The sequence below is a fragment of the Gordonia sp. p3-SID1431 genome, from assembly GCF_025143765.1.
GTDB lineage: Bacteria > Actinomycetota > Actinomycetes > Mycobacteriales > Mycobacteriaceae > Gordonia > Gordonia hongkongensis.
Genome location: NZ_JAMBDT010000030.1, coordinates 1 through 52275 on the forward strand (window position 1 = coordinate 1; position 52275 = coordinate 52275).

At 68.0% G+C, this 52275-nt stretch carries 49 protein-coding genes; 26 read left to right on the plus strand and 23 right to left on the minus strand.

The features are described from left to right. Positions 1-38: 38 nt before the first annotated feature. Positions 39-470, plus strand: a complete 432-nt coding sequence (locus M4D77_RS09885; protein ID WP_058251180.1) for a DUF6918 family protein — start codon at positions 39-41, stop codon at positions 468-470. 52 nt (positions 471-522) lie between these two features. Here the strand turns inward: M4D77_RS09885 and M4D77_RS09890 are convergent, their stop codons facing one another. Next, complete coding sequence (locus M4D77_RS09890) at positions 523-720, minus strand: hypothetical protein (RefSeq protein ID WP_065629132.1); 198 nt, start codon at positions 718-720, stop codon at positions 523-525. 219 nt (positions 721-939) lie between these two features. On the opposite strand from M4D77_RS09890, the gene M4D77_RS09895 reads away from it, so the two are divergent. The 3 genes from M4D77_RS09895 to M4D77_RS09905 all read left to right on the plus strand — a co-directional run bounded on the left by M4D77_RS09895 (position 940) and on the right by M4D77_RS09905 (position 4680). Then, positions 940-2598, plus strand: a complete 1659-nt coding sequence (locus tag M4D77_RS09895; RefSeq protein ID WP_247451339.1) for an MFS transporter — start codon at positions 940-942, stop codon at positions 2596-2598. Between the two features lie 13 nt (positions 2599-2611). Continuing rightward, positions 2612-3916, plus strand: coding sequence for an SLC13 family permease (locus M4D77_RS09900; RefSeq protein ID WP_259936125.1), 1305 nt, complete (start codon positions 2612-2614; stop codon positions 3914-3916). Positions 3917-4035: 119 nt separating this feature from the next. Next, entirely contained in the window at positions 4036-4680 is a 645-nt protein-coding gene (locus M4D77_RS09905) for a LysE family translocator (RefSeq protein WP_203235893.1), read from the plus strand. Here the strand turns inward: M4D77_RS09905 and M4D77_RS09910 are convergent, their stop codons facing one another. The 7 genes from M4D77_RS09910 to M4D77_RS09940 all read right to left on the minus strand — a co-directional run bounded on the left by M4D77_RS09910 (position 4681) and on the right by M4D77_RS09940 (position 13700). Then, on the minus strand, positions 4681-6315 hold the full coding sequence (locus tag M4D77_RS09910; RefSeq protein ID WP_159370101.1) for an acyl-CoA synthetase: 1635 nt from the start codon (positions 6313-6315) through the stop codon (positions 4681-4683). A 64-nt stretch (positions 6316-6379) separates the two neighbouring features. Next, positions 6380-7552: a lipid-transfer protein gene (locus M4D77_RS09915; protein ID WP_159370100.1), complete on the minus strand. Its 1173-nt coding sequence runs from the start codon at positions 7550-7552 to the stop codon at positions 6380-6382. Then, a complete protein-coding gene (locus tag M4D77_RS09920; protein WP_159370099.1) occupies positions 7552-8007 on the minus strand; it encodes a MaoC family dehydratase in 456 nt (151 codons plus the stop codon). The genes M4D77_RS09915 and M4D77_RS09920 overlap by 1 nt, the downstream gene beginning before the upstream one ends. Continuing rightward, complete coding sequence (locus tag M4D77_RS09925) at positions 8004-9065, minus strand: bifunctional MaoC family dehydratase N-terminal/OB-fold nucleic acid binding domain-containing protein (protein ID WP_159370098.1); 1062 nt, start codon at positions 9063-9065, stop codon at positions 8004-8006. Before M4D77_RS09925 ends, M4D77_RS09920 begins: the two co-directional genes overlap by 4 nt. Next, positions 9062-10225, minus strand: coding sequence for an acyl-CoA dehydrogenase family protein (locus M4D77_RS09930; protein ID WP_058251187.1), 1164 nt, complete (start codon positions 10223-10225; stop codon positions 9062-9064). The genes M4D77_RS09925 and M4D77_RS09930 overlap by 4 nt, the downstream gene beginning before the upstream one ends. After that, positions 10215-11369: an acyl-CoA dehydrogenase family protein gene (locus tag M4D77_RS09935; RefSeq protein WP_065629126.1), complete on the minus strand. Its 1155-nt coding sequence runs from the start codon at positions 11367-11369 to the stop codon at positions 10215-10217. Before M4D77_RS09935 ends, M4D77_RS09930 begins: the two co-directional genes overlap by 11 nt. A gap of 123 nt (positions 11370-11492) precedes the next feature. Then, positions 11493-13700 carry an acyl-CoA dehydrogenase gene (locus M4D77_RS09940; RefSeq protein WP_159370097.1) on the minus strand — a complete coding sequence of 736 codons (2208 nt, stop codon included), beginning with the start codon at positions 13698-13700 and terminating at the stop codon, positions 11493-11495. A gap of 134 nt (positions 13701-13834) precedes the next feature. On the opposite strand from M4D77_RS09940, the gene kstR reads away from it, so the two are divergent. From kstR to M4D77_RS09955, 3 genes are all read left to right on the plus strand, one after another. Further along, the gene (gene kstR, locus M4D77_RS09945) at positions 13835-14485 is read left to right on the plus strand and encodes a cholesterol catabolism transcriptional regulator KstR (RefSeq protein WP_065629124.1); all 651 of its coding nucleotides are present in this window, start codon (positions 13835-13837) and stop codon (positions 14483-14485) included. 124 nt (positions 14486-14609) lie between these two features. Continuing rightward, positions 14610-15620: an alpha/beta hydrolase family protein gene (locus tag M4D77_RS09950; RefSeq protein WP_065629288.1), complete on the plus strand. Its 1011-nt coding sequence runs from the start codon at positions 14610-14612 to the stop codon at positions 15618-15620. Then, entirely contained in the window at positions 15617-16078 is a 462-nt protein-coding gene (locus M4D77_RS09955) for a MaoC/PaaZ C-terminal domain-containing protein (RefSeq protein ID WP_058251191.1), read from the plus strand. Before M4D77_RS09950 ends, M4D77_RS09955 begins: the two co-directional genes overlap by 4 nt. Before the next feature lie 68 nt (positions 16079-16146). On the opposite strand, the gene M4D77_RS09960 is transcribed toward M4D77_RS09955, so the two are convergent. Continuing rightward, positions 16147-16425: a hypothetical protein gene (locus tag M4D77_RS09960; protein ID WP_139114201.1), complete on the minus strand. Its 279-nt coding sequence runs from the start codon at positions 16423-16425 to the stop codon at positions 16147-16149. Between the two features lie 163 nt (positions 16426-16588). Here M4D77_RS09960 and M4D77_RS09965 point away from each other — a divergent pair, with 163 nt between their 5' ends. Together M4D77_RS09965 and M4D77_RS09970 are read left to right on the plus strand one after the other, a co-directional pair. Beyond that, positions 16589-16993, plus strand: a complete 405-nt coding sequence (locus M4D77_RS09965) for a hypothetical protein (RefSeq protein ID WP_159370096.1) — start codon at positions 16589-16591, stop codon at positions 16991-16993. Between the two features lie 64 nt (positions 16994-17057). Next, positions 17058-17603 carry a DUF2716 domain-containing protein gene (locus M4D77_RS09970; protein ID WP_311199309.1) on the plus strand — a complete coding sequence of 182 codons (546 nt, stop codon included), beginning with the start codon at positions 17058-17060 and terminating at the stop codon, positions 17601-17603. A gap of 114 nt (positions 17604-17717) precedes the next feature. Here M4D77_RS09970 and M4D77_RS09975 read toward each other — a convergent pair whose 3' ends face one another. Next, on the minus strand, positions 17718-18410 hold the full coding sequence (locus M4D77_RS09975) for an SDR family NAD(P)-dependent oxidoreductase (protein WP_159370094.1): 693 nt from the start codon (positions 18408-18410) through the stop codon (positions 17718-17720). 62 nt (positions 18411-18472) lie between these two features. On the opposite strand from M4D77_RS09975, the gene M4D77_RS09980 reads away from it, so the two are divergent. After that, entirely contained in the window at positions 18473-19759 is a 1287-nt protein-coding gene (locus tag M4D77_RS09980) for an MFS transporter (RefSeq protein WP_259936126.1), read from the plus strand. Here the strand turns inward: M4D77_RS09980 and M4D77_RS09985 are convergent. Together M4D77_RS09985 and M4D77_RS09990 are read right to left on the minus strand one after the other, a co-directional pair. Further along, positions 19756-20622 carry an oxygenase MpaB family protein gene (locus tag M4D77_RS09985; protein ID WP_068970479.1) on the minus strand — a complete coding sequence of 289 codons (867 nt, stop codon included), beginning with the start codon at positions 20620-20622 and terminating at the stop codon, positions 19756-19758. The two genes, M4D77_RS09980 and M4D77_RS09985, sit on opposite strands and share 4 nt — an antisense overlap. Positions 20623-20764: 142 nt before the next feature. Beyond that, on the minus strand, positions 20765-21610 hold the full coding sequence (locus M4D77_RS09990; protein ID WP_068970478.1) for a 3-hydroxybutyryl-CoA dehydrogenase: 846 nt from the start codon (positions 21608-21610) through the stop codon (positions 20765-20767). A 160-nt stretch (positions 21611-21770) separates the two neighbouring features. On the opposite strand from M4D77_RS09990, the gene M4D77_RS09995 reads away from it, so the two are divergent. From M4D77_RS09995 to M4D77_RS10005, 3 genes are all read left to right on the plus strand, one after another. Then, a complete protein-coding gene (locus tag M4D77_RS09995; protein ID WP_068970477.1) occupies positions 21771-22097 on the plus strand; it encodes a hypothetical protein in 327 nt (108 codons plus the stop codon). Positions 22098-22347: 250 nt separating this feature from the next. Then, on the plus strand, positions 22348-23823 hold the full coding sequence (locus M4D77_RS10000; RefSeq protein WP_189340055.1) for an LVIVD repeat-containing protein: 1476 nt from the start codon (positions 22348-22350) through the stop codon (positions 23821-23823). Beyond that, complete coding sequence (locus M4D77_RS10005; RefSeq protein WP_068970475.1) at positions 23820-24482, plus strand: DUF305 domain-containing protein; 663 nt, start codon at positions 23820-23822, stop codon at positions 24480-24482. The genes M4D77_RS10000 and M4D77_RS10005 overlap by 4 nt, the downstream gene beginning before the upstream one ends. A 27-nt stretch (positions 24483-24509) precedes the next feature. Here the strand turns inward: M4D77_RS10005 and M4D77_RS10010 are convergent, their stop codons facing one another. Beyond that, positions 24510-25007 (minus strand): HNH endonuclease, encoded by a 498-nt coding sequence (locus M4D77_RS10010; protein WP_058251202.1) that lies wholly within the window; start codon positions 25005-25007, stop codon positions 24510-24512. Between the two features lie 356 nt (positions 25008-25363). Between M4D77_RS10010 and M4D77_RS10015 the strand changes: the two genes are divergently transcribed. After that, positions 25364-25738: a hypothetical protein gene (locus M4D77_RS10015; RefSeq protein ID WP_058251203.1), complete on the plus strand. Its 375-nt coding sequence runs from the start codon at positions 25364-25366 to the stop codon at positions 25736-25738. Positions 25739-25742: 4 nt separating this feature from the next. Here M4D77_RS10015 and M4D77_RS10020 read toward each other — a convergent pair whose 3' ends face one another. Further along, positions 25743-26609: an enoyl-CoA hydratase-related protein gene (locus M4D77_RS10020; RefSeq protein ID WP_068970474.1), complete on the minus strand. Its 867-nt coding sequence runs from the start codon at positions 26607-26609 to the stop codon at positions 25743-25745. A 149-nt stretch (positions 26610-26758) separates the two neighbouring features. Next, positions 26759-29299 (minus strand): ATP-dependent Clp protease ATP-binding subunit, encoded by a 2541-nt coding sequence (locus M4D77_RS10025; RefSeq protein ID WP_058251205.1) that lies wholly within the window; start codon positions 29297-29299, stop codon positions 26759-26761. Positions 29300-29931: 632 nt separating this feature from the next. On the opposite strand from M4D77_RS10025, the gene M4D77_RS10030 reads away from it, so the two are divergent. From M4D77_RS10030 to M4D77_RS10045, 4 genes are all read left to right on the plus strand, one after another. Next, positions 29932-31554: an HNH endonuclease signature motif containing protein gene (locus M4D77_RS10030; protein ID WP_259936127.1), complete on the plus strand. Its 1623-nt coding sequence runs from the start codon at positions 29932-29934 to the stop codon at positions 31552-31554. A 73-nt stretch (positions 31555-31627) separates the two neighbouring features. Continuing rightward, complete coding sequence (gene betT, locus M4D77_RS10035) at positions 31628-33817, plus strand: choline BCCT transporter BetT (protein ID WP_259936128.1); 2190 nt, start codon at positions 31628-31630, stop codon at positions 33815-33817. Continuing rightward, a complete protein-coding gene (locus M4D77_RS10040; protein WP_259936129.1) occupies positions 33814-35340 on the plus strand; it encodes an aldehyde dehydrogenase family protein in 1527 nt (508 codons plus the stop codon). Before betT ends, M4D77_RS10040 begins: the two co-directional genes overlap by 4 nt. Beyond that, on the plus strand, positions 35337-36905 hold the full coding sequence (locus M4D77_RS10045) for a GMC family oxidoreductase (protein ID WP_259936130.1): 1569 nt from the start codon (positions 35337-35339) through the stop codon (positions 36903-36905). Before M4D77_RS10040 ends, M4D77_RS10045 begins: the two co-directional genes overlap by 4 nt. A 13-nt stretch (positions 36906-36918) precedes the next feature. On the opposite strand, the gene M4D77_RS10050 is transcribed toward M4D77_RS10045, so the two are convergent. After that, on the minus strand, positions 36919-37521 hold the full coding sequence (locus M4D77_RS10050; protein WP_058251213.1) for a TetR/AcrR family transcriptional regulator: 603 nt from the start codon (positions 37519-37521) through the stop codon (positions 36919-36921). Between the two features lie 68 nt (positions 37522-37589). Between M4D77_RS10050 and M4D77_RS10055 the strand changes: the two genes are divergently transcribed. From M4D77_RS10055 to M4D77_RS10065, 3 genes are all read left to right on the plus strand, one after another. Beyond that, positions 37590-38459: an alpha/beta fold hydrolase gene (locus tag M4D77_RS10055; protein WP_259936131.1), complete on the plus strand. Its 870-nt coding sequence runs from the start codon at positions 37590-37592 to the stop codon at positions 38457-38459. A gap of 118 nt (positions 38460-38577) precedes the next feature. After that, on the plus strand, positions 38578-39072 hold the full coding sequence (locus M4D77_RS10060) for an RNA polymerase sigma factor (RefSeq protein WP_396266572.1): 495 nt from the start codon (positions 38578-38580) through the stop codon (positions 39070-39072). Continuing rightward, positions 39069-40400: a VOC family protein gene (locus M4D77_RS10065; RefSeq protein ID WP_259936133.1), complete on the plus strand. Its 1332-nt coding sequence runs from the start codon at positions 39069-39071 to the stop codon at positions 40398-40400. Before M4D77_RS10060 ends, M4D77_RS10065 begins: the two co-directional genes overlap by 4 nt. Before the next feature lies 1 nt (position 40401). Here M4D77_RS10065 and M4D77_RS10070 read toward each other — a convergent pair whose 3' ends face one another. Next, positions 40402-40875 (minus strand): DUF1772 domain-containing protein, encoded by a 474-nt coding sequence (locus M4D77_RS10070; RefSeq protein ID WP_058251217.1) that lies wholly within the window; start codon positions 40873-40875, stop codon positions 40402-40404. Positions 40876-40992: 117 nt separating this feature from the next. On the opposite strand from M4D77_RS10070, the gene M4D77_RS10075 reads away from it, so the two are divergent. Continuing rightward, a complete protein-coding gene (locus M4D77_RS10075; protein WP_259936134.1) occupies positions 40993-42303 on the plus strand; it encodes a PQQ-binding-like beta-propeller repeat protein in 1311 nt (436 codons plus the stop codon). Positions 42304-42521: 218 nt separating this feature from the next. Further along, positions 42522-43286, plus strand: a complete 765-nt coding sequence (locus M4D77_RS10080) for a lytic transglycosylase domain-containing protein (protein WP_259936135.1) — start codon at positions 42522-42524, stop codon at positions 43284-43286. Positions 43287-43421: 135 nt separating this feature from the next. On the opposite strand, the gene M4D77_RS10085 is transcribed toward M4D77_RS10080, so the two are convergent. From M4D77_RS10085 to M4D77_RS10100, 4 genes are all read right to left on the minus strand, one after another. Next, positions 43422-44714, minus strand: a complete 1293-nt coding sequence (locus M4D77_RS10085; protein ID WP_259936136.1) for a M18 family aminopeptidase — start codon at positions 44712-44714, stop codon at positions 43422-43424. Between the two features lie 14 nt (positions 44715-44728). Next, complete coding sequence (gene purQ / locus M4D77_RS10090; RefSeq protein ID WP_058251220.1) at positions 44729-45409, minus strand: phosphoribosylformylglycinamidine synthase subunit PurQ; 681 nt, start codon at positions 45407-45409, stop codon at positions 44729-44731. A gap of 10 nt (positions 45410-45419) precedes the next feature. Next, positions 45420-45659, minus strand: coding sequence for a phosphoribosylformylglycinamidine synthase subunit PurS (purS, locus tag M4D77_RS10095; protein ID WP_010844201.1), 240 nt, complete (start codon positions 45657-45659; stop codon positions 45420-45422). 95 nt (positions 45660-45754) lie between these two features. Continuing rightward, positions 45755-46237 (minus strand): glutathione peroxidase, encoded by a 483-nt coding sequence (locus M4D77_RS10100; RefSeq protein WP_137810230.1) that lies wholly within the window; start codon positions 46235-46237, stop codon positions 45755-45757. A gap of 126 nt (positions 46238-46363) precedes the next feature. Between M4D77_RS10100 and M4D77_RS10105 the strand changes: the two genes are divergently transcribed. Next, entirely contained in the window at positions 46364-46870 is a 507-nt protein-coding gene (locus M4D77_RS10105) for a MarR family winged helix-turn-helix transcriptional regulator (protein WP_259936137.1), read from the plus strand. 132 nt (positions 46871-47002) lie between these two features. Next, complete coding sequence (locus M4D77_RS10110; RefSeq protein ID WP_165630583.1) at positions 47003-48550, plus strand: DHA2 family efflux MFS transporter permease subunit; 1548 nt, start codon at positions 47003-47005, stop codon at positions 48548-48550. Between the two features lie 173 nt (positions 48551-48723). Here M4D77_RS10110 and M4D77_RS10115 read toward each other — a convergent pair whose 3' ends face one another. Continuing rightward, positions 48724-50892, minus strand: coding sequence for a S9 family peptidase (locus M4D77_RS10115; protein ID WP_259936138.1), 2169 nt, complete (start codon positions 50890-50892; stop codon positions 48724-48726). Then, the gene (locus M4D77_RS10120; protein WP_205333415.1) at positions 50892-51788 is read right to left on the minus strand and encodes a phosphoribosylaminoimidazolesuccinocarboxamide synthase; all 897 of its coding nucleotides are present in this window, start codon (positions 51786-51788) and stop codon (positions 50892-50894) included. Before M4D77_RS10120 ends, M4D77_RS10115 begins: the two co-directional genes overlap by 1 nt. 89 nt (positions 51789-51877) lie before the next feature. Between M4D77_RS10120 and M4D77_RS10125 the strand changes: the two genes are divergently transcribed. Beyond that, positions 51878-52165 (plus strand): SelT/SelW/SelH family protein, encoded by a 288-nt coding sequence (locus M4D77_RS10125; protein ID WP_065629099.1) that lies wholly within the window; start codon positions 51878-51880, stop codon positions 52163-52165. Positions 52166-52275: the final 110 nt, after the last annotated feature.

Consider the following 52275-nt stretch of genomic DNA (forward strand, 5'->3'; position numbering starts at 1 on the left):
CCGCAGGTTCCCCGTCGCATATCCCCGAGGAGACGCCCATGAGCGATTCGCTGACGCCCCTACTCGCCGACAACCGCAGCGCACTGGTGACCGACCTCGTCGGTGTCATCGACGCCGAGGTGGCCGACCAGTCGGGTCTGAGCGGCGCTGCTGTGAAGACCGCCTACTCCGCGGTGCAGAAGGTGAAGCCCGGTGTCGTGCGCAGCGCCACCGATCAGATGGCCGAGGACTTCCTGAAGGCGCTGGCGCCCTTCTGGGATTCCAAGCCTGCCGGTGTCGCCTTCGGCGACCACCTCTCGGCCAACGGAGATGCCGCGGCCGAGGCCCTGCTGTCGGTGACCGACCAGCAGGCCGAGACCGCCAAGCCCGCACTCGCGAAGGCGTACAACTCGCTGCGCGGCAAGGGGAAGAAGTACGTGATCGCGGCACTGCCGCGTCTGGGTGCCGCCATCGAGCGGCACGCCGCCTAGGAGTCGGCGCGCGCGTCGTCGGCGGTCGCACCGACCTCCCCAGAGGGTCGGGTCAGACCGCTGACGACGCGATGGCCACGAGTGCCACGACGACGCCGATGAGTGCGGCGAGCATCGACAGCACACGCCACACATGGACGCGGGCGGGCGAGATCTCGGTCCCGTTCGGGGCGACGTCGGGCGATGCGGCCGCGGTCGCGGCAGCGGGAGTAGCAGCGGCGGGGGTTCGTGCGATTCGGGGTGAGGCCATGACCTGTCACCACTTTCGGTTGTCCGGGGCCAACGGGGACCGGCGCGGTCTCGCGTTCGCCCGGTATCGATACTGCAGTGATAAATGTGTCACAAGTTACTCGAGTAGCGTCGGCGCCCACATAGCGTGTCGCGATAACGAAACCGCAACACCGCGGTGGCGGCGAACGTGCCGACCGAACCGGTTCCGCATGCCGACCCCGAAAGCGCAGGACGCCGAATGAGATTACCGTCCGCCATCCGCCTCGACGCCCGGTCCGCCTGGCTTGTCCTCGTCGCCTGCCTGTCGGTCAGCATGGTCGTGGCCGCCATGGCCGCCCTCAACACTGCCCTGCCCGACATCGCGATCGACACCGGCGCCGACGCCGGTCAGATGACCTGGATCGTCGACGGTTACACCCTGGCGCTCGCGGCGCTCCTGCTCCCGGCGGGCGCGATCGGCGATCGGCTGGGGCGCCGCGAGGTACTGATCGCCGGCCTTCTCCTCTTCGGCCTCGCCTCACTGGTGGCGATCTGGGTGGACGGCCCGACCCAGCTGATCCTGGCCCGGTGCTTCGCCGGTGCCGCGGCGGCGCTGATCATGCCCACCACGTTGTCCCTCATCACGTCCGGGATGCCGGAAGGTCAACGCGCGGTCGGGATCAGCATCTGGTCGGCGATCGCCGGCGGCGGCGCCATCGCCGGCTTCCTGGTCACCGGGCTTCTCCTTGAGTTCTTCTCCTGGCACTCGATCTTCATCACCTTCGCCGCGGCGTCAGCCGTCGCGGCCGCGCTGTGCCTGACGATCGGCACCTCCAAGGACAGCGACCCCGGTCGCTTCGACATCCCGGGGACCGTCTGTTCGGTCCTGGCCATCACCGGCGTCGTCCTCGGTCTGCTCGAGGCACCTCATCGGGGCTGGGCGGATCCCGTTGTCCTGATCTGCATCGTGGGCGGCGTCCTGCTCGCGGGCGGGTTCGTCGCCGTGGAACTGCGTTCGACGTCGCCGCTGTTCGACGTCCGGTTGCTCGGCAACCGCGCCTTCGGGTCCGGGGCGCTGTCGGTCGCGGTCCAGTTCCTCGCCTCGTTCGGCATGTTCTACCTGCTGCTGCAGTTGCTGCAGCTGGTCTTCGATTACACCCCGCTGCAGTCGGCGGTCGCGCTGATGCCGTTCGTGGCCGGCGTCGGCCTCACCACCCTCATCGCGAACTGGCTTGCCGTACGACTGGATTCGCTCAAGTTCGTCATCGCCGCCGGCGCCCTGCTGTCCGGCGTCGGGCTGATCCTCCTCGGATCGTTCCGGTACGAGACGTATTGGACGCTCGCCGGCGTGGTCGCATTGATAGCGGTCGGGATCGGTCTGGCGTCGGCGCCCGCCACGACGGCCATCATGTCCAACACCCCGCTCGACAACCAGGGCGTCGGCTCGGCCGTGAACGACACCGCCCGGGAGATCGGCGCGGCGATCGGTATCGCGATCGCGGGCAGCATCGTCGCCGCGGGATACCAGTCGCGCATCGGCGAGACCGCACAACTGGCCCGCGATCAACTGACCGCCGCCGGTGAGCAGCGCATCGCTGCCGGCGACACCGCCGGCGGCCAGGCCATGGTCGCCCAGGCCGACCAGGCCGGGACGCTGATCGAGCGATCCCTCGCCGAGGCGACGGTCGTCGTGGACCGGTTGTCCGGTCAGGCCGCATCGCTCGCGGAGAAGATCGCCGACGGCAGTCAAGAGGCGTTCTACGTGCCGTTCGAGTACGCCTGCCTCGTCCTGGGCGGGATCATGCTCGTCAGTTCGGTCGCGCTGCTGTGGCTCACGCCGCGACGCGTCGTCGAGGTGCCGCCGACCATCGAGTCCGACCCCGACCAGGACCGCGACGACACCTACGCCCGCGACTGAGTAGCCTGTCCCGGTGGTACTCACCGCGGACAGCATCGCCGGCACCCTGGTCGGAGTCGCCGCCCTGCTCGTGGTGATCGTCGCGACCGTTGTCGCCCAGCGTGTTCCGGCCGTTGTGGTGGCCGCACCGGTCGCCGCGCTGCTCCTCGCGCTCGGCCTGGCCGACGTCGAGCAGGCCGCCGACGAGATCGCCACGATGGCGCCGACCATCGGCTTCCTGGCCGCGATGCTGGTGGTCGCCGATGCCTGCGCCCGCGCCGGGGTCTTCACCTGGATCGGCGCCCTCCTGGCCCGGTGGAGTCGGGCCTCGCCACATCGGTTGTTGCGCATCGTCTTCCTGGCCGCGGCGACGACGACCGCGGTCCTCAGTCTCGACACCACGATCGTCCTGCTGACGCCGGTCGCCGTCGCCACCGCACGGCGGATCGGGGCGCCGGTGACCCCGGTCGCGTTCGCGAACGCACACCTGGCCAACACCGCGTCGACCCTCATGCCGGTGTCGAACCTGACCAACCTCCTGGCGTTCTCCGCGACCGGGCTGACCTTCCTCGGCTTCACCGGCGTCATGCTGGCGCCCTGGATCGCCTCGATCGTCGTCGAATACCTCATCTTCCGGATGTACTTCGCCGACTCGCTCGCGCGCGCTGCCCCGGCAGCCGATTCGATCGCCGGCGATCCGGCTCCGGTGGATGCTCCGCCCCGCCCCACCCTCATGCTGGTGATGCTCGGCTTGCTGCTGCTCGCCTTCGTCGTGACCGAACCGCTGGGCGTCCCGTTGGCCGCGGTGGCCGGCGTGGGCGCGGTCGCCTTCACGGTGCCGCGGTTGCTCGACGCACCGCTGCCCACTGTGCGGGAGACGGTGCAGGCCCTGAACATCCCGTTCCTCGGATTCGTCGCCGTGCTCGGTGTCGTCATCCTCCCGGTGCGAACCGGCCCGATCGGCGACTGGATCGGCAACCTCATCCCGGATGACTCATCACTCGTCGCGCTGCTCGCGGTCGCCGCGCTGGCCGCGGTCCTCGCCAACCTGGTGAACAACCTGCCCGCCACCCTGCTGCTCATCCCGCTCGTCGCCCACGAACCCGGCCTGGTCCTGGCGATGCTCCTCGGCGTCAACCTCGGACCCAACCTCGCCTACTTCGGGTCGCTGGCCAATCTGCTGTGGCGCGACATCATGCACCGCGACGGCTCCGGCGGGGGCAGGGGCGCCCCGACCTCCCGCGAGTACCTACGCCTCGGCGCACTCACCGTTCCCGCCACGCTCGTCGTCGCGGTGGTCGCACTGTGGGGCGTGCTGCGGCTGACGTCTGTGGCTTGACGCAGGTGACCTCGACGGACGCGGCGTCCTCGCAACGCTCGGTCGACGCTGCTCGGCCAGCAGTGGGGGCCACCGGCCCCGGCGCGCTCGCCCGCGCCCCGGTTCCTACCATGACCTTCATGCTCGCCGCCCTCTTGTCCTTCATCGTCACCGCGACGCTGATCGTGCTGCTGCCGGGTCCGGACACCCTGGTGGTCCTGCGCGGAGTGGTCCGCGGTGGACGCGGCGAAGCCTTCCGGACCGCCGCGGGCATCGTGTGCGGACTGATGGTCTGGGTCACCGCCGCCGTCCTGGGCCTGTCGGCATTGCTGCAGGCCAGCGAGACCGGTTACGAGATGCTCAAAATCGTCGGGGCCTGCTACCTCGTGTGGATGGGTATCAGCTCGGTCCGCGCGCTGCTGCGCGCCGCACCTGATCTCGCGGCATCGCAGGACGTGGTCGAGCCGCCCGCGGGCCGGAAGGCGGGAGTGCTGTTCTCCGGTTTCACCGCCGGCCTGCTCACCAACATCCTCAACCCGAAGATCGGCATCCTGTTCATCAGTCTCTTGCCCGGCTTCGTGCCGGACGGCTACTCGACGGGATGGACGACCCTCGGGTTGGGGGCGATCTACATCGCGCTGACCGCCGCGTACTTCACCGTGCTGGTGGGCGCCGCGGGCCGAATCGCCGGATGGCTGCAGAGCGCACGAATCCGCCGTCGCGTCGAAGCGATCGGCGGAGTCGCGTTGATCGGGCTCGGAGTGCGCCTGGCACTCGAGGGCTGATCAGACCGGGGCGGCCTCGTTTGCCGCGGCCGCGGCCTTGGCCCAGCGGTAGTCGGCCTTGCCGGCCGGGGTCCGCTTGACCTCGTCGACGAAGACGACCGTGCGGGGCACCTTGTAGCGGGCGAGGGTCTCCCGGCAGTGGTCCTGGATCTCCTCCAGCGACGGCTCGTCGGCCCCGTCGGCGACGTTGACCACCGCCGCGACCCGCTGGCCGTACTTCTCGTCGGGAACCGGGACGACGAGTGCGTCGGCGATCGCCGGATGCGCGTGCAGCACCGCCTCGACCTCCTCGGCGTAGACCTTCTCGCCGCCGGTGTTGATGCACTGCGAACCGCGTCCGAGGAACACGATCGAACCGTCGGCCTCCACGGTGCCCATGTCGCCCAGGATCGAGATCCGGGTGCCGTCGGCCAGCGTCGGGAAGGTCTTCGCCGTCTTCTCCTTGTCCTTGTAGTAGCCGAGCGGGACGTTGCCGATGCGCGCGATGTAACCGACTTCGCCCGAGCCGGGCTCGATCTTGTTGTGCCGCTCGTCGACGACCATCATCCGGTCCGTCGGCGGGACCTTCAGGTTCCCGTTCTCGTCCATCATGATCTCGCCGTCGTTACCCGACTCCGAGGCGCCGAAGTTGTCGCGCAGCACCAGATCCGGCTTCACCGCGAGCATCCGGTCACGCACGTGCTGGGACCAGATCGCGCCGCCGGAGGTGATCGAGAACATCGACGACAGATCGACGGAGTCCTTGCGCTTCTCGAGCTCCTCGACGAGCGGCATGCCCATGGCGTCGCCGACGATGAGGACGATGTTGACCTTCTCCTTCTCGATCTCGGTCACGATCGCCTCGGGGTCGAAGTCGCGCTGGATGACCAGCCGGCCACCGAGGGTGAAGAACGTGAACAACGAGTACGACGCCGCGCCGTGCATGAGCGGAGCCGCGAGCAGGAACGCGATCGGCGGGAAGTCCTTGACCGCCGTGCCGATCTCCGCGAGATCCTTGCGGGCCTCGCCGTACGGGTTGCCCCCCGACAGCGGCTTGCGGAAGAAGTCGTCGTGCTGCCACATGACGCCCTTCGGGTACCCGGTGGTGCCGCCGGTGTAGAGCAGGTAGAGCTCTTCGCCGGTGCGCGGCTCGAAGTCCCGGCCGTCGGGCTTGGACTCCGCGTCGGCGAACGACACGATCTCGACGACGCGCCCGTCGGGCAGGTCGGCGACCGCCGCGCGGAGTTCCTCGACGATGTCCCCGATGACGAACACCGTTCGCACGGTGGGGGTCTCGGCGAGCAGCGCGGCGACGCTGCGCTGGTGCTCGGGCAGTTCGACGATGATCGCGCGGGAGTCGGAGTTGTCGAAGATGTACTGCAGTTCGGCGTTGGTGTAGCGGTAGTTCACGTTGACCGGGACCGCGCGCACCTTCAACAGCCCCAGCAGACTCGTCACGTGTTCGATGCTGTTCTTCAGGAACAGCGCGACATTGTCGAACGCACCGATCCCCGCGCCGGCGAACAGATGTGCCACCTGATTGGAGAGGTTGTCGAGTTCGGCGTAGCTGATCTGGCGACCCTGGTAGCTGAGCGCGATCCGCTCGGGCACCGAGTCGGCGACGGTCTCGAAGACATCGGCGAGGTTGAACTTCATCGTGCGCGCTCCTTGGTTCTACGGAGTGAATTGGTGGAGAAAAAGTGCATCGGATAGTCAGCTGTCATGCGGTAAGCACCAATCCGCTTGTGGGAACGCCGGTTCCGGCGGTCACGACGACCTTCTCGGCCGCTTCGACCTGGTTGACCGAGGTCCCGCGGATCTGCCGGACACCCTCGGCGATCCCGTTCATGCCGTGGATGTAGGCCTCGCCCAGCTGACCGCCGTGCGTGTTCAGCGGCAACCGGCCACCCACCTCGAGGGCACCCGGTTCCCGGACGAAGTCCTTGGCCTCGCCCCGACCACAGAACCCCAGCTCCTCCAGTTGCAAGAGCGTGTACGGGGTGAAGTGGTCGTAGAGGATCGCCATGTCCATGTCGTCGGGGCGCAGTCCCGACTGCGCCCACAACTGCCGGCCGACGAGCCCCATCTCCGGCAGACCGGCGAGCTCGTCCCGGTAATAGCTGGTCATGATGTACTGGTCGGCAGCACTGCCGGCCGCGGCGGCCGCGATCACGGCGGGCTTGTGCGGCAGGTCTTTCGCGCGTTCCGGGGACACGATCACCAGCGCGACACCGCCGTCGGATTCCTGGCAGCAGTCGAGGAGGTGCAACGGCTCGGCGATGTACCGCGAGTTCTGGTGGTCTTCCAGGGTGATCGGCTTGTCGTAGAAGAACGCGTCCGGGTTCACCGCCGCGTGTTTGCGGTCGACGACGGCGATCCGCCCGAAATCCTCACTGGTGGCGCCGAAGTCGTGCATGTAGCGCTGCGCGATCATCGCGACGAACGCGGCCGGTGTCGACAACCCGTGCGGGTAGGTGAAGGCGTTCTCGGTGCCGGACGAGTTCTCCTGGTTCGCCACCGCCGAATTCACCTGCCCGAAGCGCAGTCCCGACCGTTCGTTGAACGCGCGGTAGGCCACCACGACGTCGGCGACACCCGTCGCCACCGCCATCGCGGCCTGCTGCACTGTGGCGCACGCCGCACCACCGCCGTAGTGAATGCGCGAGAAGTAGGTCAGGTCCCCGATCCCCACGGCCCGGGCGACGGAGATCTCGCTGTTGGTGTCCATTGTGAACGTGACGAGACCGTCGACGTCGGCGGGTGTGAGACCGGCGTCGGCGATCGCCGCGGACACCGCCTCCGCGGCGAGTCGCAGTTCGCTGCGCCCGGAATCCTTGGAGAACTCGGTGGCACCGATACCGGCGATGACCGCCTGACCGGACAGTGATCCCATCAGAGTCCCTCTCCTCGACCCGCAGGCGAACCGACCGTGTCGGGTTCGGTCGCACCGATCGTGAGCGTGACGGTCGAGATGACGTGCTTGCCCAGAGAATTCGTCCCGGTCACGGCGACGGTGATGACCCCGGCGTCGACCGCGGTGACCTCGCCGGTGAAGGTGACCGTGTCGTAGGCATACCAGGGGACGCCGAGTTTCAGTGCGATCGAACGGATTCGGGCATTCGGTCCGGCCCAGTCGGTGACGAACCGCTCGACCAGCCCGGTGTCGGTGAGGATGTTGACGAAGATGTCCTTGGACCCCTTCGCCTGCGCGAGGTCGCGATCATGATGCACGTCCTGGAAGTCGCGTGTGGCGAGCGCGGTCGCCACGACGAACGTGGGGGTAGCCTCGATCGTCAACGCCGGCAGCGTCGTTCCGACGGCAGCGGGGTCGGTGGCAACGCTTGTCATGCGGGCTCCCCTTCGGTAGGCACGGCCGGTTCCCACGCGTGCAGGGTCCAGGCCGGGGTCCCGGCCTCGTCATCGGCAGGGAAGTCGAGATAGGTCGCGCGCACCGGCATGCCGATGGCCACCTGCTCGGGTTCGACGCCCCGGAGCTCACCGAGCATGCGGATTCCCTCGTCGAGTTCGACGAGGGCCACGACGAACGGCAACCGCCGCCCGGGCACCTTCGGCGCGCGGTGGACCACGTAGCTGTACACGGTGCCGGTACCGGCCGCGACCACGTAATCCGCTGGCGGGACGGTTCCGTCGGCCTCGCGCGGCTTCCAGGTCGCCGGCACCGGCGGGTGCCGCAGCGCCCCGTCGCCGTCGCGCTGGATGCGCAACTCGTGGGCGGCCACGCCCTCCCAGAAGAAGGCGGTGTCCCGGGATGCGCTCGGCTTGAGCAGCCGCGCCGGGTCGAGATCGTCGGGCACCCCGGCGTCGGAAACCGGCTCGGCAGCAGCGCGTGCGGCGGGGCGGAACTTCAGGATGCGGAACCGCATCTCGGCGACGACCTCACGCGCCCCGTCGTCTCCGCCGACCGACCAGACGTTGCGGGTGGTGAAGAACCAGCCCTCACCGAGTGCGGTGTTCTTCGGTCCCACCACCTCCACGAGTTCGGCCGACAGCGCGACCTCCTCGCCCGGACGGGTGTAGCGGTGATAGACGGTGTCGCAGTTGGTCGCCACCACAGAGGTGAAGCCGGCCTCGTCGAAGAGTTCGCTCGCGCGACCCAGCGGATCGTCCGCGGTCCGCACCCCGTGGAGGCCGCGCATCGTCCACACCTGCGCCATCGCGGGCGGCGCGACGATGCCGGGATGGCCGGCATCCCGGGCCGCCGCGTCGTCGGTGTAGACAGGGTTCGTGTCGCCCATCGCCTCGACCCAGTTGTTGATCATGGGCTGATTGATCGGGTCCCGCCCGGCGACCGGTGCGCTCGGTCCGGCGTCGATGATCTCCTGCGCGGCGGCTCGGATCGCCTCGTCTCCGGCGACGCCGTCGCGGGCGAGCTCGGGCGCGCTCACCGCTTGGCCCGCGGGAGTCCGAGGCCGGCGGTCGCGATCATGTCGCGCATGACCTCGTTGACGCCACCGCCGAACGTGATGACGACGTGGCGCTTCTCCTGGACGTCGAGCCAGTTCACCAGCGCCGCGGTCTCCGGATCGGCGAAATCGCCGTAGCGCCCGATGATCTCGTCGACCATCCGGCAGACGGTCTGGATGCGTTCGGTCGAGAACACCTTGGTGGCCGCCGCGTCGGCCATCGAGATGGCCTCACCCGTCGCGGCCACCTGCCAGTTGAGCAACTCGTTGATACGGCCGTAGGCGTCGATGGTCGCGAGCGCGCGACGGACGTCGGGATGCTTGGCGATGACCGTCCCGTCGGGGCCCGGCCGCTGCGCCCAGGCACGCACCCGTGCTGCGAGTCCGTCGATGCGGCCGGCGGGGCCGAGCATCACGCGCTCGTGATTGAGCTGGGTGGTGATCAGCTTCCAGCCGCCCCCCTCCTCGCCGACCCGCATCGACACCGGAACCCGAACATCCTGGTAGTAGGTGGCATTCACGTGGTGTGCGCCGTCGGCGGTGATGATCGGCGTCCACGTGAAACCGGGGTCGGAGGTGTCGACGATCAGGATCGAGATGCCCTTGTGCTTGGGTGCGTCGCGATCGGTGCGGACGGCGAGCCAGATGTAGTCGGCGTCGTGTCCGCCCGTGGTGAAGATCTTCTGCCCGTTGACCACGTAGTGGTCGCCGTCGCGGACCGCGGTGGTGGTCAGCGACGCCAGGTCGGTGCCGGCCTCGGGTTCGGTGTACCCGATGGCGAAGTGCACATCGCCGGCCAGGATCGCGGGCAGGAACTTCTGCTTCTGCTCCTCGGTGCCGTGGACCTGCAGCGTCGGCCCGACGGTCTGCAGCGTCACCGCCGGCAGCGGGACGTCGGCGCGCACGGCCTCGTTGGTGAAGATCTGCTGTTCGATCTCACCGAAACCCTTGCCGCCGAACTCCGTCGGCCAGCCGACGCCCAGCCAGCCGTCGTCGCCCATCCGCTTGATGACCTTGCGGTAGGTCGGGCCGTGGCGTTCGGTCAGCATCACCGCTGCCTCGTCGGGGGTGACGAGGTCGGCGAAGTACTCGCGCAGTTCCGCGCGCAGCGCGCGCTGTTCGGGGGTGAGATCAATGAACATCGGGCACCTCTGCGATACGGGTGTCGTCGGCGGGGACGTCGGTGATGTCGGCGAGCTCGTCGAGCCGCACGTGCGCTCCGCCCACCAGACGCGCGAGGTCTTTGGTGAGCGAGAAGTAGCGGTGAAGCGGATAGGTGATGTCGACTCCGATGCCGCCGTGCAGGTGGGTCATCGTCCGCGTGGTCGGCGGGACCTCCTCGGCCAGCCAGTAGGCGGCGATCGCGAGATCGGTTGCGGCGTCCAGACCTTCGGACAACCGCCAGGCCGCCGAGGTGGTCGCGAGCTCCATCGACCGGCCGACGACGTAGATGTCGGCGAGTTGCTGGCCCACCGCCTGGAACAAGGCGATCGGCTTGCCGAACTGCTCGCGCGTGGAGACGTGGTCGGCGGTCAGTCGGGTGGCGCCGGCGACCAGGCCGTCGGCGTAGGCGCACAACGCCAGGCGGTAGCGATCGCGGAGGATCGCAAGGTCGCGGACCAGGATGTCGGCGTCGTCGACGGGTACGTCGTCGAAGGCCACCGTGTACTCGCCCCAGCCGCTCGAGGCCGGTGTGCGCGTGACGGTGACCCCGTCGGCATCAGGCGAGACGGCGACGACACCGGCATCGGCGGCCACCAGGAACAGTGAGGCACCGTCGGCGTGCAGGACGCCGACCTTCGTGCCGGTGAGCCGCCCGTCACGGACCGAGGTCCGCGGATGCGCCGTCAGGGCGTCGCCGTGTTCGCCGATCGCCACCGACACCCAGCTGCCGCCGGTGAGCGAACTGCCGAACCGCGACCACACCGATCCCTCGCCGTCCTGGGCGTCGGCCCTGGCGAACACGAGCGCCGCGGTCAGCGATCCGAGCGCCGGCGTCACCGCCGCGGCCCGGCCCATCCGGCGGAACAACGGGAGCAGACCCGACTCGTCGACCTCGTCACCGTCGAGCGAGGCCGGCAGGGGCAGGGCGAGCAGTCCGGCGTCGACGAGCGCCTGCCAGCCATCGGCCTCGAACCCGCCGCGGGTCGCCTCCTGCTCGGCCGCTGCCGTCCCACCGGAATGACGCCCACCGAACGTCGACTCCCAGTCGGGCTGCCGTCGCGCGAACACGTCCTCGGCGACGTCGCGAACCGCGATCGCCGTGCCGTCCAGGGCAAAGTCCACCCTGTGCCTCCCTCACCATGAACCCGTCAAGAACTAGAACCTGTTCTAGTTGTATCAGAGTCCGCGCGCAAGGGTGTCGGAATCGGCGTTTATCTGCGGTTTCGGCACTTTCGCCGCAGCCGGTTACCGCGGCAAACCGAGAATGCGTTCCGCCGCGGCCGTGCGCAGGATCTGAGTCGTGCCGCCCGCGATCGAGAGGCAGCGGTTCTGCAGGACCGCGTCGGACGCCTCGGTCGCCGCCAGACCCGCGACCCCCAGGAGCCGCAGCGCGAGATCGGGTACCGATTGGCGATGTTCGACGCCGATCAGCTTGCGCACGCTCGACAACGCACCGGGGTCGAGCCCGGCCAGTTGCCTGGTCGCCGCCCGCGCGTCGAGGACCCGGCCGACGTGTGCGTCGGCGAGCTGGGTGCCGAGCGACGCGAGCTCCTCGGCGGTCAGCTCCCGATCCATCGACCGCACCTGCGAGAGCAGCGACTCCATCTCCTTGCCGAGGCCGGTACCGCCCATCGCCACCCGCTCGTTCGCGAGGGTGGTGCGGGCCAGCCGCCAGCCGCCGTTGATCTCGCCGACGACACAGTCGTCCGGCACGACCACACCGTCGAGGAAGACCTCGTTGAAGTTGGCCCGCCCGGACAGCTCGCGCAGCGGCCGGATGTCGATGCCAGGCGAACCCATGTCGACGAGGAAGTAGGTGATGCCCTTGTTCTTCGGCGCCTCGGGATCGGTGCGTGCGAGGCAGATCGCCCACTGTGCGTTGTGCGCCTGCGAGGTCCAGATCTTCTGGCCGTCCAGGCGCCAGCCGGCGTCGACCCGTTCCGCCCGTGTGCGCAACGCGGCCAGGTCCGAGCCGGCCTCGGGTTCGGAGAACAGCTGGCACCACACGATGTCGCCGGCCAGCGTCGGGGCGACGAACCGCTCGCGCTGCGCGTCGGTGCCGTGTTCCAGGATCGTCGGGATCGCCCATGCGCCGATCACCAGGTCGGGCCGCTCGATCCCGGCCACCTCGAGCTCGGTGTCGATCAGCAGCTGCATCGCGGCATCCGCCCCCAGACCGTGCGGCGCCGGCCAGTGCGGGGTCAGGTAGCCGGTCTCGGCGAGGAGACGGCGACGATCATCGGGTTCGGCGTCGGCGATCCTCGCGACGGTGGTGCGGACCTCGTCGCGCCGGTCCTCGACCTGCGAGAGATCCAGACGGAAGCGCCGCCGCGCCCCCGCGAGCCCGAGCCGGGCGAGGGCGGCGGCGTGCGACAACGCGTTCGCGAGCGCCGCCTGCGCGGCGAGTGCGGCGCGCAGATACAGGTGGGCATCGTGCTCGAAGGTGAACCCGATGCCGCCGAGGACCTGGACGCAGTCCTTGGTGTTGGCGACCGGGTCGCGACCGACCACGACGTCGGCCGCCAGCCTGCTGATCTCGAGTTGCTCGAGCGCCGGAGCGAGCCCGTCCCCCGTCCCGGCCGCGAGCACGTCGTCGACCGCGCCGGCGACATCCCACGCGACCGCGGTGACGCGTTCGCTGCGGCACAGCATCTCGGCGCAGATGTGCTTGATCGCCTGGAACGACCCGATCGGCACGCCGAACTGGGTGCGGACCTTCGCGTACTCGACGGCGGTGTCGAGAGCCCACCGGGTGACGCCGCTCTGATAAGCGGCGAGCGCCGCCGACAGCAGGCCCGCGACGAACGTCCCGTCGCCCAGTTCGACGAGGTCCTCGACGGCGACCCCGGACAGTGTCACGTGGCTGACCGACGCGGTTCCGTCGAGCGGGGTCTGCGGCGTGACGTCGGCGACTCCCGCACCCGGCGGGAGGATCCACCAGGACCGTTCCCGATCGTCGGTCCCGAATTCGACCAGCACGGCGCACCCCTCGACGTACCCGCCGACGAGTCCGAGGTCGAGGTCGCCGCCGGACAGTTCGAGGGCCACCCCGGCGTAACTCGTCGCGGGCGTCACCACCGGCACCGACCCGGCCAGCACCTCGCCCAGCAGTCCGGCAGACCGGTCGGTGTCGCCCTGCGGCGAATCCGCACGGCGAACCGCCAGCGCGATCGCTGCGGTCACCGTCGGACCGAGCGGGCCGGGGACGAGATCGGCCCCACACTGCTCGAGCATGGCGGCCACGTCGAGGAAACTCGCGCCGAGACCGTCGGACGCCTCGGGGACCGCGGCGGCGAACACGCCCAGATCGGCGATCTGCGAAAATAGACCGGTCCACTGGTCGCTCGGCTTGTCGAGGTCGGACCGCACGATGTCGGTCACACTGGTGGAGCGCGCCCAGGACGCGATGCTGTCACGGACCGCGATCTGCTCGGAAGACGTGGCGATTGTCACTGGCAATCCCTGTATGTCGAGTTGTGCCGAATAATTAGAACCTGTTCTAATATGCCATGGGTGTACTCGGATCGGGTAGCCACCCACGATCCACCCATTGAGACGTTTGATCACGTGAGGATGTTCGAGAGCACATGGCCCGTTCTGCACCCGGCAACGCCGCGGTCGACGCCCCCAACGGGGCTGCGGCGCCGGCCGCCTCGCCCGAAGCCGGCTCCACCGCGCAGCGCGAACGCCGCCGCCGCATCCTCGACGCCACCCTCGCGCTGGCGTCCAAGGGCGGATACGACGCCGTGCAGATGCGCACCGTCGCCGACAAGGCCGACGTCGCCGTCGGGACGCTGTACCGCTACTTCCCGTCGAAGGTCCACCTTCTCGTCACCGCGCTCGCCCGCGAGTTCGAGCGAGTCGAGTCGAAGGTCGATCGTTCGCAGTTGCGCGGCGACACCGCGATCGACCGCCTCCGTCATGTCCTGGACATGATCACCTTCGCCATGCAGCGCGATCCGCTTCTCACCGAGGCGATGACGCGTGCGTTCATGTTCGCCGACGCGTCGGCGACCGCCGAGGTCGACCAGGTCGCCGGGATCATCGACCGGCTCCTCGCCGGAGCGATCGTCGACGACGGCGAACCCACCGAGGAAGATCTCGCGATCGCGCGCGTCCTCTCCGATGTGTGGATGTCGAACCTGGTGCAGTGGCTGACCCGTCGCGCGTCGGCGACCGACGTCACGAACCGGCTCGAACTCACCGTCCGGCTCCTGCTCAAGGATCGCGTCAAGTAATCGGGTTCTCCCCTCGAACGTGACGTCACAACTGGGTGACGAGCACCTTCTCGACTTGGGAGCGCCAGTCGAACTCGGCTACCTTTGTTACGTCTGAGAATTCTGTTAACAGAAGGGGCTAGTGGTGCGATCCTCCTGGTTGCGACGACTGTGCGTCGTCGGATCTGCCGTTGCGGTCGCGACCGCCGGATGGGCTCCGGCCGCGCTGGCCGAGCCGACCCCCGATCCCGATCGCGCTCGCATAGACACCGTGGTCCACGACTCCGCCCAGCAGTCGACACTCATCGTGTACTCGGCGGCGATGCGCAAACTCATCCCCGTCAACGTGTTGCGCCCCAAGGACACCACCAAGTCGCGCCCCACGCTCTACCTGCTCAACGGCGCCGGCGGCGGCGAGGACTCCGCGACCTGGGCGGCCAAGACCCAGTACGCGAAGTTCTTCTCCGACAAAGAGGTCAACGTCGTCACGCCGATCGGCGGCGCGTTCTCCTATTACACCGACTGGCAGCACGACGATCCGGTACTCGGCCGCAACAAGTGGACGACGTTCCTCACCAAGGAGCTCCCGCCGCTGGTGGACAAGGAATTCGACACCACCAAGGTCAACGCCATCGCCGGGATCTCGATGGCCGGGACATCGGTGCTCAACCTCGCGATCGCCGCACCGAAGCTCTACCGGTCGGCCGCCGCCTACAGCGGATGCGCGCGTACCAGCGACCCGGTGGGACAGGCCTACATCCGGATGGTCGTCGCCGACCGCGGGCAGGGCAACCTGAACAACATGTGGGGACCGGTCAATTCGGCCGGGTGGCGGGACAACGACCCGTACATCCACGCGGACAAGCTGCGCGGCACCAAGGTCTACATGACCAGCGGCACCGGCATGCCCGGACAGTTCGACCGGCTCGAGGCACCGCTGGTCGCCGGCGATCCGCTGACACTGGCCAACCAGATGGTCATCGGCGGCATCATCGAGGCCGCGGTCAACGAGTGCACCAAGCAGATGGTGTCGCGCATGCGGGCGCTCAAGGTGCCGCACGAAGTCACCTTCCGGCCGAGCGGCACCCACTCCTGGGGTTACTGGGAACGCGACCTCGAGACCACCTGGCCGAAGATCGCGGCAGACCTGAGGTGAGCGACGCATCGGACCGCTTGTGGGCCGATGACCTGTCCGTGGGCCAGATCTTCGAGTTCGGCACGCATCACGTCAGCGAAGACGAACTGCTCGACTTCGCCCGCGCATGGGATCCGCAGGACTTCCACGTGGACAAGGCCGTTGCCGAACGCGGCCCCTACGGCGGGCTGATCGCCAGTGGGCTGCACACGATGTCGATCTACCAGAGGCTCAATGTCACCGGCGTGCTGAACAATTGGCGGGTGATCGCGGGCAAGCGACTGGGCGACGTCGAATTCCTGCGTCCCGTCCGCCCCGGCGACACCCTCACCGGGTCGACCGTCATCGACGCGATCGAGTTCGATGACCGTGCCCGCGCTCTGGTCACCTCGTCGGCGGAGCTGCGCAACGGTGACGGAAAACCGGTGATGCGCACCGTCGTCGAAGCCTATGTGCACGCGCGACCCAATCGCGATTGACATCTTCGGTTGCGCTGCCGCGGTTCTCACCGTACGTCTCCGGCTTCCATCACGTTCGAGTCCTCGCGTCACTCGAGAGAGTTGCGCCTGACCAGCCATTGCCACCGGCTCAGCCGCCACACAGCTGCTCCGACGACCGGGACAAGCCACACGACCCCCACCCACGACAGACTGCCTCGTAGGCCGAGATGATGACCGACGACGTCGACGGTCGCGAACATCGACAGGGTGAACCACACCGAGAACAAGACCAGCAATGCGAACGCGATGTAGAACGGCCGGTTGAAGTCAGCGCTGCACGCAGCGTCTCTCGCGCATTCCGACAGTCCGGCCTCGGCGAGCAGCACATGCTCAATGTACGTGTTGACGGCAGCAGTACGGCTGTTTTCGTTGCTGTGGACCGGCCACATCCGCGTGGGCCGACGGTCGGAACGAACCCCTGGCCGTGGGGGGACGAGACACGACGGACGGAGAACCGAATGGAATCCGTACCGCAGATACCGTGACTGGATGAAGACACTGCGATTCGCCTCGATCATCTCGGTGCTGTGCACGGTGGTCATCTTGTCGTTCGTCGTGCCATCACTCGTTCTGTCAGGTGTTGTCGAGGTCTCAGGCGGCTTCGAGTACATGGTGGTGTTCCCGACGCTGATCGGCTTGCTGTGCGCCTTCGTTGCACTGATCGTCGGCGGCGCGTGTGTCTTTCGGGGACGCTCGCGCACGGTGGCGTCGATCCTCACGACCCTCGGCCAGTTGACCACCCTAGCGCTCGGCGCAGCGATCGTCGTGTGGGCGACGAACTTCGGCACGACCGGTTGGGAACTGCTTGCCCTCCCCGCCGCGCTGATCTGCGGGCAGATCCTCGTCGCGGTGGGTCTCTTCGTCTGGCGCCGCGCACCATCGGATGTCGTCTGAGAGTGCTGTGGCGGAACGTGATGAAGGTGTTCCGCCCGCTACGCTCTGCGACGATGGTCCGATGATGCGTTGGGCCCTCGACCACGGAAACCCGCTACCGCCGGGATGGAGCTACCTGCCCCGAGACGAAGAGGACGTGGCGTGGGAGTTGTTCCGTGATCGGTTTCGATCGTTCCGGCCCAGCATCTACCCGACAGACTGGCCCGCAGTTGTCGATCCTGCTCCGTCGGTAACCTTCGACCTGTCTGTCCCGGAGAACTCTCCCGGCGTGTGGAGCGCCCAATTCGATGCGATCAACGCCGAGGCGCAGCGTTGCTTCGTCCACGTGCAGGACGATCCTTACTGGATTGTGCTCGACTGGCAGCATCCCGGCTATCGGCTCAATGCAGCGGCACATGCCGAGACGTTCGACGCAGAGTGGCCGGTGCCGGTGTTCCCGAACGGCGACTACTACATCTTCGCTCGGCCCGACTTCAGCACTGGCACATTCGGACATCCGTGGGAGAAGACGCTGTGCGTGTTCGGTTCCGAGCTGGTTCAGACGTTGGGCCGGACCCTCGCAACATGGCTCCCGCGCAAGCGCGAGAACGGTGACCCGCTGCCGGGGTAGTCGACAGATGCGATCCCGCATGCGACTTCCACGCAGGCATCGTTGAATCGTCTGCGGTGCGATCGATTACACCATCGCTCAACGCAGATTCTTGCGCACCAGCGGTTCTCCGGCTCAGCCGACGCCCGGCACGGGGACCTGCGCGCCGGTGATCGCACTCGAGGCGTCGGAGACCAGGAACGAGATCGTCTGAGCGATCGACTCGGGCGACACCCAGCCCGCCCGCGACGAATCCGGCTGACTAGCGCGGTTGCCCGGGGTGTCGATCACCGACGGCAGAATCGCATTGGCCCGGATGCCGTCGGACTTGTACTCGGCGGCGAGCGCACTGATGAACGCCCACACCGCTGCTTTCGACGTGATGTAGCCCGCCGCACCGGAGAAGGGCGCGAACGCCGCCTTCGCCGACACCCCGACGATCGACCCGCCGCCGGCCTCGATGATCGTCGGAATGGCCGCCGCGGACAGCAGATACAGCGGCCGCAGGTTGAGCCGGAGCAGTCGCTCGAACTCGTCGACCGGCGTCGCGTCGACCCGCTCCCCCATCGCGAACCCGCCCACCAGGTTCACCACCGCGGTGACCGGCGCCGACGCGTCGCTCGCGGCGATCGCCACGACCTCGGCGACCGACGCCTCGTCGAAGAGGTCGGCGTGCACACCGACCAACCGGTCCGATTCCGGGAGGCGTGACAACCCGGCTTCGGTGCGCCCGGGCACCACCACGCGCCATCCGTCGTCGAGCAACGTGCGGGTGACCGCCGACCCCAGGCCGCCCGTCCCGCCCGACACGATCACCGTCTGCGTCATCCCGCCGACCCTACTGGAGGCGGACCCCTGGGTGGAGGCGCACGCGCCTACGATGGTCGTCGATGACCGACGACCGTGTTCCCGAGATCGGAGACGTGCCGCGGGAGCGCGAACCGGGCGGTCGTCGCCCCGACGACGCCGACCGGACGAGCATGTTCGCGTCGTTGCGCATCCCCAACTACCGCCTGTTCTACGCCGGCATGGCCGTCTCGATGACGGGTTCGTGGATGCAGGCAACGGCGCAGGCGTGGCTCGTGCTGACGCTGAGCGGATCGGCGTCCGTCCTGGGACTCATCGTCGCTCTGCAGGCGCTACCGGTTCTGCTCATCGGGCCGTACGCGGGCGTTATCGCCGATCGCGTCGACCGCCGACGCCTGCTCATCGTCCTGCAGTCGATGATGGGGCTGCTGGCCGCGGCGCTCGCCGCCGTCACCCTCACCGGGGTGGTGCAGGTCTGGCACGTCGGCGTGCTGGCGGTGATGCTCGGGCTCGGCCACGCCTTCGAACAGCCGGCGCGACAGGCGTTCATCCATCAGATCGTCGGCAAGGACCTCATCCGCAACGCGGTCACCCTCAACTCGGTCATGGTGAACGCCGCTCGCGCCGTGGGCCCGGCGGTGGCCGGGGTGATCCTGGCCCTCGTCGGTTCCGGTCTGTGCTTCGCGATCAACGCGGTCAGCTTCATCGCCGTGGTCGCGTCGCTGCTTGCGCTCGACTCATCGAAGATCACCGCCGAATCACCGGTTCCGCGCGCCAAAGGCCAGCTGCGCGAGGGTCTTCGATACGTGCGGAGTCGTCCTGTGCTGTGGATCCCGCTCGCCACGATGGCGCTCGTCGGCACCCTGACGTACAACTTCCCGGTCACGCTGCCCGCCGCCGCGGACTTCGTGTTCGACGGCGGGCCGCAAGCCCTCGGTTTCATGACGTCGGCGATGGGAGTGGGTGCGGTCGTCGGCGGACTCGTGGTCGCGGCTCGCGGGAACACCGGACTGCGCCCACTCACGCTGGCGGCCTTCGGCTTCGGGGTCGCCGTCGCGGCGACCGCACTCGCCCCGAACCTCCCGACGGCGATCTGCGCACTCTTCGGGGTCGGCTGGTTGAGTGTCACCTTCATGTCGACGGGAAACGCGACCCTGCAGCTCAATTCCGAACCGCGGATGCGGGGCCGGGTGATGGCGCTGTGGTCGGTGGCGTTCATGGGCTCGACGCCGATCGGTGGTCCGATCGTCGGCGCGATCATCGGGACATTCGGCGCGCGCGTCGGTCTCGCGGTCGGCGCCGTTGCGTGCCTGGGCGCCGGAACACTCGCCTTCCTGGCCGCGCGCCGGAGCGGCGCCGGCGCCTCTTAGACGAGCGGCCGCCCCATCTTGACCCGAAGCCGGACATCGGCCAGCAGGAGCCGGAAACCCAACTGCGACACCCACAGCGGAGTGCGACGCTCTTTCTCCACCAACCGGCCGACGTAGCCGTCGAACCACGCCTGATCCTCGTCGGTCCACTCGACCCGGAGTGCGTCGCGGAACGGCTGCGGCAGATAGCCGATGGTCCGCCGCAGTTTGACCGGACCGTACTTCTCCTGGATGCGTTCCGGCGCGTAACCGAAATTGGCGATGTCGAGGAGGAAGTCCCGGATCTCGTCGCTGATCTCGATGCGCGAGACCTGGTCGTCCCAGTAGGTGGTGAACTCGTCGCGCGTGGCGGGCCACGCCTCGGCCGGCATCTGCAGCGTCGTCCCGCAGACCTTGCCCTGCTGGTAGAACTTCTCGCGATCCGCGCCCTGCAGCGGTCCGTGGACACGCTCGTAGATGTCCTCCCACCCGAAGTAGAGGCACGCCGCGACCCAGAGCTGCAGGTCGGTGTTCATCGCGTTGTACTCCACGGGACTGTTCTCGTCCGAGCGCACCTTCGCGTGCTGGCGGTTGACGGCGTGCCGGTACCGGCGCCGGTCGTCGGCGTTGCCGAGAATCGCGACCGCCAGATACGACGCGGTGGTCCGTGCGCGTTTGACCGGATGTTTGTCGAGCCGCCCGTTCTCGACCTTGCTGTGCGCGACACCGTAGCCGACCGCCGGATTGGCGAGCTGCATGATGACGTTCGTCGTGCTCATCGTCTGCCCCATCGAGAGCAGGGAACGCGCGAAGAAGCTGCTGTCGATGTTGTCCATCTCCACCCGCGACATCCGCTCATCGGATTGCGTCATGACCCCACCCATTCTGATAACGCTTGTTGTCTGATTGCTGTCAGCTTAGCGGGGAGCACGCGGGCCGACAATCCCGGAGCCGAAAGACTCCGCCATACGCCGAACCCCGGCTCACCCGAAGGTGAGCCGGGGCTCGGCGTCGGCGATCCAGCTGTCAGTAGGTGTAGAAACCGTGACCGGTCTTCCGTCCGAGGCGGCCGGCATCGACCATGCGACGCAGCAGCGCCGGCGGCGCGTAGTGGGGTTCGGCGAATTCCGCGTACAGCGACTCCGCGGCGGAGAGCGTCACGTCGAGACCGATGGTGTCGAGCAGGGTCAGCGGACCCATCGGGTAGCCGCAGCCGCCCTTCATCGCGAGGTCGATGTCCTCGGCCGAGGCGTAGCCCGAGTCGAACATCCGGATGGCCTGGCACAGGTACGGGATGAGCAGCGCGTTGACGATGAAGCCGGAGCGGTCACCCGCGCGGACCGCGGTCTTGCCGAGGGTGTCGGTGACGTATGCGCTCACGGCGTCGGCCGTCTCCGGCGCGGTGGTCAGCGTGGAGATGATCTCGACCAGCGGCATCACCGGTACCGGGTTGAAGAAGTGCACGCCGACAACGCGTTCGGGGGTCTTCGTCGCGGTCGCGACCTTGATGATCGGGATCGACGACGTGTTGGTCGCGAGGATGGTGTTCGCGCCGGTCGCCTCGTCGAGGTTCGCGAAGATCTGCCGCTTGAGCTCCTCGATCTCCGGGGCCGCCTCGATCACCAGCTCGCGATCGGCGAGGTCGGCGTAGTCGGTCGTCACCCGCAGACGTCCGAGGGCGGCGTCGGCGTCGTCCTGCGCCAGCTTGTTCTTGCTGACCGCCTTGGCCAGCGACTTCTCCACCCGCGCCCGCGCGGCGTCGGCGAACTCCTGCTTGACCTCCACGATCACGACATCGCTGCCGGCCTTCGCACACACCTCCGCGATGCCCGCTCCCATGGTGCCTCCGCCGATGACGCCGATCTGTTGCACAGTGAACCTCCGAAGTCGAGTGATACGAGACCAAACGGTAGTCGGTCGCCGGATCGGTCATCCGAACGACTCCCGGCACCCCGGGAACATTCGTCCCCGACGTCGCCTCCAAGTACATGAACCGCCCAGAAGCACTCACCCCACTTGGAAGGACATACCAATGAGCACCGAGATCCCTGCCGACGCCGTTCTCGTCGACACCGATGGCGACGGAGCCGTCGACGCCGCACTCACCGACGTCGACGGTGACGGCACCACCGACGCCATCCTCGACACCGACGGCGACGGCCAGGCCGACTCGATCGCCTACGACACCGATGCCGACGGCGAGATCGACGTGATCGAGGCCGACACCGACGCCGACGGCCTCACCGACATCGCCGTCGCCGACACCGACGGTGACGGCACCTTCGACACCGCGGTCGACGGCGAGGGCAATGTCGAGGTCGGTGACTTCGGCAGCATCGACGGCGGCGACGCCGTCTGACGTCTGACGCACCCTGCACCCGACACGAGCCGGCCCGGAAACCCCGGGCCGGCTCTGTTCGTCCGTTCGAATTCGACGATTCGCCGATGTCGTCTCGGCTCGCCCACTAGCGTGTCTCAGATCACGATCGGGGGATGCGATGATGCCTACTCGTTTCGACGCGCGACACAGGGTCCGTTCGGGGGTCCGCCGGCGCCGCCGTCGCCATGCCGTCACCTGCCTCCTGGCCGGCGCGACACTTCTCTCGACAATGCTGGTGGCGGCACCGGCCGGCGCGGCCAACCACTATTTCCCCGACATCTCCGAGGTCGCGGTTCCCCAGGCGGACTGCGGACCGGGCTCGCTCCCCGAACCGGGCCTGCAGGGGGACGTCAGCGCCGAGGACCGCCTGTCCGGACGCAGCATGCGCGGCTACCGATGCAACATCACACGGATCGGCGGTGTCCGCGGCGCCGGCGGCGGGATCGTCTCGGCCAACTTCGAGCACTGCAGCTACACCGGCAGCCTGTTCCCCGGAAACAACTGGGTGAACCCGCCGGGCGTACAGGTCATCGACGCATCCGACCCGAGCGCGCCGCGAGTCGTCGGGTCCCTGACGGATCCGGCGATGCGCGGCGGCACGTGGGAGACGCTGAAGGTCAACAAAGAACGCAAGCTCCTGGCCGCGACGTCGGTGCCGTTGCTCTGGGGCGGCGGGTTCTTCGCCGTATACGACATCTCCGACTGCACCCGCCCCAGACTCCTCAACACGGGCCCGGGCACGACGACGCCGTTGCCGTTCACCTCGCACGAGGGCGGCTTCTCCCCCGACGGCCGCACCTACTGGGCGTCCGGGGTGTTCCCCGGGCACCTCAGTGCCATCGACATCGCCGATCCCCGGTCGCCCCGCGTGATCTGGCAGGGGCTCCACTCGTTCCTCGGTCACGGCTTCGGCATGTCGCCAGATGGCAACCGGATGTACCTGTCCAACATGGCGGGTGTGACGGTGCTCGACGTCAGCGACGTCCAGGAGCGACGGCCGCACCCGCAGGTCCCGCACACCGCGGCCTATCTCTGGCCGGACGGCCAGCTGAACCAGCACTCGATCCCGATCACCTACCGGGGCCGGCCCCACATCGTCACCGCCGACGAAGCAGGTTCGGGCGGCGTCAAGATCTTCGACGTGACGCGGGTGAACAAGCCCCGATACACCGCGCAGATCAAACTCGAGATCAATCTCCCCGAGCACCTCGACACCAATCTGCGGTCGTCGACCGGCGGGTCGCTGTTCAGCAGCAATCCGCACTACTGCACGGTCGACCGGGCGACCGATCCCACCGCGCTCGCGTGCGGCTGGGAATCGTCGGGTATCCGGGTCTTCGACATCCGCGACTTCGACCGGATTCGCGAGATCGCCTACTACAACCCGCCGGCCCGCAAGGGCACCACGATCGCGGAGTCGCCCAACTCGCCGCACGTCGTCGGCTCGCTGATGGGCTTGCCCGCCGTCGAATTCCTCAGCCTCGGTATGTCGATCGCGAACGGCAAGGTCCGGTTGAACGAGATGGTCGGTCCACGTAGCGGGATGATCGTCGGCGGTGACATGTCGACGGACTGGTGCATGTCCCCACCCGAGTTCCGCGGAAACGAGCTGCGGGTCACCTGTTCCGACGGCGGCTTCCAGGTGTTGCGGTTGAGTCCCGCGGTGTACACGCCACCGCCGGACCAGAACTCCTCGATCGGATGAGCGCTTCTCGCCTCGGCGTCCCGCTGGTGCGCGCGATGGTCCTCGGCGTGACCGCGGCCCTGCTCGTCACCATGGGTGTCGTCGTCGGGGCGGTGTGGCAGGGACGCGATCACGACTCATCCGCGATGAGCGTGTCCGACATCGGCTTCGCGCAGGACATGTCGGCGCACCACGACCAGGCGATCCTCATGTCGCGGACGATCGGTGCGGTGCCCGGAGTCGCGCCGCAGATCCGCGGCGTCGCCGACCGGATCGTCCACACGCAGACCGCCGAAACCGCCACGATGCGTGGCTGGTTGCTGTGGTTCGACGAACCGGTGACCGCGCCGGAGCCGATGTCCTGGATGTCCGGCGGAGACCCTCACCACGAGGGCACCCATCACGACGAATCCCCTCGGCCGATGCCCGGCATGGCGAGTATCGACGAGATCGGCAGTCTCTCCACCCTGCCACCCGGCGAGGCGGAGATCTTGTTCCTGCAGTTGATGATTCGGCACCACCGTGGCGGGATGTCGATGGCCCAGGCGGCATACAACGACGAGCGGACCGGTTCCGCGACGAAGGACCTCGCGCTCATGATGATCGGCGACCAGGGCGACGAGATCGGTCTGATGACGATGCTGCTCGCGGAACGTGGCGCCGACCCGTTGCCGACCTGATGGCAGGGGCGGCAACGGATCGAACGTCTAGTCCGTCTTCGGATGCAGGATGAACATCTCCCACACCTCTTTCTGGTCCGCGGCCCAGGGGTCGTAGACGAACGGGGCGTGCCGTAGGGCCATCCCCGCCTTGCGCGGCGTCCGGTTGGCCTTGAAACCGTTGCAGGACTTGCACGCCGCGACCTGGTTTCCGAATGTGCTCGGCCCACCCTGCGAGACCGGGACGATGTGGTCGACGGTGTCGGCGGGACCGTCGCAGTAGGCGCAGATCCATTGATCGCGCCGCAGGATGGTCGCGTTCGACGCGTAGGAGTCCATCGTCTTACCGGCGAACGGGCGGTAGGCATCTCGCTTGATCGCCACCACCTTGTGGATCGGCAGGGACAGCGTCGGCGAATGGACGACGCGGACCAGCGGCGTGCCCTCGACGTTCCGCGCGACCTCGGTGGTCAACAGAACCGCGGCGCGACGCCAGGTGACGCGCGCCAGGATCTGCAGTCCGGCGTTGGTGACGAAGATGGTCATGACAGCTCCTCGATGCGTGGGCGAGTGAGTGCGCCGACCACCGAGGTTCATGACCTCAGGAACTGGTGACGCGTGATGTGATCGGTCCCGGCCTTCCGTCGGACTTCAGTCCGCACGGACGGTCGGAGGGGGCCGTCCGCCACTCGCCGGCGAAAGCCTTGTCACCCATCGACATCTGCGTCACCTCCTCTCGTTGGTCTGGCCTGCTCTGTCGCCACGATAACCGCGGTCGATGGACGCTGCCACCGTTTATGTCCGGCGTGTTCGGATGTTCACCCAGTTCACACGGGCTGTTTGCAGGAGTTTTTCACCGCGTGCCGGTCCCGCGGGACAATGTCCGGCGCTATCGTCGGCGGATGCCCACCGAGGAGACCGCCGAGAATCCCCCTCCGCAGCCACCCGTGTCGACCCTCGACGCGTTCGCGTCGGTGGTGCTGGGACTGGTGCACGCGGTGCTGGCGCTGATCACGATCGCCGTCGCGGGTCTGACGGTCTTCGTCACCGACGCGTGCGCCTACGAGGAGTGCGGGAGTCCGGTCTGGACCGAGGTGGCCATCGGGGTGGGCATCGGGTCGGCCGTGGTGCTGGTGGCGGTGTCGGTGACCCTCGTCGTCCGCCGCGTGCGCCGAGGACTCCCGGCCTGGCCGGCCGCTGCGTGGTGCTGCGCCATCCAGCTGGCGATGATCTTCGTGGTACTCGAGATCGGCATCCAGGCCGGGACCCTCGACTGAGTGATCAGAAGATCTCGGGTAGATCTTCCGACACGGTGTTGGGGTAGGTCGCCGGACGCTTCTCCAGGAACGACATGACGCCTTCGTACACGTCACCGGACTGCCCGCGGTAGAAGATCGCCTTCGAGTCGGCGTGGTGGGCATCGAGCGGACTGGGCGCACCGGCCATCCGCCACAACAGCTGTCGGGTCAGCGCCGCCGAGACGGGGGCGCTGTTCGCGGTCATCTCGCGGGCGACGGCGATCGCGGTCTCGAGCACCTGGTCTTTGGGGACCACCTGCTGGATCAGCCCGCGTTCATGGGCTTCGGCGACGGGCACCATCTTCGCGCCGATCGTCCACTGCAGTGCGGTCGGCAACCCGACGAGCCGCGGCAGGAACCAGCTCGACGCGGCTTCGGGCACCAGGCCGCGGGCGGCGAAGACGAACCCGAACTTCGCGTCCTCCGAGGCGATCCGGACGTCGGCGGGCAGCGTCATCGTGACGCCGACGCCGGCCGACGGACCGTTCACCGCCACCACGATCGGCTTGAGCGAGGCGAACATCCGCAGCGTCAACTTCCCGCCCTCGTCCGCCGGAACCTCGTCTGAGTCCACCACTGACGAGGCGTCGAACGTCGACCCGCCCGCCTCGAGATCGGCGCCGGCGCAGAACGCGCGGCCGTTGCCGGTCAGCACGACGGCACGAACGGAGTCGTCGGCGTCGGTCTCGTCGAACGCGGCCCGCAGTTCCTCCCCCATCTGCATGGTGAAGGCGTTGAGCCGGTCGGGTCGATTGAGCCGGAAGATCGCGATCTCCCCATCTCGCTCGACGGTGATGGTGGGCTGGTCCTGTCGGGACTTGCGCCCGACCTCTGATGTATCGCTCGTCACAGATCGATGCTATCGGGCGCTGGGACACTCCGCGTCGGCTGTGTCAATGCGCGGAGCCGCGCACCAGCCGGGCACAACACAACGGCGGCGCCACCCTGTCGGGTGACGCCGCCGTCGATCGTGTCAGATCAGATCACGCGGATCGGCTATCAGCTCGCGTCGGCCTCGCCGGCCTTGGTGAGCTCGACCGGTGCGTCGGGAACCATGCGCGGCTTCTCCGAGCCGGTGAAGACGAACCGGGCGTCGTCGCCGTCGCCCTCGCCGTCCCAGTTCTCGACGTCGACCAGGACGATCTGTCCGGGAGCGATGTCGCCGAACAGGATCTTCTCCGAGAGCTGGTCCTCGATCTCGCGCTGGATGGTGCGACGCAGCGGACGCGCACCCAGCACCGGATCGAAGCCACGCTTGGCCAGCAGGGCCTTCGCGCGGTCGGTGACCTCGAGAGCCATGTCCTTGTTCTTCAATGCACCCTCCACGCGGGTCAGCATGAGATCGACCATCTGGATGATCTCTTCCCGCGTGAGCTGGTGGAACACGACGATGTCGTCGATGCGGTTGAGGAACTCGGGGCGGAAGTGCTTCTTGAGCTCGTCGTTGACCTTCTGCTTCATCCGCTCGTAGTTCGACTGGGTTCCGTCGCTCGACGAGAAGCCCATGCCCACGGCCTTGGAGATGTCCGAGGTACCGAGGTTCGAGGTGAAGATCAGCACGGTGTTCTTGAAGTCGACCGTGCGGCCCTGACCGTCGGTCAGACGACCGTCTTCGAGGACCTGCAGCAGGGTGTTGTAGATCTCCGAGTGGGCCTTCTCGATCTCGTCGAACAGCACCACCGAGAACGGCTTCCGGCGCACCTTCTCGGTGAGCTGCCCGCCCTCTTCGTAGCCGACGTACCCGGGAGGGGCACCGAACAGACGCGACGCGGTGAAGCGGTCGTGGAACTCGCCCATGTCGATCTGGATGAGGGCGTCGTCCTCGCCGAACAGGAAGTTCGCCAGCGCCTTCGAGAGCTCGGTCTTACCGACACCGGACGGACCGGCGAAGATGAACGAGCCCGACGGCCGCTTCGGATCCTTCAGGCCGGCACGGGTACGACGGATCGCCTTCGAGACCGCCTTGACGGCGTCCTCCTGCCCGATGATCCGCTTGTGCAGCTCCTCCTCCATGCGGAGCAGACGCGTGGTCTCCTCCTCGGTGAGCTTGAACACCGGGATGCCGGTCCAGTTGCCGAGGACCTCGGCGATCTGCTCGTCGTCGACCTCGGCCACGACGTCCATGTCACCGCTGCGCCACTGCTTCTCGCGCTCGGCGCGCTCGGCGACCAGCTGCTTCTCCTTGTCGCGGAGGCTGGCGGCCTTCTCGAAGTCCTGCGCGTCGATCGCGCTTTCCTTCTCCTTGCGCGCATCGGCGATGCGGTCGTCGAACTCACGCAGGTCTGGCGGCGCGGTCATCCGGCGGATGCGCATGCGCGCGCCGGCCTCGTCGATGAGGTCGATCGCCTTGTCCGGCAGGAACCGGTCGTTGATGTAGCGGTCGGCCAGCGTGGCGGCGGCGACCAGCGCACCGTCGGTGATCGAGACGCGGTGGTGCGACTCGTACCGGTCGCGCAGGCCCTTGAGGATCTCGATGGTGTGCTCGACAGACGGCTCGCCCACCTGCACGGGCTGGAAGCGGCGCTCGAGTGCGGCGTCCTTCTCGATGTACTTGCGGTACTCGTCGAGGGTCGTCGCGCCGATGGTCTGCAACTCGCCGCGGGCCAGCTTCGGCTTGAGGATGCTGGCGGCGTCGATGGCACCCTCGGCGGCACCTGCGCCGACGAGCGTGTGCAGCTCGTCGATGAACAGGATGATGTCGCCGCGGGTGTTGATCTCCTTGAGCACCTTCTTGAGGCGTTCCTCGAAGTCACCGCGGTAGCGGCTGCCCGCAACCAGCGAACCGAGGTCGAGGGTGTAGAGCTGCTTGTCCTTGAGGGTCTCGGGGACCTTGCCGTTCACGATGGCCTGCGCCAGGCCCTCGACGACGGCGGTCTTGCCGACGCCGGGCTCACCGATCAGCACCGGGTTGTTCTTGGTGCGGCGGCTGAGCACCTGCATGACGCGCTCGATTTCCTTCTCCCGGCCGATGACCGGGTCGAGCTTGCCCTCGGAGGCCGCGGCGGTCAGGTTACGACCGAACTGGTCGAGGACCAGCGAGGTCGACGGGGTGCCGGACTCGCTGCTACGACCGCCGGTGCCCGCCTCCTGCGGCTCCTTGCCCTGGTATCCGCTGAGGAGCTGGATGACCTGCTGGCGGACCCGGTTGAGGTCGGCGCCGAGCTTCACCAGCACCTGGGCAGCGACGCCCTCGCCCTCGCGGATCAGGCCGAGCAGGATGTGCTCGGTACCGATGTAGTTGTGGCCGAGTTGCAGGGCCTCGCGCAGCGAGAGCTCCAGCACCTTCTTGGCACGCGGGGTGAACGGGATGTGTCCCGACGGCGCCTGCTGGCCCTGGCCGATGATCTCCTCGACCTGGCTGCGAACCCCTTCGAGCGAGATCCCGAGCGACTCGAGCGCCTTGGCCGCCACGCCCTCGCCCTCGTGGATGAGGCCGAGGAGGATGTGCTCGGTACCGATGTAGTTGTGGTTGAGCATGCGCGCTTCTTCTTGGGCCAGAACCACAACCCGACGCGCGCGGTCGGTGAACCGTTCGAACATTGTTCTCCCTCACATTGCTAGCGCCCCGGCCGCCGCGGAGACCACCTCGGAGGTCCCAGAGGACAACCGGTGCGGATAGACGACGACCAGCCTGCTTCCACTCTAGAGGTCGTCTGGGGTGCACCTGCAGTTAACGCCTGCGCAGAGTGCATGGATCCCCCGTTGCGGCGGGGATGTGCCCAGTACAACTGCGCAGGCCGGGGCTGTGTTCCCCGCCGTCTACGCCGAGAGCGAACGGGCCGCCGACGGCCCGGGATGCGCCCCCACCGGGCGCTGGGACCCGCGACGCGGCGCCCGCGTTGTGCCCGACAGCAGCCGGGTATCGCGGAAACCGCCGGCCGACGAGACCACAGGAGGCGAGTGGGGACCACCCGGGCCGCTGCCGGGCCTCGGTAGATCTGGCCCTCGCTTGACTGCGACCGTCGCACACCAACGAGCAGCAGGGCGCATCCGGGTACGGCCCGGTACACGGCGAGCACGGCCACGACACGCGGCGGACGCCTATCACACGACACCGACAAGATGTAGGCGCTCAGTTCTGTTGCACGACAACATTTTTGGTATTGACGGCGACCGATGGCCGTGTACACTCGAACGTACATTCGCAGCAACGGTTCTCGGGGGAGGTGACCATGTCTGACGAAACCACCACGGCGCAACCACGTGCCGTCGAGCTGGTGGCCGACCTCCACCGCATCCTCGACGAACTACAGACCGTGGACCTGGCGCCGTGCACCGATACCGAGTTGGCCGATCTGGCGGCCGACACCGAGAAAGCGATCGCCCGGCTGACCGTGGCCGGTGACCGGCAGATCGATCAGGTCGAGGCCCGCGACCTCCCCCGCAAGGCAGGCTGCAGGACACTCATGCAGTTCATGACCCACCGGCTGCGGGTGTCCAACCCGGTGCGGCGCCGCAAGCAGATGGATGCCACCTCCCACCGGACCAGCCTGGGCGGCGACATTCTGGAGCCCGAACACCCCACGCTGGCCGAGGCGTTCGCTGTGGGAGCTGTCGGCTCCGCGCACGTGCAGGCCGCCTTGGACGTCCTCGACCGCATCCCCGGCACCATCGACCACGACATCAAGGTCGCCGCCGAACGTCAGATGGCCGAGATCGCCGAAGCCCACACCCCCGCCGAGATCACCCAGCTCGGTGCCCGGCTACTGGCCCATCTCGACCCCGACGGCACCCTCGCCGACGATTCGGATCAGAAACGACGCCGCGGCCTGTGGATCGGCCGACAACGCGCCGACGGGACAGCCAAAGTATCGGGCACCCTGACCCCCGCACTCGCCGCCCGGCTGACGATGATGTTCGCGGTCTGGGGCAAACCCGGACTCAACAACCCCGACGACCCCGCCTCACCCAGCGGACCGGCCGGCACCGCCGACCCCGACGCCCTGACCGCCGCCGCCGACCGCGACGGACGCACTCTCGCCCAAACGAATCACGACGCCCTCGACGCCGCCCTGGCCGCCGGTTTCGCCGACGGCACACTCGGCACCTCGCACCGCGGGCTACCCGTGCAACTGATCATCAAGGCCGACCTCTCCGACCTCATCCGCGAAGCCGGACTCGCGACCACCGCCACCGGCACCCTGCTGCCCGTCCGGGACCTGATCGCGATGGCCGGTGACGTCCAGCCGTGGTTGGCGATCTTCAAAGACGCCACCACCGTCCCGCTGCACTTCGGGCGGGGTAAACGCTTGGCCACCCGCGAACAACGCCTCGTCTCCTTCGCCCGCCCCGATGGCGAAGTGTGCTCGGCACCAGGATGCGACCAACCCGCCACCCACGTCGACATGCATCACGCACAGAAAGACTGGGCCAAGGGCGGACTCACCGACATCGACGACCTCGCCCCCGCCTGCCCACGCCACAACCGCATGGTCGGCAACCAGCCCGGCCAATACACCACCCGCGTCGTCCGGTCCGGGCCCGACGAAGGCCGCTGCACGTGGCGGTTGAACGCCGAACCCGGCGCACCACCCAACCCCGAACGCCTCAACCGCCGACCCGACATACCCAGGCGGTTCGCACACCACCTCAACACCGTGCGCAACGACATCCACGGACCACCAACCCGGCCCGGCGATCAACCACGCCCAGACGGCCACACCCACGACGACGCACGCCGCTCATGGGCGACAGTCAGCCACGTCATCGACGTCCGACCACCCCGACCCGGCCGACGACAGGTCCGCCCCTCCCTCGTCGAAGCACACCTCATGGAGCTACTCGCCACCCACTGAACCGGGTAGAACAACTCACACGGATCCGTCCAGACGGTCCGCCCCAACGGCGATCGGACTAGCGTCGTGGTCCATGAGTGATGACGCCGCTCGACCGTCCACGTCGGTCCATGCCGAGACCAAGACCGGCGAGCGGCGATTGCCCACGCGCCGGGTCAATCTGACCGTCTTCATAGCCTCGGCCGTCATCGTGGTCGCCTTCGCCGCCTGGGCGCTGGCGGCACCGGCAGCGGCCGAGTCGACGATCAACGACGTACGCGACTTCATCACCCGCTGGTTCGGCTGGTGGTACTTCATCCTCGCCACCGCCATCGTCGGTCTCGTGGTGTTCCTCGGCCTCAGCAAGTACGGGCGCTACCGGCTCGGACCGGAGGAATCGCGCCCCGAGTACAGCCTGTTCACCTGGACGGCGATGCTGTTCGCCGCGGGGATCGGCATAGATCTGATGTTCTTCTCGGTCGCCGAACCGGTGACCCATTTCCTCAACCCGCCGACCGGGCCCGCGGAGACCAACGAGGCTGCGCGCGAGGCGGTCACGTGGACGGTCTTCCACTACGGCGTGACCGGCTGGGCGATGTACGCGCTCATGGGTGGCGCGCTCGCGTATTTCGCCTTCCGCCACAATCTCCCGCTGACGATCCGGGCAGCGCTCTACCCGATCTTCGGCAAACGTGTCGAAGGCCGCTGGGGCGACGCGATCGACGTCGCGGCCGTCCTCGGCACCATCTTCGGCATCGCCACCTCACTGGGGATCGGGGTCGTCCAGCTCAACTTCGGGCTGAACGAGATCTTCGGGATCGAACAGGGCAAGGCGGCTCAGATCGGCCTGATCGTCCTGGCTGTGGTGATCGCGACCGCGTCTGCGACCTCTGGTGTCGACAGGGGCATTCGACGCCTCTCCGAGATCAACGTCATCCTGGCCATCTGCCTGCTCATATACATCACGGTCGCCAAAGACGCGGACTTCCTGCTCAACGGGCTCGTCCAGAACGCGGGCGACTATGTGTCCACATTTGCCGACCGAACACTCGACACCTTCGCCTGGGACCAGGTGAACCCGCCGCCCGGCAACGACGCCCGCGCCTTCGTCGACGGCTGGACCCTGTTCTTCTGGGCGTGGTGGGTGGCCTGGGCGCCGTTCGTCGGACTCTTCCTCGCCCGCATCTCGCGCGGACGCACGTTGCGGCAGTTCATCTTCGGCGTGCTGGTGGTCCCGTTCAGCTTCATCCTGGTGTGGATCTCGATCTTCGGGAACAGTGCCCTGCAGGTGGCCCGCGGCGATGCGGATTTCGCCGAGACGACGGCCTCTACACCCGAGGCCGGGTTCTATTCGCTGCTCGATCAGTACCCGGGTTCGACGCTGCTCATCGGGATCGCAACCATCACCGGCCTGCTGTTCTACGTGACCAGCGCCGACTCCGGCTCGCTCGTGATGGGCAACTTCACCAGTCGCCTCGGCGACCCGATGGCCGATTGTGCCCGTTCGCTGCGCATCTTCTGGTCGGTGGCCATCGGCCTGCTGACGCTGTCGATGCTGTTCGCGGGCGGCGGCGACGGGTCGATCCTGACCCTGCAGGCCGCGACGGTGATCATGGGGCTGCCGTTCTCCTTCGTCCTCGGGCTGATCGGCATCTCGCTGCTGCGCGCCGTCCGCAACGAGTCGGTCAAACTCGACAGCTTCCGGACGACCCTGCCGAAGGTGATCGCCGTCGGGCGCGGTCCCACCGAACACGGCAGTTGGCGGCAGCGACTCGTCGGGACCCTTCGCTTCCCCGGTCCGGTCGCCACCCGAAAATTCATCGGGGCCAGCGTCGTTCCGGCGATGACCGAGGTCGCCGAACAGTTCGGTCGCGAGGGGATCACCGCGACGGTCGACGAGTCGGCCGAGAACGAAGGGCTGCCGTCGCCGCGCCTGGTCGTCGAACTCGCCGAGGTCCCCCGGTTCGAGTACTGCGTGTGGCCGGTCTCGGCGCCGACCCCGACGTACGCGGTCCGGACCCAGCGGTCCGACGATCGCTACTTCCGGTGCGAGGTGTATCTCACCGAGGGGTCCCAGGGCTACTCACTCACCGGATACACCCGCGACCAGATCATCGGTGACATCCTCGACCAGTACGAACGCCATCTCGGTTATCTGCATCTGCGGGATGCGGCCGGTGATCACCACGACCCCGAACCCGATCCGGCCGCCGGCGACGGTACCGTGCCCGACAGCGACACGGACATCCCCGACAGCAGTTCCGAAGGAGCACCGGCTCGATGAGCGAGACCCTCTACATCGGCGGCCGCTGGCGGCCCGCCGCCTCCGGCGAGACCCGTGAGATCCGTTGTCCCGCAGACAACTCGTTCGTCGGTGTGGTGGCCGAGGGCGGTGTGGCCGACACCGAGCAGGCCATCGCGGCGGCCCGCCGGGCGTTCGACGCCGGCGAGTGGAGCGCCACACCCGCCGCCGACCGTGGGGACCTCCTTCTCCGCGTCGCCGCCCAGATCGACGAGCGCCGAGACGAATTCGTCCGCGCCGAGACCCTCGACACCGGCAAGCGGCCCTACGAGTCGGATATCGACATGACCGACATCGCGAACTGCTTCCGGTACTTCGGCAAGCTCGCGGCGGCCGACGCCGGGCGTGTGGTCGACACCGGGTCACCCGACGCCGATTCGCGCATCGTGTACGAACCGGTCGGCGTCTGCGGACTGATCACACCGTGGAACTACCCGCTGCTGCAGGCGGCGTGGAAGGTCGCGGCGGCACTGGCGGCAGGCAACACCTTCGTGCTCAAGCCCGCCGAACTCACCCCGCACACGTCGATCCTGCTCATGCAGGTCCTCGAGCAGGTCGGTCTCCCGGCAGGCGTGGGCAACCTCGTCCTGGGCGCGGGCGCCGAGGCCGGCGCTCCGCTGTCGTCTCATCCTGACGTCGACCTGGTCTCGTTCACCGGTGGGCTCGTGACCGGCCGGGTCATCGCCCGCGAGGCGGCGGCGACGGTGAAGAAGGTCGCGCTCGAACTCGGGGGCAAGAACCCGAACGTGGTCTTCGCCGACGCCTGCGCCACCGACGAACTCCTCGCGGCAGCGGTCGACAACGCGCTCAACGCCGCGTTCCTGCACTCGGGGCAGGTCTGCTCGGCCGGGGCGCGGCTCATCATCGAGGAGTCCGCTCACGATCGCTTCGTCGATGAGCTGGTCCGCCGCGCGGAGCAGATCCGGCTGGGCCTGCCCTACTCCGACGGCACCGAGACCGGGCCGCTCATCTCGGCGGCACACCGCGACAAGGTACACGCCTACGTCGAACAGGCTCGTGCGGACGGGGCCGTCATCCGTACCGGTGGCACGTTCGCCACGGGCGATGCGGGTTCGGGGCGCCTCGACGACGGATGGTTCTATCTGCCCACCGTGATCGATCGCGCCGACCGTTCGATGGCCTGCGTGCACGACGAGGCGTTCGGACCGACCGTCACCGTGGAGACCTTCGCCACCGAGGACGAGGCCGTGACCCTGGCCAACGACACCGTCTACGGTCTCGCGGGGGCCGTCTGGTCGGCCGACGCGGCACGCGCCCGCCGCATCGCCGGACGAATCCGGGCCGGAACAGTGTGGGTCAACGACTTCGGGCCGTACCTGCCGGAAGCCGAGTGGGGCGGCTACGGCCAGTCGGGATTCGGGCGGGAGCTCGGACCGTCCGGTCTGGCGGAGTACCGCGAGGCCAAACATGTCTACGAGAATCTCCGACCGGGCGTGACCGGCTGGTTCGCGGACCGGTCCGGAGACGGCGAGGAGCGACGATGAGCGAGACCTACGATTACGTCGTCGTCGGCGGCGGCTCCGGGGGTGCCGTGGTGGCGTCGCGGTTGTCCGAGGACCCCTCGGTCTCGGTGTGCCTGCTGGAGGCGGGTCCGTCCGATGTCGGCGACGACGCGATCCTCCGGCTCGACCGGTGGATGGAACTCCTCGAATCCGGTTACGACTGGGACTATCCCATCGAACCGCAGGAGAACGGCAACGACTTCATGCGCCACGCCCGGGCGAAGGTCCTCGGCGGCTGCAGTTCGCACAACAGCTGCATCGCCTTCTGGGCGCCGCGCGAGGACCTCGACTCCTGGGAACGCGACTTCGGTTGCGCGGGATGGGGTTCGGCGGAGTTGTACCGCCTCTACCCGCAGATCGAGACCAACGACGCGCCGGGCGCGCATCACGGTCGCAGCGGGCCCGTCCACCTCATGACGGTGCCGCCGAACGACCCGTGCGGCGTCGCCCTGCTCGACGCCTGCGAGTCGGTCGGCATCCCGCGCGTCGAGTTCAACAGCGGCAGCACGGTGGTCAACGGCGCCAACTTCTTCCAGATCAACCGACGACCCGACGGTGTGCGCGCCTCGTCGTCGGTCAGTTATCTGCACCCGCACCTCGACCGCCCGAACCTCACCATCCGCACCGGGTCGTGGGCAAAACGGGTGGTGATCGAGCGGGTCGACGGCGAGCTACGCGCCGTGGGCGTCGACATCACCGACAACGCGTTCGGTCGCACGACACGGATCGAGGCCCGGGGCGAGGTGATCGTGTCGGCGGGGGCGATCGACTCCCCGAAGTTGCTGATGCTCTCGGGAATCGGGCCGGCCGACGATCTGCGCGAGCACGAGATCGAGGCCCTCGTCGACGCGCCGGGGGTCGGAGAACACCTGCAGGACCACCCCGAAGGGGTGATCGGGTTCGAGACCGCGAAGCCGATGGTCCGCGAGTCGACCCAGTGGTGGGAGGCGGGCATCTTCACCACCGTCGATGCGGGTCTGACCCGGCCGGACCTGATGATGCACTACGGCAGTGTGCCGTTCGACATGCACACTCTTCGCCAGGGCTACCCGACCAGTGACAACACCTTCTGCCTGACACCGAACGTGACCCACGCGCGGTCACGGGGCACTGTTGCGTTGCGTTCCCGCGACTTCCGTGACAAGCCGCGCGTCGATCCCCGGTACTTCACCGACTTCGAGGGCTACGACATGCGGATCATGATCGCCGGCCTACGGAAGGCCCGCGAGATCGCCGCCGCCGAACCGCTGTCGACGTGGATTGCGCGAGAACTGTATCCGGGCCCCGATACCACGAGCGACGCCGAACTGGCGGACTACATCGCCCGCACCCACAACACCGTCTACCACCCGGTCGGCACCGTGCGGATGGGTGCGCCCGACGACGAGCTGTCGCCGCTCGATCCCGAACTCCGCGTCAAAGGTGTTGCAGGACTTCGGGTGGCCGACGCGTCGGTGTTCCCGGAACACACGACGGTGAACCCCAACCTCACCGTGATGCTCGTCGGCGAACGCTGCGCCGAGCTGGTGCGCGCCGGCGGCAACTGACCGCCAGGAGCGACTAGGTCGCGAACGAGTCGACGATCCGTTCCAGGACCGCAGCTACCTGTTCGGTGGCGGCCTCGCGATCGTCGGCGGCGGCGACGTAGAGCGCCGCCTCGTCGAGCGCGCCGATCGCGACGTGGGCCAGCGGGCGGGTGGGCTGCTCGACCGCCTGGCCCGTGGCGATCGCGGCCGCGATCAGGCCTTCGACGAGTGCGAATCCGAATTCTTCTCCGCGAGCACGCCATTCACTCCATCCGAGCACCGATGGCGCCTCGACAAGGGTGATGCGGTGCACCTCCGGCTCGGTGCACAGCCGCAGGAACAGACGCATACCCGCCTTCAGCGCGGCGAGCGGGTCCTCGGCGGCGCGCTCCCCCACGGCCGCCGCGATCTGCGCGACGATCGACTGTTCCACGTCGTCGTAGACGGCGACGAACAGCCCTTTCTTGTCGTCGAACTGGTGGTAGAGCGCACCGCGCGTCACGCCGGCCTCGGCGACGATCTCCTGGGTGCCGACGTCGGCGAAGCCGCGTTCGCCGAACAGCTTCCGGCCGGCGTCGATCAATGACGCGCGGGTCGCCGCGGTCCGCTCGGCCTGGGTACGACGGTTGACTTTCATACAGGTTGCACGTAACTTTCGTACTGAGTGTTCGTAAGTTACCGAGTCTACGAGAAGCGGGTCTCGCCATGACGACTGCACTGCCGACCGTCGAACTTCCGTCCGGCGTCATCGAGTACGCGACCTACGGTCCGGACGACTCGGCGCATCCGCCGGTCGTCTTCGTCCACGGCGCCGTCGTCGACCACCGGCTGTGGGAACCGACGGCACGGTTGCTCGCCGAGCGCGGATTCCGGTGCCATGTGCCCCTCATGCCGCTGGGCTCGCACCGCATCCCGCTCGGCCCCGGAGCCGACCGCTCGCCGCGCGGGATGAGCAAGCTCCTACGTGAGTTCGTCGACCGGTTCGGCCTGTCGGACGCGACCCTCGTGGCCAACGACTCCGGTGGCGCCATCACCCAATTCGCTCTCGACGACGATCCCGCGTTCGTCAGCCGGCTGGTGTTCACCAACTGCGATGCCTTCGATCTCTTTCCGCCGCAGCCGTTCCGGTTGTACTTCGCGCTGATGAAGCACCGACTTCTGCTGAAACCGCTGGCCGATGCGATGCGCCTGCGTACACTGCGCCATTCCGCGCTGGGCGTCGGTCTGCTGTTGAACGATCCCGATCCCGACCTCACCGGCTCGGTCTTCGAACCGCTGCAGCGCGACGTACGCATCCGCATCGACTTCATCGAGTTCCTCCGCGGCATCCGCCCCGCCGAACTGGCGCAGATCACCCCGCGGATGTCGCGCGTCGACCTCCCGGTCCGAATGGTGTGGGGTCGCGACGACCGGTGTTTCACCCCGGCCCACGGACGCCGCCTGGCCGCCGTCTTCCCGGGCGGGGCGCCGTTCGTCGAGGTTCCCGACGCCCGGACCTTCGTCTCACTCGACCAGCCACAGATTCTGGCCGACGAGATCATCGAGCTCACCGTCGGAGAACGCACCGCTCCGTGACCGCCCGGAGAACGGCGCAAGTTTTTTTCGCCACGGGCGTCGGATCATCGGGTCCGGCCGCGACGATAGAGGTGTGAGCAGCGACCAACCGGTTTCTTCGGCCCGGGGACCAGAGGGATTGCTGGCGGTCTACGACCAGGCACTGCCGGAGGTGTACGGCTTCGTCGTGCGGCGCTGCACGGATCGTCGTACCGCCGAGGACGTCACCTCGGAGACCTTCCTGGCCGCCATGGACTCCGTCCGACGACGCCGCGACACCGAACCGACCACTCCGTGGCTCATCGGGATCGCCCGGCACAAACTCGCCGACCACTGGCGACGTGCACAGCGCACGCCGGAACCGGTCGACGACCTGCCCGACCACGGGGACGACCCGTGGGACACCGAACTCGACCGGATGGTCGCCCATCACACGCTCGGCCAGTTGTCGCCGATCCACCGTTCGGTGCTGACGCTCCGCTACGTCGACGATCTCCCCGTCGGCGAGTGCGCGCAGATCCTGGGCCGCACGGTCGGCGCCACCGAGGCGCTTCTCACCAGGGCCAAGCGGGCGTTCCGCGCCGCCTACCCCGAAACACAACCCCAGCCCAGCGGGAGAGGAGGTCACGCATGAGCACCCGGAACAGCTCGCGCTTCGACGCAGCACGAGATCCGCTGCACGTCCTGAACGCAGCGCGCACGCCGGGCTTCGACGATCCGGTCCGTCCCGACCTGGATTTCGCCGCCGCGCTGCGTGATCGCCTCGAGCGCGGGGCGACACTACCCGAAGGAGTCGTCATGGCCACCGCAACGCGATTCGACGCCACCGCGACCGTCCGGACCGAGGCGCCCGCCCGACCGGAACCGACGGTCGAACGTCCCGGCGCCCTCCCGTATCTCGCCGTCGCCGAGCCGCAGGCCGCGATCGACTGGTACGTCGAGGCACTCGGCGCCCGGCTGCGCGGCGAACCGATCGTGATGCCCGACGGCGTCATCGGTCACGCCGAGCTCGAACTGGGCGGCGGCGCAATCTATCTCGCGGCGGAGTTCCCTGACCTCGGACTCCGCGCACCCGCACCCGGGCAGGTGTCGGTCAGTCTGATGGTCGCCGTCGAGGACACCGACGACGCGGTCTCGACGGCCGCTCGTGCCGGCGCCGCGGTCACCCGCGAGCCGTACGAGGCCCACGGCACCCGCACAGCTGTCATCGTCGACCCGTTCGGACACCGCTGGATGTTGAGCGGTCCGTCGAAGATCACCAGCACCGAGATGGTCCACCAGGGCGACATCGGTTACATGTCCCTGAACACCCCCGACGCCGCCCGCGCCCGACGCTTCTACGCCGACGTCCTGGGCTGGGAGTTCGACGCCGAGGGCCGACGCGTCACCAACGTCGGCCATCGCCTCGGCATCTTCGAGACCGACGGCGCACCGACGATCTTCTGCGCGTACGCCGTCGACGACCTCGAGGCCGCACACGAGCGCATCGTCGCAGCGGGCGGGCGGGGCGAGTTCGGTTCGAGCCCCGACGGTCATCGCCTGGTCGACGCCGTCGATGATCAGGGCGTCCGGTTCGCGGTCTACGCCGCGAACCCCGACGACGAACGGCCGCAGGCACACCCGCGCGATCCCGGGGCCATGACCTACCTGACGGTGTTGACGCCCGACAGCGGACGCTTCCGCGCGTTCTACGGATCGGTCCTCGGCTGGACGTTCCACGGCGGACGCATCGACGACGGCTGGGAGGTCGACGAGTCGCGACCGCAGGTCGGGCTCGCGGGCGGCGCCGAGAGCTCGGTGGCGGTGCCCATGTGGACGACCGACGACGTCGTGGCCACGGTCGAACGTGTCCGGGCCGCGGGCGGCACGGTGCTCGAGGAACCGAACGCGGCCCCCTACGGCATCTCGGCGCGGTGCACCGACGACCAGGGCGCTCAGTTCTACCTCGGTCAGTTGTTCTGAGTCACCCCACGGCCAACCCGACGACGAGCACCGCCACCGCGGCGGTGGTCAGCACGGACCGCACGATGTTCCACGGCACCCAGACGGCGGTGAACCGCGTCCAGACCCCCACCGCCTCGTCGCCGCGGACGACGCCCGCGGCGTCGAGGCGGTCATTGGCCGGGACGTTGACGACCATCGTGATGACGACACCGAGCGCGGTCAGGACCGTCGCGGTCAGGACCCACCATCGGAGCCCGGAACCCCACGAGGCCCAGACGGTCAGTGCGCCGAACACCACGCCGCCGCCGAAGATCACCGCGAAGAGCGGGTTGAGGATGGCGCTGTTCATCCGCTGCATCGCCGCGACCGCGACGTCGGCGCCGGCCCGGGTCAGGCCGGGGATCACGGCATAGCCGAACCCCGCCAGCACACCGGCGCTGAGGCCGGTGGTCACGACCGTCAGGGTCACCAACACATCGCGCAACAGGTCCATGGGAACAGTCCAGTGCCCTGCGGGCGCGAAAACCATGACCGGACCGGCGAATTTCCTGCTCCGCCGTCCGGCTCCCGGCTCCGGAGCGGCCACCACCGTCATGGTTGACTCTTACCCATGTCCTCTCGCTCCCGCGTCCGGGCCCTGTCCGCGCGTCTGCCCTTCGGCATCGGGACCGTCGTCTTCGCCCTGTGCGCCGCGCTGGTCGTGACCGGCGGCGTGGTGCTGGCGAGCGGCACCGCCCAGACCGACGACGGCGACTACGCCTACGGCGAGCTGCGCGGCTACGAACGCGAACCGGGAACCGCCTGGACGATAGTCGGGCAGGAGGATCTACCGGACTACTCCGGCGAGGTCACCATCGAGATCGCCGACACCTCCGACGAGGGATGGCTCATCACCTACCCCTCCGGGCTGGGGCGCTCGTTCGTGATGGTGGACCGACGATCGGGAAACCTGCTGTGGGACAGCCCCATCAACGCGGGGCAGGGCGACTGCGCGGTCAACGAGGCCGGCCAGGTCGGTTGCGCGGTACAGCTCGGCACCCCACTCGAGGACGGCTTCTACCTCGTCGACGACGCCGGCATCCCGACCCGCACCGCCGAATACCTGGACACCAAATCGGTGGAGGGCCTCGGCAACAACTTCCTGCGCGTCAACCGGGTCGGGCACCAGGTCACCCTGAACACGCCGGCCGGCAACGGCATCTGGGCTCGGACCTTCGCGGCGCCGGTCGTCGGTATCGAGGTCACCGGCGACACGGTGGTCATCAGGACCGCCGACGCCAGCGAGTACCTGGTCAACCCCGCCACCGGTGAGGACCGCATCGGTTGCGATCAGTGCAGCATCAAGCTCTACCCGACCGGGGTGACCGTCGATCACCAGACGCACGGCGAGGAGAAGGTGGTCACCTACGCCACCGTCAACGGCCGGGTGGACGCCGATCCGGTCGCCGAGGCCGGCGGTCTGAGCGTGCTGCCCGGGCCGTCGACCCTCCCGGTCCTGAACGCGGCGAACCTGGTCTTCGCCGCCGAGGGGCAGTACGAGGTCCGCGACCCGGCACGTCCGGGGGCGCTGTGGCAGATCCGCGACGGCGAACTGTCCAAGGCCAATGCCATCGCGTGCGGGTCCCTCGTGAACTTCGGCCGCCTGGACGGTTCGCGGACGACCTACGCGCTCGCCGACGGCACGCACATCGGCAGCGGACCGCCGCCGGGACCGCAGCAGCCGATCCTCGCCAACCCGCGGTGCGTCGGGTCCAGCGGCACCACCATGGTCGTCGTCAACCAGGGCCTGCTGACCGGGCTCACCCCGGCGAACACCGCGGCCTGGGAGCGCGGCCTGTCCTCCCCCGGACTCGTGCGGGTCGTCGACGGATACATCGTCGTCAGCGAGGGCAGCACGCTGACGATGCTCCGCCCGAGTTGACCCCGCCGTTCCCCTGAACCCGAGGGTCTCAATCCCTCTTGTGGGCCGTTTCACATGGCGCGCCGAGCTCCCGGCCTCACCTGCAAGGAGACGAATCGGTGGTGGTGTCCAGACCTGAATTGATCACGACAAGGTAACGCTTTGCTCACGGCCGCGTGTACGGTCGGCTCGGTTCCGCAACCACGAACCACGAGATGTACACGCGAGGTCGATCAGTTTTGGGTAAGCACTCCAAGCCACGGAAGAAGTCACGCACACCGTTGTGGGCCACCGCTCTGCTACCGGTGGGCGTTCTGGCCGGCGCGGCGACCGCCGGGGCCGAACTCTCCGGCAACACGCTGGCCCCCACGCCGGTGTCCGCGCCGCAGGTGACGTCCGAGGCCCCGACCACGCCACCGTCCGTGACACCGGCTGTGAAGGCACACCCACTGGCACCCACTCCCCCGCCGCCGCCGGTCCGTCCGGCGAGCGTGACGATCGGTGCGGTCCCGGTGACCAACTACGACGCGTATGAGGCGGCCGCGAAGTCCGTCACGAGCACCCACCCGCGCTGCGGCATCGACTGGAAGGTCATCGCCGGGATCGGCCGGGTCGAGTCCCACCACGCCGACCAGGGCAACGTGAACCCCGACGGCGTCCTGCGCAGCGCGATCTTCGGTCCGCGCCTCGACGGCTCCCTCGCCGGCAACCAGGTCATCGGTGACACCGACGGCGGCGAACTCGACGGCGACCCGGTCTACGACCGCGCGGTCGGCCCGATGCAATTCTTGCCGTCGACGTGGAAGATGTACGCCGCCGACGGCAACGGTGACGGCAAGTCCGACCCGCAGAACATCTTCGACGCCGCGCTGACCACCGCGAACTACCTGTGCGACGACAACCTCGACCTCCGCGACTCGTCTTCGTTGGTGACCGCCGTCCTGCGGTACAACAACTCGATGGAGTACGTGAACAAGGTCCTCGGGTTCGCCCGCGAATACTGATCCCGCTGCCTCACCAGGACCCTTAGTGACGCGCCCTCCGCAAGCTCCGGGCGCTCCTCAGGGAGCAGTAGGCGACGCTCGCAAGCTCGCTCCTCAGGGAGCGAGGTGAGGCGCTCGACGGCTCGCGCGTCGTTCCTATCCCTGCGTCAGAAACGCTTGCAGCGCAGCCGAATACATCGGCACGTCGTCGGCGCCCATGAGCTCACGCGCGGAGTGCATCGCGAGCTGCGGCGCGCCGACGTCGATCGTCGTGAGCCCGGTGCGTGATGCCGTGATCGGCCCGATCGTCGACCCGCACGGCAGATCCGCGCGATGGACATATCGCTGCATGGGGACGCCCGCGGCGTCGCACGCGAGCGCGAAGACGGCCTCTCCCACCGCATCCGACGCATAGCGCAGGTTCTGGTTCACCTTCAGCACCGGGCCGCCGCCGATCGAGATGCGGTGGCCGGGTTCGTGCCGCTCGGGATAGTTCGGGTGGGTCGCGTGCGCCATGTCGCCGGACAGGCAGACGCTCGCGGCCATCGTCTGGAGGAAGTCCGCGCGTGATCCGCCGCGCGCGAGCACGATTCGTTCGCAGATCGACCCCAGGAAGTCCGAGGCGGCCCCACGCTCGGATCCGCTGCCCACTTCCTCGTGGTCGAACAGCACCAACATCTTCGTGTGGTTCGACGACCCGGGGTCGAGCAATGCTCGCAGACCGGCGTAGCAGGTGCCCTGGTTGTCCAATCGCGGTGCGCTGAGCAGGTTTCCGTCGGCTCCGATGATCGCCGACGGCGCGACGTCGTGGGTCATGAGTTCCCAGCCGAGGAGCGCGTCCGGGTCGATGCCCGCGTACTCCGACACCCAGCCGAGGACGTCGGGGACGTCGTCGCCGATTCCCCACACCGCGTTGACATGCCGCTGCGGATCGAGCGACACGCCCTTCCGGTCCTCGGACAGGTGGATGGCGAGTTGGGGTACCCGCACCACCGGTTCGGTCACATGAACCAGCGTGTGCGCCACCGAGTTCCCCGATCGGTACGCGAGGCGGCCGGAGAGGCCGAGATCGCGGTCGAGCCAGGAATTGAGCCAGGCGCCGCCGTAGGGTTCGAGGGCGACCATCGCGACTCCGGCCGACGAGCGGTCGGGATGCTGCTTGAGCCGCAGGTTGGGGCTGTCGGTATGTCCGCCGACGATGCGGAAGGTGCCGGTCTGCCCGGTCTCCCAGGCGATGATCGAGCCGCCACGGATGACGTAGTGCCGCGCCGACGGGGCGTCGAGGCCGGCATCCGCCCACGGCTGATCCTCGAACAGCCTTGTGTACCCGGCACTTTCGAGTTCGCGGGCCACCGTCGCGCAGACGTGGAACGGCGACGGCGAGGCGTCGACGAACTCGCCGAGGCCGCGTGCGGTCGCGCTGGTCGGAATCCTGGCGGACGCACTCATCGACGAACGCGCATTCACGCCGAGGCGAGGACCGAGTCGATCGCCGAGTAGAACAGGCCGAGGCCGTCGTCGCTGGGTCCGGTGAGCGGCTCCGTGGCGTGCTCGGGATGCGGCATCAGGCCGACGATCCGCCCGTTAGGGCTCGAGATACCGGCGATGTCGAGGGACGAACCGTTCGGGTTCCGCTCGGGGAACCGGAACACGACGAGCCCCTCACCCTCCAGCTCCTCGAGCTTGCGCTGCGAGGCCACGTAACGTCCTTCGCCGGACTTGAGCGGGATGAGGATCTCCGCACCCTGCTCGAAGCGGGTCGTCCAGGCCGTGGTGTTCGACTCGACGCGCAGCCACTCGTCGCGACAGATGAAGTGCAGGCCCTCGTTACGGGTCAGGGCACCCGGCAGCAGCCCGGCCTCACAGAGCACCTGGAAACCGTTGCAGATACCCAGGATCGGCATCCCCTTGCCGGCTGCCTCGACGACGGATCCCATCACCGGAGCGAAGCGGGCGATGGCCCCCGCGCGCAGGTAATCGCCGTAGGAGAATCCGCCGGGGACGATGATCGCGTCGACGCCCTTCAGGTCGGCGTCGCCGTGCCACAGCGCGACCGGCTCGGCGCCGGCCAGCCGGACCGCGCGGGCGGCGTCGACGTCGTCGAGGGTGCCGGGGAAGGTGATGACCCCGATGCGTGCTGTCATGTGCTGCTCTCTACTCCGCGACGCGCGAGACGTTGAAGTTCTCGATGACGGTGTTGGTCAGCAACTCCTCGGCGATGCGCTCCAGCGTCGTGTCGTCGACCGTGTCGTCGACCTCGAGCTCGAAGCGCTTGCCCTGACGGACGTCGCCGATCCCGCTGAACCCGAGCCGGCCCAGGGCGCCGACGATGGCCTGCCCCTGCGGGTCGAGAATCTCGGCTTTGGGCATCACGTCGACCACCACTCGCGCCATGGACCGCTCCTCAATGTCTGCTGGTCGGTTGTCGCCTGACCGGTGTTCTCCCGATCAGTTCACGCCGGTCAGCTTACCGGGTGCACCAAATCGGGTCAGAGCACGGATTCGATGGCGGCGACGACCGTCGGATCGGTCGGCTCGGTGCGCGGACGGAAGCGGTTGACCACCTCACCGTCGGCGTTCACGAGAAACTTCTCGAAGTTCCACTGGATGTCGCCGGCTTCCCCGTCGGCGTCGGCGTGCTGGGTGAGTTCGGCGTAGAGCGGGTGACGCGCCTCGCCGTTGACATCGGTCTTCTCCAGCAGCGGGAAGGTCACCCCGTAGGTCGCCGAGCAGAAGGTCGCGATCTCCTCGGCGGTACCCGGCTCCTGCCCCATGAACTGGTTGCAGGGGACCCCGACGACGGTGAGTCCCTTGTCTCCATACGTCTTGGCGAGTTCCTCCAGGCCGGCGTACTGCGGCGTGAGGCCGCACTTGCTGGCGACGTTCACCACGAGCAGCGGTCCGCCGAAGTCCTTCAGCGAGACGTCGGAGCCGTCCAGAGCGGTAACGGGGATGTCCTTGATGTTGGCCATGGCTGCCAGATTAGACGGCGCCCGCGCCGCCTTCGGGAGACCCGGGTCACAGGTGCCGCCACGGTATGCGCAAGGTCACCGTTAATTGCGTTTCGGCAATAGTTGCATTCGGGTTAGCATCTTTCGGTGTCCGGAGAATGCAGGTCGAACAGCGGCGCCGACGAGTCGGTGAACGCTGCGTCGTCGGCGCTCAACACCTTCCTCGAGCGGCTCATCGATCTGAGCCGGCCCGAGGCGCTGGAGAGTCTGGCGGCAAGCGAGGTCACGTTCTCGCAGCTCCGGATCCTCTCCACGCTTGCATGTCAACCCGGGCCGATGCCGGTCAACGCGATCGCCGATCACGTTCAGCTGTCCCTCGCGGCCGCCGGCCGAACGGTGGACAAGCTGGTGACCGGAGGTCTCGTCGACCGTCGAGAGGACCCGTCCGACCGTCGGGTCAAGCGCATCTCCCTCACCGACGCGGGCCGGCGCTACCTCGAGACCCATCTGGCCGTGAAGCGCGGGACCATCCGACACTTCGTCGCCAACCTGCCCGCAGACATGCGCGACAACCTCTGCGCGGCACTGCGTCCCATCGTCGACGACGGCGTCGACCATTTCTGTCTGCCCACCGACGGACGGCAGGCCTCGTGACTCCCCTCTCCTACCTCGTCGCTCCCTGATCTCTGACCACCGACCCTCACGGGTCGAACGAGCCCCACAGACTTCTCTGCCGCGGATGGCCGCGGCACGCCCATTTCTCGCCCGACCGATAGGAACACGCGAATGACCTCATCCACAGGTGGCCATCTGCACGACGGCCCACCCGACACCAAGCTGGACCGTCACGTCCTGCTGGTCGCGGGCGTGGTCGTGCTCGGCGCGATCATGTCGATCCTCGACGTCACCGTGGTGGCGGTCGCCCAGAACACCTTCCAGCAGGAGTTCGGCACCGACGCCGCGGGCGCCGCCTGGACCGCGACCGGCTACACCCTGGCACTGGCGGCGGTGATCCCGTTGTCGAGTTGGGCGGCATCGCGTTTCGGCACCAAGCGCGTCTACCTCGTCTCGCTGGTCCTGTTCACGGTGGGTTCGGTGTTGTGCGCGCTGGCGCCGAACATCGGCATGCTCGTGGCCTTCCGCGTCATCCAGGGACTCGGCGGCGGCATGCTGATGCCGATCGGCATGATGATGCTGACCAAGGCCGCCGGCCCCGAGCGCGTCGGTTCGGTCATGGCCGTTCTCGGTATCCCGATGCTCCTGGGTCCGATCTCGGGCCCGATCCTCGGCGGCGTCCTCATCGAGCAGCTGAGCTGGCACTGGATCTTCCTGATCAACGTCCCGATCGGCATCATCGCGCTGGTCTACTCGTGGATCGTCCTGCGCGACGACGCGGAGACCAGCCGCCCCTCGATCGACGTCGTCGGTCTGTTGCTCTTGTCGCCGGGTCTCGCGTTGTTCCTGTTCGGTATCTCCTCGAGCGCCGAGCACCGCACCTTCGTCACCGCATCGGTTCTGGTGCCGACCATCATCGGTGCACTGCTGATCGTGGCCTTCATCGTGCATGCCCTGCGCAAGAAGAACCCGCTGCTCGACCTGCGGCTCTTCGCGAACCGCACACTGAGCATCTCCGTCATCACGATGGTGCTGTTCATGGTCGCGTTCTTCGGTGCGGCGCTGCTGTTCCCGCAGTACTTCATCGGCGTGCGCGGCGAGTCCACGTTGACCGCCGGTCTGCTGCTGGCCCCGCAGGGCATCGGCGCCATGCTCACCATGCCGATCGCCGGCCGTCTCACCGACAAGATGGGTCCGGGCAAGTTCGTGCTCGCCGGCATCGTCCTGATCGTGCTGGGTCTGATTACGTTCATGTTCCTCGGCGCCGAGACCTCGTACTGGCTGATCTGCGGTTCGCTGTTCGTGCAGGGTCTCGGCATGGGCATGACGATGATGCCGATCATGTCCGCGGCTCTCGCGACACTCAGCAACCCGCAGGTCCCGGACGGTTCGACGCTGCTGAACGTCATCCAGCAGTCGGCCACGTCGATCGGTACGGCCGTCATCTCGGTGATCCTGGCCAGCAGTCTGGCGAGCCGACCCGAGGCGGGACTGGCGATCATGGCGAACACCTCCGACGATCCGCTGCCGCCGGGCGTGCCGAACCCGTTGCCGGAGTCGTTCTTCGAGACCGCGGCGGACGTGTTCTCGAGCACGTTCACCATCTCGGTGGTCCTGATCGTCCTCACCCTGATCCCCGCGTTCTTCCTGCCCCGCAAGAAGATCGCGTCGCCTCTCACCGAAGAGGACATGGACCGCGGTCCGATCATGATGCACTGATCATCGCCTGCTGATCGCAAACCAAAGCCCCACCGACTCCCGGGTCGGTGGGGCTTTGTGGTTTCGACAAGCTCAACCAGCGGAAGGTGAGCTCAACCAGCGGAAGGTGAGCTCAACCAGCGGAAGGTGAGCTCAACCAGCGGAAGGTGAGCTCAACCAGCGGAAGGGTGAGCTCAACCAGCGGGAGTATCGAGCGCGCCCGACTGCTGCAGGATCCACGCGATCTCGAACGCGACCTCTTCCCACTGCTTGTAGCGTCCGCTGACGCCACCGTGGCCGGCGGACATCTCGGTCTTGAGCAGTACCGGATTGTCCGAGGTGGTCTTCTCCTGCAGTCGCGCAACCCATTTCGCCGCCTCGGTGAACAGCACCCGGGTGTCGTTGAGCGAGGTCAAGGCGAGGATCGGCGGATACGGCTTCGCGTCGACGTTCTCGTACGGCGTGTAGGTCTTCATGTACTCGTAGACCTTCGGGTCGTGCAGCGGGTCACCCCACTCGTCCCACTCGATCACCGTGAGGGGCAACGACGGATCGAGGATCGAGTTCAGCGCGTCGACGAACGGCACCGACGCCAGGATCCCGTTGAACAACTCGGGCGCGAGGTTCGCGACCGCACCCATCAGCAAACCGCCCGCGGACCCGCCCTCCGCGACCATCTGCTGCGGTGTCGTCCACCCGGTGTCGACGAGATGCCGTCCCGCGGCCACGAAGTCGGTGAAGGTGTTCCGCTTGCTGAGTTCCTTGCCGTTCTCGTACCAGTAGCGCCCCATCTCCCCGCCACCGCGGATGTGCGCCAGGACGAAGACCATGCCGCGATCGAGCATCGACAGTCGCGCCACCGAGAAGTACGGGTCGATACTCGCCTCGTAGGAGCCGTAGCCGTAGAGGAGCAGGGGCGCCGGCTTGGCGGCGTCGGTTTCCTTGCGCCGCACCACCGACAGCGGGATCCGGGTGCCGTCCTCGGCAACGGCCCACTCCCGCGACTGCACGTAGTCGGCCGGGTCGTAACCGCCGAGCACCGGCTGCCGCTTGAGCAGGGTCCGCTCGCCGGAGGCGACGTCGAGCTCGAACAGTTCCGCCGGTTCGATGAAACTGCCGTATCCGATGCGGAGCCTCGGGGCACTCCATTCCGGGTTGGCGCCGAGGCCCGCGGAGCCGAGTTCCTGGTCGAACGTCACCTCGCGGAAATCCGATTCGACCGGTATGCCGTCGATCTGCCGCAGATCGACGATCGCGAGACGCGGCAACGCATCTCGGCGGTAGGACAGGACCAGGTAGTCGGCGAAGGCGTCGAGGTCCTCGATCCGGCGTTGCGGGTCGTGCGCGATCAGCGGACGACGGTCCGACGGGTCGGCGACCGGCGCGAGGTCGATGGCGAAGTTCTCCGCCTTCTGCCCGTCGCGGACTTCGTTGTGCACGATGACCAGATAGTCCTCGCCGCCGATGACGGCGTGCTCGACGCTGTACTCGACCCCGTCGACCCGCGGTGCGACGCTGCGGAATTCACCCGTCGGGTCGTCGGCGGCGAGCAGGTAGCTCTCCGAGGTGATCTTGGACCCGACGCCGATGACGAGGTACTTGTCGCTCCGGGTGGTGCCCATCCCGACCCAGAACCGCTCGTCGGGCTCGTGGAAGACCTTGACGTCGGCCGTCCCGGCACCGATGTCGTGGCGCCACACCGTGTCCGGGCGCCAGGCGGCGTCGACCGTCGAGTAGAAGACGTGCCGGGCGTCCGCCGACCACACCGCACCCCCCGAGGTGTCGCGGACCTCGTCGGGGAGGAGTTCCCCGGTGCGAAGGTCCTTGACGCGCAGGGTGTATCGCTCGTCCCCGACGATGTCGATGCTGTAGGCGAGCCAGTTGCCGTCGTCGCTGACGGTCAGCGCCCCGAGACTGAAGAAATCGTGACCCTCCGCCTCGACGTTGGCGTCGAGCAGGATCTCCTCGCCGGGCAGCGGGTCGTCGCCCACCTCTGGCGGGGTCCAGTCGTCCTCGGACCGGATCGGGCACCGGCACGACGTCGAGTACTGCTTGCCCTCATGGGTTCGCCCGTAGTACCAATGCCGCCCGCGCCGGTTGGGCACCGACATGTCGGTTTCCTTGGTGCGGCTCTTGATCTCACCGAAGATCTGCGTGCGCAGGTCCGCCAGCTGCGCGGTGTGTGATTCGGTGAAGGCGTTCTGCGCCTCCAGGTAGGCGATGACCTCCGGATCGTCCTTGTCGCGCAACCATTCGTAGTCGTCGACGAAGGTGTCGCCGTGGTGGGTGCGTTCGGTGGGCACCTTCTTGGCCACCGGCGCGGTGACCGGCGCTGCGTTCATGATGGTCTTCTCGTCGGTCATCAGATCACCTCTGCGTCGGGCCAGTCCGCGAAGGACTTTCGCGAGATCCATTCGTAGGCATCGATATAGCGCTGCCGCGTGCGGTCGACGACGTCGTCGGGCAACGGCGGCGGCGCGACATCGGAGGCCCGGTCCCACCCGGATTCGGCACCGGTGAGCCAGTTTCGCACGATCTGCTTGTCGAAGCTGGGCTGCACCTTGCCGGCCTCGTAGGTGGCGGCCTCCCAGTACCGCGACGAGTCGGGGGTGAGCACCTCATCGGCCAGGACGAGTTCACCGTCGGCCCCGCGGCCGAACTCGAATTTGGTGTCGGCCAGGATGATTCCGCGCTCGGCGGCGACGGCGGCGCCGCGGGCGTAGATGTCGAGGGTGGCCGATCGTAGCGCCTGCGCCAACTCCTCCCCCTCCTGCTCGACGACCCGCTCGAAACTGATGTTCTCGTCGTGCTCACCCTGCTCGGCCTTGGTGGCCGGCGTGAAGATCGGTTCGGGGAGCTTGCTCGCCTCCGCCAGTCCCGCCGGCAGTTCGACGCCGCACACCGACCCGGTCGCCTGGTAGTCGAGCAGGCCCGAGCCGGTCAGGTAGCCGCGGGCAACGCATTCGACCTGCACCATCGGCAGTCGACGGACCACCATCGACCGGCCTACGACCGACGCCGGGATCCGTTCGTCGGTGGGTCCGCCGGCCAGGTGGTTGGGCACGCCGAGCTCGTCGAACCAGTAGAAGCTCATCGCGGTCAGGATGCGCCCCTTGTCGGGGATCGCGGGACTGAGGATGTGGTCGTAGGCCGAGATCCGGTCGGACGCCACCAGCAGCAGGGTGTCGGCGTCGATCTCGTAGATCTCGCGGACCTTCCCCGACGCCAGATGACGGTAGGACTGCAGTTCAGGACGCATGGACTCGACCCTAGAGGGTGAGGTGACCCCGCGGGGCGGCAGGGACCACCCGTCCAGCCGTGGGCCCCGGGGTCTGCGATCCTGGATCGATGAGCGAGCCGCACATCACCATCACCTACTGCACGCAGTGCAACTGGCTGCTGCGGGCGTCCTGGATGGCCTCGGAACTGCTGAACACCTTCGGCACCGAGATCGGCTCGGTGACCCTCGTCCCTGGCACGGGCGGGGTGTTCGCCATCGACGTCGACGGCACCCAGATCTGGGAACGCAAGCGCGACGGCGGCTTCCCCGGTGCTCCCGAACTCAAGCGTCGCGTGCGCGACACCGCGCTCCCGGATTGGAACCTCGGGCACTCCGACGTCTCGACCCCCGAGTGACAGAGCCGACCTTCTGCTCCCTAATCCGAAAGGAGCGACCCCATTGCTCCCTGAGGTGTGAGGAGCGATAGCGACGAGCCACGAAGGGCCTGGTGAGACACGTTGCGGAG

Excerpts from the sequence above, each read along its gene's own strand:
- M4D77_RS09985 (WP_068970479.1), bottom strand. The coding sequence starts at position 20,622 with ATGGGTGGGGTCATGACGCAATCCGATGAGCGGATGTCGCGGGTGGAG.
- M4D77_RS09915 (WP_159370100.1), bottom strand. The coding sequence starts at position 7,552 with ATGGGATCACTGTCCGGTCAGGCGGTCATCGCCGGTATCGGTGCCACC.
- M4D77_RS10100 (WP_137810230.1), bottom strand. The coding sequence starts at position 46,237 with ATGGCCAACATCAAGGACATCCCCGTTACCGCTCTGGACGGCTCCGAC.
- M4D77_RS10120 (WP_205333415.1), bottom strand. The coding sequence starts at position 51,788 with ATGCGTCCTGAACTGCAGTCCTACCGTCATCTGGCGTCGGGGAAGGTC.
- M4D77_RS09895 (WP_247451339.1), top strand. The coding sequence starts at position 940 with ATGAGATTACCGTCCGCCATCCGCCTCGACGCCCGGTCCGCCTGGCTT.
- purQ (WP_058251220.1), bottom strand. The coding sequence starts at position 45,409 with ATGACAGCACGCATCGGGGTCATCACCTTCCCCGGCACCCTCGACGAC.
- M4D77_RS09910 (WP_159370101.1), bottom strand. The coding sequence starts at position 6,315 with ATGAAGTTCAACCTCGCCGATGTCTTCGAGACCGTCGCCGACTCGGTG.
- M4D77_RS10075 (WP_259936134.1), top strand. The coding sequence starts at position 40,993 with ATGTCCTCTCGCTCCCGCGTCCGGGCCCTGTCCGCGCGTCTGCCCTTC.
- M4D77_RS10010 (WP_058251202.1), bottom strand. The coding sequence starts at position 25,007 with ATGACCATCTTCGTCACCAACGCCGGACTGCAGATCCTGGCGCGCGTC.
- M4D77_RS09890 (WP_065629132.1), bottom strand. The coding sequence starts at position 720 with ATGGCCTCACCCCGAATCGCACGAACCCCCGCCGCTGCTACTCCCGCT.
- M4D77_RS10055 (WP_259936131.1), top strand. The coding sequence starts at position 37,590 with ATGACGACTGCACTGCCGACCGTCGAACTTCCGTCCGGCGTCATCGAG.
- M4D77_RS09975 (WP_159370094.1), bottom strand. The coding sequence starts at position 18,410 with ATGACGCAGACGGTGATCGTGTCGGGCGGGACGGGCGGCCTGGGGTCG.
- M4D77_RS10115 (WP_259936138.1), bottom strand. The coding sequence starts at position 50,892 with ATGACCGACGAGAAGACCATCATGAACGCAGCGCCGGTCACCGCGCCG.
- M4D77_RS10000 (WP_189340055.1), top strand. The coding sequence starts at position 22,348 with ATGCTGGTGGCGGCACCGGCCGGCGCGGCCAACCACTATTTCCCCGAC.
- M4D77_RS09980 (WP_259936126.1), top strand. The coding sequence starts at position 18,473 with ATGACCGACGACCGTGTTCCCGAGATCGGAGACGTGCCGCGGGAGCGC.
- M4D77_RS10040 (WP_259936129.1), top strand. The coding sequence starts at position 33,814 with ATGAGCGAGACCCTCTACATCGGCGGCCGCTGGCGGCCCGCCGCCTCC.
- M4D77_RS10085 (WP_259936136.1), bottom strand. The coding sequence starts at position 44,714 with ATGAGTGCGTCCGCCAGGATTCCGACCAGCGCGACCGCACGCGGCCTC.
- M4D77_RS10045 (WP_259936130.1), top strand. The coding sequence starts at position 35,337 with ATGAGCGAGACCTACGATTACGTCGTCGTCGGCGGCGGCTCCGGGGGT.
- M4D77_RS09885 (WP_058251180.1), top strand. The coding sequence starts at position 39 with ATGAGCGATTCGCTGACGCCCCTACTCGCCGACAACCGCAGCGCACTG.
- M4D77_RS09970 (WP_311199309.1), top strand. The coding sequence starts at position 17,058 with ATGCGTTGGGCCCTCGACCACGGAAACCCGCTACCGCCGGGATGGAGC.
- betT (WP_259936128.1), top strand. The coding sequence starts at position 31,628 with ATGAGTGATGACGCCGCTCGACCGTCCACGTCGGTCCATGCCGAGACC.
- M4D77_RS10125 (WP_065629099.1), top strand. The coding sequence starts at position 51,878 with ATGAGCGAGCCGCACATCACCATCACCTACTGCACGCAGTGCAACTGG.
- M4D77_RS10030 (WP_259936127.1), top strand. The coding sequence starts at position 29,932 with ATGTCTGACGAAACCACCACGGCGCAACCACGTGCCGTCGAGCTGGTG.
- M4D77_RS09920 (WP_159370099.1), bottom strand. The coding sequence starts at position 8,007 with ATGACAAGCGTTGCCACCGACCCCGCTGCCGTCGGAACGACGCTGCCG.
- M4D77_RS10015 (WP_058251203.1), top strand. The coding sequence starts at position 25,364 with ATGCCCACCGAGGAGACCGCCGAGAATCCCCCTCCGCAGCCACCCGTG.
- purS (WP_010844201.1), bottom strand. The coding sequence starts at position 45,659 with ATGGCGCGAGTGGTGGTCGACGTGATGCCCAAAGCCGAGATTCTCGAC.
- M4D77_RS09995 (WP_068970477.1), top strand. The coding sequence starts at position 21,771 with ATGAGCACCGAGATCCCTGCCGACGCCGTTCTCGTCGACACCGATGGC.
- kstR (WP_065629124.1), top strand. The coding sequence starts at position 13,835 with ATGGCCCGTTCTGCACCCGGCAACGCCGCGGTCGACGCCCCCAACGGG.
- M4D77_RS10070 (WP_058251217.1), bottom strand. The coding sequence starts at position 40,875 with ATGGACCTGTTGCGCGATGTGTTGGTGACCCTGACGGTCGTGACCACC.
- M4D77_RS10025 (WP_058251205.1), bottom strand. The coding sequence starts at position 29,299 with ATGTTCGAACGGTTCACCGACCGCGCGCGTCGGGTTGTGGTTCTGGCC.
- M4D77_RS10110 (WP_165630583.1), top strand. The coding sequence starts at position 47,003 with ATGACCTCATCCACAGGTGGCCATCTGCACGACGGCCCACCCGACACC.
- M4D77_RS09965 (WP_159370096.1), top strand. The coding sequence starts at position 16,589 with ATGAAGACACTGCGATTCGCCTCGATCATCTCGGTGCTGTGCACGGTG.
- M4D77_RS10005 (WP_068970475.1), top strand. The coding sequence starts at position 23,820 with ATGAGCGCTTCTCGCCTCGGCGTCCCGCTGGTGCGCGCGATGGTCCTC.
- M4D77_RS10065 (WP_259936133.1), top strand. The coding sequence starts at position 39,069 with ATGAGCACCCGGAACAGCTCGCGCTTCGACGCAGCACGAGATCCGCTG.
- M4D77_RS10050 (WP_058251213.1), bottom strand. The coding sequence starts at position 37,521 with ATGAAAGTCAACCGTCGTACCCAGGCCGAGCGGACCGCGGCGACCCGC.
- M4D77_RS09905 (WP_203235893.1), top strand. The coding sequence starts at position 4,036 with ATGCTCGCCGCCCTCTTGTCCTTCATCGTCACCGCGACGCTGATCGTG.
- M4D77_RS09930 (WP_058251187.1), bottom strand. The coding sequence starts at position 10,225 with ATGTTCATTGATCTCACCCCCGAACAGCGCGCGCTGCGCGCGGAACTG.